We start from the raw sequence: 54,932 nt of genomic DNA, 5'->3' as shown, positions 1-54,932 counted from the left end.
GGCATTGCCACGGGCCTCTACCTCGGAGCACGCTTTGGGCCCGGCCCGCGCGATGGCCTCATGACCGGCATCCACCACCGCTACGGCGGCAAAATTTGGATCGTGCGCAGCAGCATCGAGCTTGTCGTGCTCACGATCGGCGCGATCCTCGGCGGCAACCTCGGTTGGGGCACGCTCGCGTTCGCGCTCTTGATCGGGCCGATTGTGCACTTCACGATTCCGCGCCTCATGGTGCCGGCCGCCGTCTCTGGCGAGAGCGTCGAGACGCCGGAGCCGATCCCCGACGTCACCGTTCCGTAGCGGCGCCGCACCCGCGCAGCGCGAGCACCCCCGCAACCCGCCCGCAACCCACCCGCGTGCGACAGATCAGCGGCGCGGACTAGCTCCAGCGTGCGGCCGCAAATGCAACCATGGCCGCGCGCACGAACTCGGCACCCGCCTGCCCGCCGTAATTGCGAGCGAAGCGGGGATCAGCGACATACAGGTCGGCAAGCCCGAGGTAATACTCCTGGGGCGGCCCCGCTTTTCCTTCGCTCGGAGTGCCGGGGATACCGACAAGCGCGTCGAACTGACGCTGCGCGAGCACCTGAGCGGCGTCGCTCTCGGGGTCATCGCCGCGCTCGGCAGCAGTGGCCCAGTCGGCCGCCAACTGTTTCTGTGCCGCAACGAACGCTGTTTGGTCGGCCGCACTCATCGCCTTCCACCAGGTGTTACTCGCCGCATACGAGTCAGCGCCCCAGCGCTGCTCGACTTCGTCCTTATGGGCGGCGTGGTCGAATCCGTCGAACATTTCTTCCGCCATGAGTGGCTCTCCTTCTGTGAGTTTATGGATGGTGGTGCTCACCGACGCAATGAGCCGATCGATTCGCTGCTTCTCGCCTTCGAGCAGGCGCACATGGTCTCTGAGCGCAGCCGTGTCGTCCAGCTGCCCGGCGAGAACCTCGGCAATGGCCGGAAGGCCGAGCCCCAGTTCGCGCAACAGCAGAATGCGCTGAAGGCGAGCGAGAGCATCCGCGCCGTAATAGCGGTAGCCATTGGTGCCGACCCGGCTTGGTGTGAGCAGCCCGATGTCGTCGTAGTGCCGCAGCGTGCGCGATGTCGTGCCGGTGAGGCGGGCGACGTCGTTGATCGAACGCTCGGCGAGCGGTGGGGTGTCGTGTGCCATACCTCGACGGTAGAGGTTGACGTTACGTCAATGTCAAGCGCGCGGCGCTATTCGGTGAATTTCACCGGAACGTAGACATCCTGCACCCGGTCATTGAGCGCGGTGTGGTCGTTGCGGGTGAAGATGCCGCACTCATTCGTGATGCAGTCAGCATCTTCGCCTTGCGGGTCGCCGAGCTCGAGGTAGGCCGTAAAGGTGCCGGTGGCGGTGTCGTCATAACTCCGAGCGCCGAAGAGCCGCCACGCCCAGTCGGCGTTGATCCAGTTGCTCGGGGCCCACTGCACGGTGCCTTCGGCCACGTTTTCTTGCTGCTGCGACGGCACTCCGCCGATGCAGGGCCCTGGCTTGCCCGCGGGTGTTTCTGGGATGACGCACACGGCAACGTACACACCCTGCGTGCCGTCGTAGCCGGTTCCCGTCACGACCACCCTTTCGTCACGAACGAGTGCTTCGGTGTCGATGGGTTCGCCGTTTTCACCGGCGACGCTGAGCGTGCGGGTTCGCCCGTCATCCCCCTCGGCGGTGACAGAGAGCGGCCATTCGCCGGCGGTGAGTTCTTGGTTCGATTGACCCGCGCTCTCGTGCGTGAGAATCGGCACGACGATGATAGCGATGGGCACGAGCAACACCACAACTACGGCGAGCACGATCCACGGCCAACGGCGGCGGCGCGCAGCAGTTCGGGTCATGGCTTCAGTCTAGGACTGCGCGCGGGGCGCGGGGCAGCGCCCGCTTGCCATAGGGTGACTGTATAGGCAGTACAGACCCGAGAACTGGCATTTGGAAGGCAGCGCATGATCCGTGAAATCGCTGCTGTTGCCGTAGGCGGTGCCATCGGCACCGGAATGCGGTTCGCCCTCGATCTTGCCTTTGCCACCGACGATGGGCTGTTTCCCCTCTCCACCCTGATCGCCAATATCGTCGGCAGTTTCGTGCTGGCACTCGTCGTTGCCGAGCTGTGGACACCAGCCCCGGTCTGGGCCCGTGCCGGCTTAGGCGCCGGTCTTCTCGGTTCCTTCACTACCTTCTCCGCACTTGCCGTCGCCGTCGTGCAACTCATTGGTGCCGACCAGCTCATCCCTGCCCTCATCTACCTCGCCGCCACCATGGTGCTCGGACTCGCCGCGGCCGCACTGGGCCTGCGCCTCGGTTTCGCTCGCGCACGCCGTCCTGACTTGGTGAACGAATGACCGCGGGCGTGGTGTTTGCGATCCTGGGCGCCGGAGCCGCCGGGGCCGTCTTGCGCTACCTCACCGCACGCGCGTTTGTTCCGAACAAGCGGTTCCCGTGGGCCGTGCTCGTCGTCAACATCATCGGCTCTGCCCTCGGCGGCACCTTGGCTGGCATGGCGCACATTGGCACGATCGACGCCAACCTCGAGCTCGTGCTGCTCACCGGACTCTGCGGCGGACTCACCACCTTCAGCACCCTCAGCGTTGAAACAATGCAGATCGCCACCATGAAGCGGCTCCAGACCGCCATCGCTAGCGTTGCCGCCAACCTCGTCCTCGGCATCGGCGTCGCCGCCGCGACCTACTTCGGCCTCATCGCGCTCGCGACTTAGCCTCGTCGCTCGGCTGCGTCGCCAGTGGGGTTTACCCCGCCGTTCAGACGGCGCGAACAGCCGCCACGAAAGCATGAATCAGTGCGGGATCCTTCACGCCTCGGCTCACTTCGACGCCGCTCGACACGTCAACGCCTCCCGGCTGCATGATGCCGACAAGCTCGGCCACATTCTGCGGGGTGAGGCCACCGGCCAGAATCCAGAAGCCGTCAGGCGCAGCATCCGACAGCAGCGTGGGATCAAACGCTGCTCCGCCGCCCGGCGTCACCGCGTCGATCAGCAATCGGTCGTCGGCGCGCAGCACTCCGTCACGGCTGAGCTGGCGATAATCATCGATAGACAGGGCGCGGATGGTGCCGAAGCCCTCTGCCCGCAGCCGGTCAAACTCTGCTTCAGTTTCGTCACCGTGCAACTGCACTGTGGAGATACCGGCCGCCTGCGCGGTGCGGAGCACCGTCTCGATCGGTTGGTTGCGAAAGACGCCCACCGTTTCGAGCGTGGACGGTAAGCCCGCGATGAGAGAACGCGCGTGCTCGGCGCTGACCTCACGGGGGCTGCCGGGAGCGAAAACGAACCCGATCGCATCGGCACCGCTGTCGGCGACCGCCGCTGCCGCATCCGCAGTGCTGATGCCACAGATCTTCACGAAGAGACGTGTCACTTCGACGCTGCTCCGGAGGATGCTCCCGGCGATGCCAGCACGAGCGCCGCGGAAGCGTGACCGCCCACACACGCCTTCTGCAGGTCTCTGCTGGCAAGGTACGAGGTCAGGAATCCTGCAGCGAAGGCATCACCGGCGCCGGTGAGGTCTCGGACCTCGGGAACCGGTGGCACAGCAACCGTCAGCGGCTCCCGACCAGGCGCGTGAACGAGGGTGGGATCCGCTCCCGCCTTCGTCACGATGATGGTGTTGGCGAGTCTCGCAGCGACAGCACCCGGCTGCCCGTCGACGACGACTCCAAGGCATTCCATTTCGCTGGCGTTGCCGATCAAGAAGTCGGGGCTGAGGTCAGCCATGAGATCGAGGAAGCGGTCGATGCCGTACTGGGCGAGCATGCCGGTGGACGAGACGTCGATCGAGACGAGAATCCCGCGCTGCTTGGCACGACGAATCACGTCAATCACGGTCTCGCCCACGGGTGCACCGTTGAAGGAGTAGGCCGAGACGTGCAACAGCTCAAGCCCGTCGAGCCACTCATCAGGCACCTCGTCGAGCATTGTTGCAGCCGCGCGGTTGGGCACCATGCTGCGTTCGCCGTCTTGGTCGATCAGGATGATGACGGTGCCGGTGACGTGTTTGCGCTGCACGCGCACGTCAACACCTTCGGCCTCGAGACCCTCGACGAGCAGGGTGCCGAGGTGGTCGTTGCCGACACAGCCGATGAAGCGCGTGGGGCCGAGTCGCCCAGCAAAACTGGCGACGTTCGCACCGCTACCGCCGCGGGTGTGAAAAATCTCCGCCGCCGTATCGGTGCCGTGCCTCAGCGGTTCAGCCAGCCAGACGACAACGTCTTCAACGAGGTCGCCGATGATTCCGAGCACGAGGGGCTCGCCGCTAGCGGGTGAGCGCCGTGGCGACGAGTCCGCCGAGAGCAACGTTGCCGCGGTAGACCTCAACGTTGACGTCGAGGCTCAGCCCCTTGGTGTCCTTCTGGATGAAGTCGAGAAGGAACGGGGTCGAGGCATTTCCGCTGATGCCCTGCTTGTCGGCTTCGGCCCAAGCGCGAGCGAGGATGTCGTCGAGCTGCTCCGGAGGAAGCTGCTTATCGGCGGCAACGGGGTTAGCCAGCAATACGGACTGCGGCAGACCGAGCTCATCGCGAGCGGTGACGACCGCGGCGACCTCTTCGGGAGTGTCGACCGAGTATCCGATGCTGAAGCCTGAGTCGGTGACGTAGAAGCCCGGGTACTTGGTCGTGCCGTAACCAATGACGGGGATGTTGAGAGTCTCGAAGCGCTCGAGGGTGGCGGGGATGTCGAGAATCGACTTCACTCCGGCGCTGATGACGAGGATGGGGATCTGCGCCAACGTGGTCATGTCGGCCGACTCGTCGAAAGTTTCGGAGGCTCCGTGGTGCACGCCGCCGAGGCCGCCGGTCGAGAAGACCTTGACGCCCGCGTGGTGCGCGAGGAACGCGGTTGCTGCGACGGTAGTGCCGCCGTGGATGCCGAGAGCGCGAACGACAGGAAGGTCGCGCAGGCTGGCCTTGGCGATGTTGTCGGTGTTCGAGAGCTCGGTGATCTGCTCGGTGCTGAGGCCGACCGTCGCTACGCCGTTGAAGACACCGATCGTGGCGGGCGTCACGCCCTGAGCGCGCAGCCCCGCTTCGGCTTCAAGAGCAACGTCGAGGTTGCGCGGGCGAGGAAGGCCGTGAGTGAAGATGGTGGACTCGAGGGCGACCACGGGGCGGTTCTCGCGAACAGCATCCTGAACTTCCTGGGAAACGTGGATGACGGGAGTAGACATAGTCAATCTCTTTCTTCGCTGATGCTCGTCGCTGAGGCTGCGCCGGAGGCGTGCCGTTACTTCAACCGTAGCCAGTCAATTGCAAAGAAACCAGAAAGAGTCGATGCGGGTTAGATAGCCTTAGCCTATGAAAATTACGCTGCGTCAGGTGGAGATCTTCGTTGCCGTGGCCGATGCTGGACACTTCGGACGAGCCGCCGAGGCACTGCAGATCTCGCAACCGACCGTGAGTCAAGAAGTGAGTCGGCTCGAACGCGCTCTCGGGGTCGGCCTGCTCGACCGATCCGGCCGTTCAGCAAAGCTCACGCACGCCGGCGAGACAATGGCGACCGAGGGCCGCCAACTGCTTAGCCACGCCAATCAGGTGGTTCGCGAGGTGCAGCTTTACGAGCCGAGCCGCATCCGCACGGCCCGCATTGTGGCCTCCCCCAGTGTGGTCAACCGACTCCTCCCCGCCGTGATCAGTCGGGCCGAGCACAGTCTGTCTTCTGTGCGCATCGAAGACGTTCTTGTCGACACGGGCGGCGTCTCCACTCGTCTCGTGAGCGAACACGCCGATATCGGCCTCGGTCGCTTTCTGGATGCCGCCGAAGGCTACGAAACCGAAGTGATCGTGCGCGAACAAGTCTTCGTCGCGCTCAGCCGCAACCACCCGCTAGCGAAGGCTGCCCACCTTGAACTCCCCGAACTCGGCGATCTCCCCCTGCTGCTCTGGCCGCGCGAACAAAACCCCGCCTACTTCGACTACCTACTCGAAATCTGCACCTCGCGCGGGCTTACTCCGCTGCTTCTCGTGAGCCCGCCCCGCATCGTCGGATCGCGACTGTACTTGCTGTCAGAAGCTCGAGCCTTCTCGCTCGTTTCCGCCGCACTCATCGGCCACCTACCCGAAGATCTCGTGGCGATTCCGCTCGCACAACCCGCAACACTGGCACTCGAGATGCAGTGGCGGGCGAGCGACAACCGGCCCCAGCTCGGCGAGCTGCGCGACCTCATTCGCGAGGTGGCATCCGCTGGCTAGCGAGCGCCGCCGCACAACTGACTAGCGCTTCGGCCAACTCCACGCGGGTTCATCCAGCATCCCTTGCCCGTCAACCGCGGTTTCACCGTCGACTTTGACGAGATGGATGCGGCTCGCTCCTGATTCGTCGAGTTGCTCAACAAGCTCAGAGGCGTGCGACACCACCACGATCTGAGTCTGCTCGGCTGCCGCCTGGATTAGCTCCGCCAGGGGTGCAAGCAACCGGGGATGCGGACTCGTCTCGGGCTCGTTTAACACGAGCAGCGCGGGCGGGTTGGGCGACAACAATGCCGCAACCAGCAGTAAGAACCGCAGGGTGCCATCCGAGAGCTCGTGGGTATCGAGCGGCCGCAAGAGCCCGGGTTGCGCCATCACGAGCGAGAACAACCCGTCGCTGGATTGCACCTTCACCGAAGCGCCATCGAAGGCTTGCGCAATCGTGCGGTCAAGCAAAGCGGCATTGCCGAACTCGCGAATCGTCTGCAGTGCGGCAGCAAGGTTGGTGCCGCTGTGGCTCAGCACCGGAGCACGAGTGCCCAGCTGCGGCTGCCGCACCGGCGCGTGCGGGTCGGTGCGAAAGTGGTCGTAGAAGCGCCATGAACCGAGGTTTTCGCGCACCGTCAGCAGTTCAGGGGTTGTCGACGGGTCCGCGAACGCGGCCACCATGCTCTCGGTGGGCCGCAGCCGGTAGTCGTGCGGTACCCATTCGCCCGAATCACCCCGCACGCGCACTGCCCCGTTGCGCCGTTCCGTCAGCGCGGTGGCAGGGCGCAACACCGAGCCGTTGAAGACGGCTTCTGCCTTGATCTCCGGGTCACGAGCAAACATGGTCCGCTGATTGGTAGGCAGCCCGAAATCGACGGCATAGCCGAAGTCGCTGCTGGCGTAACCGAGCTTGAGTGCGACGACATCGCGACGCATCGTTCCCTCGACCGGATGCCCGGAACGACGTGCCGCAGAGGCTCCTGCCTCTGGACCCGCCCACAACAGGGACTGCACGCCGCCTTCTCTCGCGAGCGCCGCAATGGCACCGGACTGGGCAACCTCAGCAAGCAGGCGCAAGCTGCGGTAGACGCTCGACTTTCCGACGCCGTTAGCTCCCGAGATCACCGTGAGCCCGGTGAGGGGCAGCACTATGTGCCGCAAAGAGCGGAAACCTTCAATCGCCAGCGTCGTGATCATGCCGCGAGCCTAGACTCAACAGCCGTCATCCGATCAACTGCCAACTACAAACCTGCCGCCTGGTCTGCGCAACAGCAGCGCTCGCTAGCGCCCGTTCTTCATGGCTTGAATCTTGCTGAGGGTAGCGATGGCCTGGCGGGCGATCATCCGCCCCGCACGGTTGGCACCGATAGTGGATGCTTGCGGCCCATACCCGGCGAAGAAGATGCGCGGGTCTTTCCACGCCACGCCCTGCCCGACGGCCACGCCGCCCTCTTTCTCGCGCAATTTCAGCGGAGCAAGGTGGCGCAGTTCTGGGCGGAAACCGGTGGACCAAATGATGGCATCCGCCTGCTGGAAGGCACCGTCTTTCCAGCGCACCCCACCGGGTTCGATGCTGGAGAACATGGGGCGCGGCGTCAAAACGCCCCGCTCGATGCCGGCTTGGATGCGACGGGTGCGCGGAACGCCCGTGCCGCTGACGATGCTGGGGAGGGCTCGGCCTGCCCGTGCCGCCTCATCCTGCACCAGCACAGCTTCTTTGCGCGCTTCAAGGTTGAGGCCGCCGTCTTCGAGGAAGTCGATGGGGCGGCGGCTCACCCAGGTGAGATTGCTGGCGATGTTTTCGAGTTCGAGCAGGAACCCGATCGCTGACGTTCCTCCGCCGACCACGACAACACTCTGGTCGGTGAACTCGCGGGCGCTGCGGTATTCGCTGGTGTGAAGGTGGCGGCCCTCAAACGACTTGAGCCCCGGGTACCACGGGATGAACGGGGCGCCCCAGGTGCCGGTGGCATTGATCACTAGCATCGTGCTCACCGTTTTGGTTTCTTCGCCATCGAGGGTGAAAGTCACATTCAGATGTTCGCCGAGGTTATCGACGGCGATGACATCCGCATTACGCACGACCTGAAGGCCATAGTGCTCTTCGTAGGCGCGGTAGTAGTCGGCGACAACTTTCTTGGCCGGCATATGTTTGTCGGCGGTCTCAAAGCTGAGCCCCAGCTCGTCGAGACCGGGAAGGTCGTTGATGCGGTGCGCGGAACCAATGCGCAGTGCCTCCCAGCGGAATTGCCACGCGCCCCCAGTATTGGGGCCACGGTCGAGGAGCACAAAATCATTGCCGGGGTCGAGGCCAAGTCGCCGCAAATAGTAGGCAACAGAGAGGCCCGCTTGGCCAGCACCAATAACGACAACAGAGGTGTCGGTTTCAGTGGTGGATGTCACGGGCTAACGTTACCCGTGAACAGGCCACCTGTGCATCGCCCACGAAGACCTTTCTGTCCATCGTGCTAAACTTCAGGTTAGTTTTCATCCATCCCTGTTCGCTCGTTCGCTGGCCACCGTCAGTGCACCGGGACAGAAGTATGAGGGGGTCTCGAATGGGACGCGGCCGTCAAAAGGCAAAGCACACCAAGGTGGCGCGGGATTTGAAGTACTTCAGCCCAGACACCAACTATGGTGCACTCGCTCGCGAGTTGAGCGGGTCAGAAAGCGCTGCTCCGGTGTCGGAAGACAGCGAAAAGTGGCCGGAGTACTCCGCTGGTAGTTCATACAGCGACGAATACGACCGTGAAGAAGATGACGAGGACGACGAGGAAACTCGTAGCGCCTAATAACGCACCTTCTACACATAAGGCGAGCACCAGACCCTCCGGGGTCGGATGCTCGCCTCGTGCGTTAACGTGGTGCCGGGCTAGCGCTCGCGCGACCACTCCACGAGAGTCGGCACAGCGTCTTCGGCGAAACGCTCATAGTCATCGGCAGTGTTGTAGGCGTGCGCCGAAAGCCGCAGATAGCCGGTGTCACGGAAGCTAGTGACTTGAGTCTCGAATCCGAGTTCGTCCGTGATGCGTTGGCGAACAGCTTGCGCATCGTCATGGCTTGCGCCGAGGCTGCCGGGGAGCCGCAAGAGGGTCATTCCCGGAGCGGGGGCTGCGACATCCACCCGCGACTCTTCACCAGACGCAGCATCGAGCGCATCGGCAACAACGTCGGTCGAGTAGTCGAGTAGTGACTCGATGTAGCCGCGAATGGAATCCCAGCCAATCCGGGCTTCGAGCCCCGTGATGGCGTCGACGCTCGCGAGATACGGCGTGTAGTCGAACGTGCCCTGGTGGTCGAAGCGAGCGGGGAAGGGGTCATCCATTCCCCACGAATCGATTACCGGGTACAGGTTTTTGGCGAACTTCTTTTCGGCCACGAGCACTGCGCTTCCCCGAAAACCGCAGGCAAACTTGTGTAAATTGCCCACCCAAGCGGATGCCGCAATACCCTCGGCTGGGCGGTGCTGAATTCCCGGGGCGTGGGCTGCATCCACAAGCAGAGGCACCCCGTGCTTCGTGGCCAACTCGGCGAGCGCCGCGACCGGGAACTCGCGCGCGGTGGCCGAGGTTGAGGCGTCGATGATGAGGCCAGCCGGCTTCTTGGCGAGTGCTTTGCCGAGAACGGTGAGGATGTGCTCGGGCGTGGCATCGAGTTCGATGGGCACGGTGCGCACTTTGGCTCCGCGCTGGCGGGCTTCGCGGCGAGCCGAGAACGCGACCGCTCCGTAGGCGTGGTCGGTGATGAGCAGCTCGTCGCCGGCGTTGAGCATGAGGGCGCGGATGGCGGCCGTCATTCCGGCGCTGGCGTTGGGGACGAACCCGAAGCGGTCGGCATCCACGCCAAGGAAATCGGCGAGACCTTCGCGGGCCTGAGCGAGACGCTCGGGTGCGGCCATGAACCAACGCTGCGGTGCGCTCTCGGTTTCTTGCAGGTAGGCGAGGCGACGCAGTTGGGCAAAGACGGGGACCGCCCCGAAGGAACCGTGGTTGATGTGGCGCCAGCGGGAGTTCAGGCTCCACAGCGCGGCGGCCGGGGAACCATCGCGGGTCAGCAGCGGTTCGGGGCGGTTTGTGGCGCCCGCTTGATCCGCGTCGGCGTCGTCAGTGTCGTCGTCGTCCTCGGCGTCCTGCTGCTCATCCACCACGGTGTGCTCGTGTTCAGGTTCTGTGAGTTGCTCGTCGTTGTCGACGTCAATCGAGTTGTCGGGCTGCTTAGTTGCCATAGCGCCATTCAAGCGCACGGCACCGGATTCGCTTCGGTGGCACCCGGGTCACAGCGAAAACACTGCTGCGGCGAAGCGGTTTCCTAGGTGACGGTGCGCCCGTGGCGACGGTGCAGTAACCCGGTGGTGATGGCGACGCCGAGAAGCAGCATCGCTCCACCAATGACTTCGATCACCGTCGGCACCTCGTCGAGCGCTAACCACGCGGTGGCCATGCCGATCGGCGGAACAAGCATCGTGAAGGGCACGACGGCGGATGCTGCGTGCCGGGCGAGCAACGTGTTCCAGATGCCGTACCCGACAAGGCTGGCGAGCCACGCGGTGTAGGCCGTCGAGAGCAGCTGCGGAACGGTGAGGTGGGTGAGGGCGAAGCCGACAGCATCCGCCCCATTTATCGCGAAGGCGAGTGCGAGCATCGGGATCGGTACGACCAGGGCCGACCAGACAGTGAGCGACAGCCCGGCCAGTGGCGAGGACGTGGTGCCGATGCGCCCGACCCGGCGTGCGATGACATTGCCGATGGCCCAGGATGCAGCAGCGGCCAGGGTCACGAAGAAGGCCAGAACGGGAGTTTCTACCCCGCGCCCGCTCCCCACGACAACAAGGCCGGCTGCCCCGAGTGCGACGCCGACGAGTTGACTGCGCGTGGGGGTTTCACGCAGTGCGAGGGCGGCGAACACCACCGTTAGAACCACCTGCGCTTGCAACACGAGTGAGGCGAGGCCGGGCGGCATGCCGATGGCGAGCGCGGTGTACAGCAGGCCGAACTGCCCGAGGCTCATGAACGAGCCGATGAGCACTACGTCGCGAAACCTCGACTTCGGCCGCGGCACGAAGAAGATAGCGGGAACAATCACCACCATGAAGCGCAACGCCAGAAACAGCGTGGGTGGCATGCCTTCGAGGCCTACGTCGATGACGACGAAGTTGAGGCCCCAAATGACGGCAACGAGCACTGCAGCGAGGATGGAACGAAGGGGCATGGCTTCAACGCCTCAGAACAACGTCAGGATCACGAATGGTGGGCGCTGCGGGCACCCACCGAAGGTAGCGCTAGTTCGCGTACGAACCGCTCAGGCGCACAGCGCCACCGTTGACACCCTTGGCTCCCTGTTCGAAGCCAGTGAAATCGCGAGCGGCCATCGAGACACGACCGACTTCCCACGAGGGGATGCCGTCGGCGGTGAGGGCGGCGATGGTGGCGTCGGCTGCATCCGCAGCCACAATCGCGATCATGCCGATCCCGAGGTTCCAGGTTCCTTCGGCACTTTCGAGGCTGGAACCAGCCAGGTCGGAGAGCACGCGGAATACGGTGGGCGGCGACCAGGTCGAGCGCTCAACTTCAACCCACGAGCCGACAGGCAGCACGCGCGCGAGGTTAGCGGCGATGCCACCACCGGTGACGTGGCTGAGCGAGTGCACAGCACCGGGCTGGGCGTCGAGCAGGTTGAGCAGCGGCATTGTGTAGAGGCGGGTCGGCTCGAGGAGCACTTCGCCGACGACTCCACCGAGTTCGTTGAGGTGGTCACCGTAGCCGACCTTGTTGTTCGCCAGAATGTGGCGCACAAGCGAAAAACCGTTCGAGTGGATGCCCGAGGACTCCATCGCGATCACTACATCGCCATCGGCCACGAGGTGCGGGCCAAGCTGCGATCCGGCTTCAACCACGCCGGTTGCCGCACCGGCAACGTCGTAGTCGTCAGGGCCGAGAAGGCCGGGGTGTTCTGCCGTTTCGCCGCCCACCAGCGCGGTGCCGGTAGCCGAGCATCCGCGAGCAATACCCGCAACGATGTCGGCGATGCGGGAGGGAACGACCTTGCCGCACGCAATGTAGTCGGTCATAAAGAGGGGCTTGGCGCCGACCACAATGATGTCGTCAACGACCATGCCGACGAGGTCTTGGCCGATGGTGTCGTGCTTGTCGAGAGCCTGAGCGATCGCAACCTTCGTGCCCACGCCATCCGTCGATGTCGCCATCAGCGGGTGCTTGTAGTCCTTGAAGAACGAGGCGTCATAGAGGCCAGCGAAACCGCCAAAACCTCCGACCACGTTGGGCCCATGAGTGGCACTGACGGCCGCCTTCATGAGTTCGACGGCGCGGTCACCAGCAGCGGTATCGACACCGGCTGCGGCATAGCTGGAAGAAGAGTTCTCGGTCACGGCTCAAGCGTACCGGTCTGCGGGTTTTACGCGCAGCAGCACCCCCGCTCCCCGGCAGCAACCGCACTGCCAGATGTGAGAAGCTAGACCGTACTCACACCGGGTACGCGCTCTACGACCTCAGGGAGCCACGCGAAAGCATGTGCGGCATTGTCGGTATCGTCTCTTCTCAGCCCGTCAACCAGCAGGTTTATGACGCCCTGCTGCTCCTGCAGCACCGCGGTCAAGACTCCACGGGTATCGCCACCGCCGACGGCAGCACTCTGCACTTGCAGAAGGCCAACGGGCAAGTGCGTGAGGCCTACCGCACTCGCGACATGCGCAACCTTGTCGGCACCTCCGGCCTCGGCCACGTGCGCTACGCCACCAAGGGCAACGCCTTCAATGAGAATGAAGCCCAGCCGTTCTATGTGAACGCGCCCTACGGCATCATCCTTGTTCACAACGGCAACTTGACGAACACGCAGCAGCTCACTGATGAACTGTTCCGCATCGACCGCCGCCACCTCAACACCACGAGCGATACTGAACTGCTCGTCAACGTGTTGGCCAACGAACTTCAAGAGCAGGTTTCGGGGCTCGACCTCGACCCCGAGCAGGTCTTCACCGCCATCGAGCGCGTGCACGACCGCGTTGAGGGCTCCTACGCCGCGATCGCACTGATCGCTGGCCATGGTTTGCTCGCCTTCCGCGACCCCTTCGGCATCCGCCCGTTGGTGTTGGGCCGCCGCCAAACTGGTCTCGTCGGCTACGAGTGGATCGTGGCATCCGAATCTCTCGTGCTCGAGAGCGCCGGCTACGAACTGGTGCGGGATGTTGCCCCCGGCGAAGCGATCTTCATTACACCCGACGGCGAAATGTTCTCCAAGCAGTGCGCCAAAGCACCGGTGCTGATCCCGTGCTCGTTCGAATACGTTTACCTGGCCCGACCCGACTCGATCATGAACGGCATCTCCGTTTACGAAGCTCGCCTGCGCTTGGGCGACAAGCTCGCCGACACCATCTCGAAGTACACCCCGATGGGCGACATCGACGTCGTCATGCCCATCCCTGACTCCGCTCGCCCCGCCGCGATGCAGGTCGCGCAGAAGCTCGGCGTTGAATACCGCGAAGGTTTCTACAAGAACCGCTACGTTGGCCGCACCTTCATCATGCCCGGCCAGGCCGAACGCAAGAAGAGCGTGAAGCAGAAGCTGAACGCGATGGGCACCGAGTTCAAGGGTAAGAATATCCTGATCGTGGATGACTCCATCGTGCGTGGCACCACCTCGAAAGAGATCGTGCAGATGGCTCGCGAGGCTGGCGCCAACAAGGTCACCTTCACCTCCGCTGCACCTCCCGTGCGCTACCCACACGTGTACGGCATCAACATGCCGACGCGCGCTGAACTCGTTGCCCACGGGCGCAAGATTCCCGAGATCGCTCTGGAGATGGGCGCTGACGCTCTCATCTACCAAGAGGTCGCCGATATGCAGGCTGCGATCACCGAAGGATCCGACGTGTCAGCTCTCGAAATGAGCTGCTTCACCGGCGAATACGTTTCGGGCAACATCACGCCTGAATACCTCGACTGGCTTGAGCTCACGCAACTGAGCTAGCACGACGCATTTCTCGGGGTGAACTTCCGCGGGGTGAACTCCCTCGCGGTGAACTCCCTCGCGGTGCAGCTCGGTGTTATTCGAGCGTTCCTTCGTAAGCCTCAGGCTCTACGGTCTCGTGCTCGGCGGTTGCTGTCTTCGCGCGACGGCTCGACACGCGATCGAGAATGAGCGCAAGAACGGCGCCGAGGGCGACCCCGGCAGGAATCCCGAACAGACTGAAGTAACCAAAGAGCGCGCCAAAGCCGACCGACCCGTCAACGGGGAACGACATCGTGAGAATGAAGGTCACGATGGCACCAACGCCTCCACCAACCGTCATGAACGCGCCGTATTTCGGAACACGGCGAATGCTCACACTGCCAGCCTCGACCGTGGTCTTCATCGCAGGCTGCTGCGGGGCGGATGCCGCGGGGTCGTGTTCTGGCGTAATACTCACGGCACTATTCTCCCTCACACAACTGGGAGGTATTCGCTGAGGTCGGCACGCGACCCCGAGGCACTGATGTCGCCGGAGTCGAGGGCCTCGGCCCACTCTCGCGTTCCCGTGGCGAGCGCAATCCAGGTGGCGGCATCCATCTCGACCACATTGGGCGGGGTGCCGCGGGTGTGGTTAGGGCCCTCGATGGCTTGAACAGCGCCGAAGGGCGGCACGCGAACCTCGACCGAATTGCCTTCGGCGTTCGTCGCCAACACCTGCAAGAGGTAGCGAACCGCTGTGGCGGTAGCGTCGCGATCTGCACGACCGTCACGCACCATCCGGATGCTCGCTTCGCCCGCGATGGGGGCTATTTTCAGCTTTGCCATGCCTGAACGCTAGCAAGTTGGGCTGAACGCTAACAACTGTGGCGGTGGGCTTCGTTAGGCTGTCGTTGTGCGAATTCTTGTTCTTGGATCCGGTGCCCGCGAGCACGCCATTGTGACGTCACTTCTCAGTGAGGAGGAGACGCACGAAATCACGGCTGCGCCCGGCAATGCCGGCATCGCGTCGGTGGTGGAAACGGTGGCGCTCGATCCCACGCGTGGTGACGTTGTCACCGAGTACGCGCTCGACAACAACATTGAGTTGGTTGTTATCGGGCCCGAGGCCCCCCTCGTTGAGGGCGTCGCTGATGCTCTTCGCCGCCGCGGTATCGCCGTGTTCGGCCCCGGCAAGGCTGCCGCCGCGCTAGAGGGCAGCAAGACTTTTGCCAAGCGCATCATGGATGCCGCCAACGTGCCCACCGGTCGCGCCCATCGCGCCGGCTCGCTCGAAGAAGCCACTGCGGCTCTTGACGAGTTCGGCGCCCCTTACGTCGTAAAGGCCGACGGCCTCGCAGCAGGCAAGGGCGTTCTCGTCACGGGTGACCGCAACGCCGCCGTTGATCACGCCAAGCACTGGCTCACCTACGGCAGCGTGCTCGTCGAGGAATACCTCGCCGGCGAAGAGGTCTCCCTCTTCCTGTTGAGTGATGGCCACAACGTTGTTCCGCTGTCGCCCGCGCAGGATTACAAGCGCGCCTACGACGGTGACGACGGACCCAACACGGGCGGCATGGGCGCCTATTCGCCGCTCACCTGGCTCCCCGACGGATTCGTTGAGGAAGTCATTGACACCATCGCGTTGCCCACGGTCCGACAGCTCGCCGAAGAACAGACACCATTTATTGGACTGCTCTACTGCGGCCTCATTGTCACTCGGGAAGGCATCCGCGTAATCGAATTCAACGCCCGCTTCGGTGACCCCGAGACTCAAGTGGTGCTCCCCCGCCTGGTTACACCGCTGAGCTCGCTGCTCTACGCGGCGGCGACCGGCGGCCTCCCCGACCACGCCACCCCCGAGTTCTCCGACGACGTCGCCGTCACGGTTGTGCTCGCGAGCGAGGGCTACCCCGAGAACCCCAAGATCGGTCGTCCGATTACCGGACTGGATGCCGCCCTCGCCGTTCCCGGAATCACCATCGCCCACGCGGCCACCGCCAAAAAGGGTGACGAGTTCGTCGCCACCGGCGGACGCGTGCTGAGTGTCGTCGCGACCGGCGCGACATTTGCGGTCGCCCGCGAACGTGCGTACGAAGCGCTCGGACACATCCACCTTGAGGGCTCACACTTCCGCAGCGATATCGCTTTGCGCGTCGCCCAGTGAGTGACGCTGTGAACGGTGTTGCGCCGGCGGATGCTGCTGGCTCTGACTCTGCTTCGGCTGATGCTGCGGCGAGCGCCTGGACGCTGACGTATTCCGGCAAGGTCCGTGACCTGTATGTGCGTGCCGACGAGCCACAGCTTGTGCTCATGGTGGCCAGTGATCGGGTGAGTGCGTTTGACCATGTGCTGGAGCCGGGCATCCCGAGCAAGGGCGCCCTGCTGACGCAACTGAGCACGTGGTGGTTCGCACAGCTTCCTGACGTTCCCAATCATTTGGCGGATGCCGCTGGTATCGAAGCGCCCGCTGAGCTCGCTGACCGGTCGATGATCGTGAAGCGCTTGGAGATGTATCCGGTGGAGTGTGTCGTTCGCGGCTACCTGTCGGGCAGCGGCTGGCTGGAATATCAGGAGTCGCAGAGCGTGTGCGGCATTGCACTGCCTGCCGGTTTGAGCGATGGCGACCGCCTGCCCGAACCGATTTACACCCCGGCGTGGAAAGCGCCGATGGGTGAGCACGACGAGAACATCAGCTTCGAGCGCACTGTCGAACTCGTCGGTGCTGAGGTTGCGACTGCGCTTCGGGATGCTTCACTCGACATTTTCGCCCGCGCCTCTGCCATCGCGGAAACCCGTGGCGTGATTCTCGCGGACACCAAGTTCGAATTCGGCGCTGACCCCGAGACCGGTGCTCTCGTGCTGGCCGACGAAGTGCTGACAAGCGACTCGAGCCGTTACTGGGATGCCGAACTTTATGCCGCCGGTGGTCCCGGTCGCCTAGCCAGCTTCGACAAGCAGATCGTACGCAACTGGCTCTCCGCCAACTGGGACAAGCAGGGCGTTCCGCCCGAGCTGCCCGCCGACATCGTGGAGCAGACGGCGGCGCGCTATCGCGAGCTGATTGAGCGGCTTACGGCGTAGTTCAGTGTTACCTTGAATGAATCACGATCAGCCCGCTCGCCTCACGGCTCGGGCTGATTTTCTTTAAGGCTGCGAGTTCGTCGACGCCGTTCGCGGCAGCCGCAGCAGCATCGTGTCGGAGCCACCGGAGCGACCGACCACCTGGAACCCGAACCGTGAGTACAGCGAGCGGGCGTGGTTGCCATCTTCCACGCTCAGGCTGATGCCGGCCACGCCTCTCGCTGTGGCTTCCGCGAGGAGTTGCTCGAGAAGCGCCGAGCCGATGCCTTGCCCGCGAAATCCTTCGAACGTCGTGATGCTCAGCTCGGGGATCGCCGCATCGACGAAACCGTAGCCGGGGTGCTCTGCGGGGAAGAAGACCAGCCAGGCGACTGCGCGGGCGACACCGTCAGCTTCATCCAGCATCCCGAAGTCGTTCTCGCCCGGGAAGTCGGAGTAGTAGTGCGCGAGTTCTGCTGACTGGTCGAGGTCGTCGAAGCTGAAACGCGGCCCGCACCAGTTCATGTTGGCCAGCGTCGCTTCTCTCAGAAGCGGCCGATCAGACGCATTCAGGAGGCGGTTCGGCATGCGCCAATACTAAGTCGGTCTGAGTTATCAAGTATCGTCCCAACCACAGGTTGTGAAGTAATCTTCAGCTATGAGTCGGTCAGGTGCCGCTGAAGGGATCGGAGGATCATGAAGCGGGCTACGTGGGTCGAGGGCTTTGTGCTCATCACGATGGGCATGATCGTTTTGGGCGGCGTGCTGCTGAACCTCGGCTCGAACAATTACGAGGGTAAATGGAGAAACTGCACTGACCACACATCTCGCCCTGACGCGCTGATCGGGGCCGGCGAATACCGGATCATTGCATCACTCTCGCTATTCCCCCTCGGTTTCAAGTGCGAATACTCCCCCTTCGACGCTTCTGAAGAGCCCGCTACGGTCTTTCTCGACCAAGGGACCGTGCCCGCGATCCTCGGCATCGCGCTCACGTGGATTGGTGGCGGAGTGCTCGTAGGCGGCGCGATTCTCAATCGCCGGGAATCCTTGATACCCGGCCGGCTCCCAGCAGACGCGGCGCGCCCACAATAAGAGGGGTTTAGCCGCCGTTGCTCCCGCCCTCGGGCCGAGCGAATGCGAGCGCCCACGACTGCTCGCCCTGGGCGGTCTCGACCCAGCCATCCGCTTCGATCTCGTGGCGAAGCTTCGCCAAGGTTTCGGCCATGCGGGGCGCGTACGCCTCATCCGGGTTCATCGGGTCGAACATGTGATTCGATGAAAAGGAGCCACTCGTATAGCGGGCTTCATCGCCGACGCGACCGATGAACCGCAGCGTTTGGTTCGGAACACCGGTGGAGAGCGTGGTGAGCATGCGTGCCAATCCGGAGATCTCGACTTCTTCGATTTCGATCTGAAGCGACTCACTCTGTGGGCTCATGAGTCCCATAGTGCGCCTGAATTGCGCCGATGTAAACGGGTGGTGGCGGGATCCCCGCCACCGATCTACTGGTAACCGTAGGTGAAGTGCCCGGCGTAGCGGAACCAGTCGCCCAGCAGCGGGGTGGTGAGCCGAACATCCACGTGCTGACGGCCGTCGGCCCAGGACTCGTCGACCGTGACAGTGGCGAGCGCGGGGATGCGGAGGCGCAGGCCAGCCAAGTGCAGCCACTGGCGATCGGAGCGCAACCGCATGCGGCCATCGGTAACGCTCAGCGCCATGCGCACTTCGAAGCCACCTCGTCGCCCCAAGAAGTCGTGCAAGTGGCCGTCGAGGACGCGCATTTCGTCGCGCAAGGTGCGGTCGCGAGCGGCGAAGTGGAACGTGCGCACCGCGCCGAGGCGGCCACCCCCGGTCGGGGTGTTGATGACGTCAAACGGCACGTTGTGGGCATATTCCGGGAAGAGGATGCGCTGCCACGCCATGAACGCCAGCACCGGTTTCAGGATGCGCAGCGGCGACCCAGCAACGTCGAAAACGCCGCTGCCGACGCCGACGCGCTGCCCGCCGTCGAAGTAGGGGCGAAGCTCGGGTGCTAGCTCGTCGAGTTCGGCACCGAGCACGCGACGATAGACCGACTCGCTCACGATCGCGGCCGTGATCCGGCCTGCTGGGCAACGGATGCCGGTTGCTCGCGCAGCGATGTCACGCACCGCGAGAGGAGATCCCCCAGCATCGCTTGCTCGCCCGCGTTCAGGGTGGACTTCATCCGGTCTTCAACTTCTTTGACGGCCGCACTGGCAGTGGCCAACTGGCCACGACCCTTCACCGTGAGTTCGGCCGGCAGAACGCGCCCGGCAACCGGCTGCTCTGCTCGAGTGATGAGTCCGTCGCGCTCAAGGGACTGCAGCAGCACGTTCATGGCTTGGCGTGTAACGAAAGCTCCGCGAGCAAGTTCAGAGTTCGAGAGGCCGGGGCGCTGGGCCAGCAGTTCGAGGCAGGAGTAATGCGTGATGTTCATCCCGTGCGGGCGCAGCACGGCCTCCATCGACGACCGGAGGGCGCTGGAGGCTTCCTTCAGGAGGTAGCCCAGCGAGGTTTCAAGATCGATTCCGGTCGCCTGTTGCGTCATGTCAATATTCTGACATAGAGTGTGCAGTGTCAACTAATTGACATGCATCCAAGGAGGACCATGACTACCGCATCCGGCCCCGACTTCATCTCACTGCAGGTTCGCGACCTCGACGCCGCCGGCGCCTTCTACGAAAAGTACCTCGGTCTGACCCGCCAGCCAGGCCCACCCCACGCGATCGTTTTCGGCACCACCCCGGCCGCATTCGCCGTGCGTTCCGCTGCCCCCGGCGTTGACCTCGATTCGGTCACGCAACTCGGGCTGGGTGTCGGCATCTGGATGCACGCTCCCGACGCTCAGGGCATCCACGACACTCTCGCTGCCGACGGCATCACCATCACCGCGGCACCCGTCGATGGTCCGTTCGGTCGCACCTTCACGTTCGCCGACCTTGACGGTTACAACATCACGCTGCACGACCGCGCCTAGCGGGCAGGGGCGCGGCGGACAGTCGCGGGCCGAGATCAGAGCCGGCTAGCGATGAGCGGTGGCAGTTACGAGACTTGCACCCCAACACGGTGCCAACCCTCGGCACCGTCGGGCACGACGGGCACGGGGTCTCCGGATTGAGTGGTGCCGCCGGCATCCGTCGCGCGTGATTCGATGATGTGGCTGCCGCTCGTGGCTTCCCACGGGTACACCCACTGCACCCACGTGTCGGCGGAGATTGCGGTCGCCAGCTCGGCGGCCTGCCACTCGCCGCCGTCAATGCGGACTTCGACGCCGGTGATTCCCGTGTGCGGAGCCCAGGCGACACCCGCGACAGCGACGCTACCTGCGGTGACCGTGGCGCTTGAGCTCGGCACATCGATGCGGGACTGAGTCTTGACGGGGCCCTTGGCCGACCATCCGCGATCGGTCCAGTAGGCGGTCGCGTCAGCGAAGCGTGTGACCTGCATTTCGACAACCCACTTGGTCGCCGACACGTAACCATAGAGACCGGGGACGACCATTCGCACCGGAAAACCGTGCTGCTGCGGAAGCGGTTCGCCGTTCATCCCGACCGCCAAAATGCTCTCGCGGTTCTCGTCTTGCAGCGCTTCGAGCGGCGTGCTCGCGGTGAACCCATCGATGCTGCGCGAGAGCACCATGTCGGCGCCGGCCAACGGCTTCGCCTTTGCCAGCAGATCCCGGATGGGGTAGCCGAGCCACATAGCGTTACCCACGAGGTTGCCGCCGACCACGTTCGATACGCAGGAGAGCGTCGCGGCGGTCTCGACGAGGGGAAGCTCGAGCAGTTCGGCAAACGAAATTTCGATCTCGTTTTCGACCATTCCGGTGATGCGCAGGCGCCACTCATCCGCGTCGACGTTGGGAACGACGAGAGCGGTGTCGATGCGATAGAAGTTGGAGTTCGGGGTGATGAGCGTCGAGATGCCGGGCACATCGAGACTCGCGCTGGCAGGGATAGCGGGGGCCGCAACCGCGGGGGCAGGCAGTTTGAGAGCGGTGCGCACGGCATCCACGACGGTGGCGCTCGCGTTGACGACGCGCGCGCCGACTCCCACAAGCACCGCACCGACGGAGGCGACGCCGACGATGCGCAGAAAGTCGCGTCGCGAGGCGGCCGGCACACGAGTGGGAGTGGCGGATGACCGTTGAATGCTGGCGGCACGCGCGGCCGCTGCGGTACCGGCGGGCGTCGTGGCCGGCGCGACCGGAATGGAACTGACCCAACGGCGCAAGCGAATCATCGTGATGCGCAACACGAGTACACCGGCAACAACACCGAGAACGGTGGGCATCGGCCAGCTTGCGGACGCTTGGGCGCGGGTCGTGACCGCGATCGTCGCGACGACGCCGATGAAGACGAGCAGGATGACACCCCAGCTGGGCCGCGCATACTCCACGAGGCCAACCGCCACAGCGAGAATGAGCACCAAGAGCCCCACGCAGAGCAGCAGCACGATCTTGTCATTGGTGCCGAAGAGCGCGATCGTGAGGTCTTTCAACCACGGCGGCGCGAGGTCGATCACGAGCGATCCCACGGCAAGCACCGGGCTGCTGGCGGGAGAGATGAAGACGGCGAAGAACTCGGCAACGGCGAGCACGACGGCGGCGCTGAGCACACCCAGCAGTGCCGCCCAGCTGCGAATGCGTTTCACACTGAGAGCGGCGGGCGGGGCAGTCTTCGTCGCGGAGGTCACAGGTGAATCGCTTCTTCCTTAGTAAGACGAGAGACCGTGGGTCTAGACGCCGGGCTGGAGTTCACCCCTCCACTTCCAGAGCCGCGGAAGCGGGAGGCTTAACTCAGACTAGACGCGGCTCCTGTATGCATGGCAGCGAGGCTGGAGATAAGTCAAAACCGTAAGATTTGGCAGATTGGCTGCCGGAAGAACTCGACGCGAAGAAAACAGCGAAACCAAGGCGACCGGACTCAGCCTCGGCACGCTCTGCCCGAGCGCGCACAAAGCTGGCCGCTTTCGCTGAGCGTCCGCTGCTTTTAGCTGCGTAGCCCCTCCTGCCAACAAAGCAGAAGCGCTGTGCCACCTAGACCGATGTATCCATCAACCGCTACATTCAATGTACCTAAGTGCTAGTACATTCACGATCTGAGGAGCGCAATGACCACTCTCACCTTCGTCCTCTGGTTCGGGTTGCGCACCGCAATCATCGGCCTTGCAATCGCGGTGGCCTGGTGGGCTATTGGGGGCCGCAAAGACCGGTTGCCGACGGGGGCCGTCGCCACCGCCACGCTCAGCGCCGCGGGATTGGCGTTGGTGCCAATGATGTACTTACTCGCGGCAAGCGTGGGGTTTTTCGGCCCGCGGCCCCTGCTGGTCGAACAGTTTTGGTACTGGGTGTTCGAGCGACGCATTTCATGGTCACTCGTATTAGGCGCTGTTGCGATCGCAGTTCTCACCGTGCCCATCCACACTCGCGTCGCACGCGGACAAGCAACCCTCACCCACCGCACGCCCTTCAGCTTTGGACACCGGTGGTGGTTCGGTGGCACTGCCAGCATCATCGGCGCAATAGTCACGGTTACTGTTCTCGCCGGGCTCGCTTCCGAACCTGACCCTGAAGGCCTCTGGCGCAGCTTCACCGTTGAGGGCGCAAACGGATCGACCTTCGGAACCACCATTTATGGCTGGTACTACTCATTGCCCGCCTTGGCACTGCTCGCAGCACTCATCGCTGTGACGCTGACCGCCCTGTGGATCATCGCCCGGCCGCCAATCAGCGCCGGCCACTCCAGCGATGTGTGGATGCGGCAACTCAGAACCCGAAACGTTCTCGCCGTCGCTTCCGGCGCCCTCTCGCTCCACCTGGGGATGATCTTCAACTCTCTTGCGTCCACTGCCACACTGCGGGGCGGGGAGACCGTGGGTAGCACCGGCTGGGCTTCGTGGGGAACTCCGTTCGAGGCGATGCAACCGGCGCTCACATTTTTGGGGCTCGTCGCGATGTCGTTGGGGTTCGCCCTCTGGTTCGGCATTCTTCTCTCAGCAATCCCGCGGCGGCGCGGTAGCGCACCATCGGTTCAATCATGATGATCTCGCTGGCGGGATCAGCCCCCGCCGCTGAGCAAATCCGAGATCAGATCCGCGGGCTAATTGCCGCGGGAAACCTCGGGGCTGGCGAACGCATCCCCTCTGTACGACAACTCGCGAAGGATTTGGGCGTCTCCCCCGGCACCGTCGCCAGAGCCTACAAAGCGCTGGAGTCCGAAGGCCACCTGCGCACCCACACCGGCGGCGGAACCAGGGTCAGCACCACAGCATCCGCAACGCCGAAACCCGTCGCGGAAGCTGCTCGCGTTCTCGCCGACACGAGCATCCGTTCCGGAATCGACCTCGAAGAGGCGACCCGCGTGCTGCGCGCAATTTGGGCTTCCCGTCACAGCGACAGCTAAAACAAAGCCCGGCGCGAGTCGAACTAAATCCAGCTTCGCGGCTCGCTCGATACGCCCTCTGAGCCCACCAAGACCTTCGTGCCCGCCTGACGCACAGCGGCACCGAGCCGCTACGCCGAGACGGGCTCGTGCGTTCCGCAACTGAAGCGACTGCGGTAGACGCTTGGGGTGATGCCCAGGGTGCGCGCGAAGTTTTGGCGCAGCACGGCGGCAGACCCGAAGCCGCTTTCGCCCGCTACCTGTTCGAGATCAAGCTCGGTCTCTTCGAGAAGGCGTTGAGCATGGAGCATCCGCTGTCGCCCGAGCCACGCCGCGGGGGTCGTGCCGAGATCAGTTTTGAACCGGCGGGCGAAGGTGCGGGGCGACATCTGGGCACGGCGGGCAAGCTCGTCGACCGGCAGTTCATCGCGAAGGTTCTGCAGCATCCATTCAGTGACGGCTGCGAACGACTCGGACCGAACAACAGGCAGCGGCTTGCTGATGAACTGCGCTTGGCCGCCATCGCGTTGCGGCGCGATGACCATGCGACGCGCGATGCGGTTGGTGATTTCTGCGCCGAGCTCTTGTCGCAGAAGGTGCAAGCAGGCATCGATACCGGCTGCCGTTCCCGCGCTCGTGATGATGCGGCCATCCTGCACATAAAGAACATCGGGGTCGACATCGATTTTCGGATACATCTCGGCGAACGTCTGCGCGTACATCCAGTGCGTGGTTGCACGGCGACCATCGAGCAAACCGGATGCCGCCAAAGTGAACGAGCCGCTACAGATGGCGAGCACCCAGGCCCCGCGCGCGACCGCCCGCTCGAGCACTGCGGAAACACGCGCATCCACGGTTCCCCATACGGCGCGAGGAATCGGGGTGAGCACAATAACGTCAGCCTCATCAGCGAAGGAGAGGTCGTCCTCGACGTTCATCGTGTAGCCGATGCTGCTGCGAATGGCGCCGGGGTCAGCGGTGAGCACCCGGAAGTCGAACGACTGGATGCCGTCATCCGTTCGGTCAAGGCCGAACGCTTCGCAAGCGAGCCCGAACTCAAAGGGGGTGAATCCGTCTTGCACGATGACTGCGACGCGTTCCATGAGAACCTCAACTTTTCGGGGATCGTGCCCTAACCACATTTGGCAGTATTCATGCGACGGACGGCGCAACTGCCACTGTTGGCATGATTTATACGATCGTAGCGTTGGTGCCATGTTCATCGCAATCATTATCGCCACCGTCTCAGCCCTCGCCATTGTGGGCACCATCCGCGAACTCCCGCAGGGAGGTAGCCGCCGAACCCCCACCGACTGGACTCGGCTGCCCTAAGCGCTGCCCCGACATGCTGCGATCATTGGCTCATGACAACCGTGAGCGTCCACGCCATGACCACCAGCGAGTTCGATGCGTGGCAACGCACAACGACGGCAGAGTTCGCCGCCGAGCAAGTCGCGATAGGGCGCTGGCCTCTCGAAGGTTCGGTCGAGCGAGCCATCGCCGACAACGCCTCCCTGCTGCCATACGGCATCGACACTCCCCGCATGCTGTTCCTGCAGGGAACGGACGCCGCCGGCGCGACCGTCGGGCACGCGTGGGTCAGTCTCGACCACCCGCAGGGGTCACCCGACCTCGCCTATCTGTTCGACATCCAAGTGGCGGAAGATCGCCGAGGTAGCGGACTCGGTCGCGCTCTTCTGGCCGCGGTCGAAGCTGCGGTGCTGGATGCCGGCGTGCCAGCCCTCGAGCTGAACGTGTTCGGGCACAACACTCCCGCGGTCTCGCTGTATGGCTCCTCGGGCTACACCGTCACTACGCAGCAGATGCGGAAAACCCTCAGCCCGAACCCCTAGTCGGAGCATCTTCTCAGGGAGGAATAGTGCACGCCGGTTGATGTTGAATTTGATACGACCGACAGAAAGAGATCCGCTGTGAACCTGTTTTCCCCCACGACCCTCGGCGACCTGAACCTGACTAACCGCTTGGTGATGGCACCACTCACTCGCACCCGCTCGGGCAAAGACGGCATCCCTGGCCCGATGGTCGCCGAGCACTACGCGCAGCGCGCCTCGCTCGGTCTGATTGTGTCCGAGGGCACCTACCCGAGCCATGCTGGGCGGGGTTTCCCGGGCCAGCCCGGATTGGTCGAGCCCGAGCAGCTCGAAGGGTGGAAGCACGTGACCGACGCAGTGCACGCGGCGGGCGGCCAGATTGTCGCGCAAGTCATGCACGCCGGGCGAGTGAGCCACGAAGCCACGAACGGCGGACTCACCCCGGTTGCCCCTAGCGCGATCGCGATCGAGGGCGAAACTCGCACCTACGAGGGCAAGCAGCCCTTCCAGGTTCCCCATGCCCTCACCGACGGCGAGCTCGCCGGCGTGATTGACGAGTTCGTCACGGCCTCGCGCAACGCTGTTGCGGCGGGATTCGACGGCGTTGAGCTCCACTCCGCCAACGGCTATCTACTGCACGAGTTTCTCTCCCCCGCGTCCAACCAGCGCGAGGACCGGTATGGCGGCTCCCCCGAAAACCGCGCTCGCTTCGTGATCGAAGTTGCGACCGCCGTCGCCGAGGCGATTGGCGCCGGCCGCGTGGGCCTCCGCATCTCGCCAGCACACAACATCCAAGGTGCGCTAGAGACAGACAGCGCTGACGTACTCGCGACCTACGGCGCTCTCGTCGACGGTCTCGCCCCGCTCGGCCTCGCCTACCTCAGCATTCTGCACGCCGAACCCACCGGCGCCTTCGTGCAAGAGCTGCGTACCCGCTTCGGCGGACCCGTGCTGCTTAACAGTGGCTTCGCGCAGATCACGACTCGGGATGAGGCTCTTAGCCTGGTGAGTGACGGCCACGCCGAAGGTGTCGTCGTCGGCCGCCCGGCCATCGCAAATCCCGACCTGGTGTACCGCTGGCAAGAAAACCTGCCGCTGAACACCCCCGATGCCGCCACCTTCTACGGAGACGGCCCCGAGGGCTACACCGACTACCCCACCTTCGAACCGAGCTAGCGCGCCGCGACGGTGACCGGCTCGCGTCCGCTGGCTTAGCTCGCGAACGGATCCAAGCCGGTCGCCTTCACCGCGACAGCCCACAACTTTTCGGCAGCCTCGGGATCGATCGCCCATGATTTAGCGCCGCCGATCATCATGTCGGTCTGGTCATCCGCCACGACACCCTTGATCGAGCAGTCCTCGCAGTACGCGCCGCCACGCTCGGCCAGCTCAGGAGCAGTTGCCGCCCAGAGGCCGGTCGACGCACCTTCAGCCGGCGTCTTGAACAGCGGATTCGGATTGCCGTCTTCGTCGATCCACTGACGGGCAAGAAGTTCTTCGCGGGGCATGTTGCGCTGCAGGTCGGTCATGATTCCGCCGGGGTGCACCGAGAACGCGTGGATGCCGCGGCCGGCCAGGCGAGCATCCAGAGCAACAGCGAACAGGGCATCCGCTGTCTTCGACTGGCCGTAGGCAACCCAGGGCTCGTAGTCGGTGGTGTCGAAGTTGATGTCGTCGAAGTTCACGGGCGAACGCCAGTGGCCGATCGACGAGTACGACACGATTCGCGCGCCATCCTGCAGCAGGGCTTCGAGGCCGGCAACGAGAGCAAAGTGTCCGAGAAGGTTGGTTCCAAACTGCATTTCCCAGCCCTGGGGCGTGCGCAGTTCGGGGGTTGCCATGACTCCGGCGGCGTTGATCATGATGTCGACGCGGGTGCCGGCTTCGCGCATCCCAGCGGTGAAGGCGGCAACAGAGTCGAGGTCGCCGAGGTCCATCTTCTCGACGCGAACGTTCGCCAGGCCTTCGAGCGCTTCGGTCGCCTTCTCCGGTCGACGGGCGGGAACGATCACGGCAACGCCCGCTTCGGCGAGCGCCTTCACCGTTTCGAAGCCGAGGCCTGAGTAGCCGCCGGTGACGACGGCGGTCTTGCCTGCGAGGTCGAAGCCGGCGATCACTTCGGATGCTGTGCTGCGGTATCCGAAGTTCGATTCGAGGGGTTGCTGGCGGGCTGTCATTTCTTCGAGGGAGATCATGGTCCTGACTCTAAGAGTTGGAGTGCACTCTAGGTCAAGGCCGCCAGCACACTCCCAGATTCAATTCGGGAATAGACCATTCGGTAGGGACTGGCTCTACCACACGAAACACCGCGAGGGTTCAATGTATACATTTCAGATATGCTGACGTTATGGTCAGGCCTTCCTCAGCGCACGCTCCCGCCCCCGTCAGTCCGACACAAGCCAGCGCGATCGCTGACGGGCAGCTTCCCGCTCCCGATCGAGTAGCCGATGGAGTCTGGTCGGTGACAATGGAAATGCCTGGCCCACACTTGCGATACAGCTTTTGCTACGTGATCGTCGGCTCCGATGACAGCCTGCATGTAATCGACCCGGGTTGGGGAACGAAAGAAAATGCGCTCCGGCTCGAGTCTTTCCTCCCGGAGATCGGCTCCGACCTCTCGCAAATCCAGTCGATCGTGGTGACGCATTTGCATCCCGACCACTCCGGGCAGGTGGAGCAACTCCGTGATGCTACTGGCGCATCGCTGATGGTGGGCGCCGATGAGTTCACTGCATCCGTTGCCGCTGCAGCCGGTCGCGATAAACGCTGGGACCTCGGGTCTTGGGGTATCCCCGCCGCACAACTCCGTGAGCTGAGCCAGCTGGAGGGTGCCAAGCCGCCACTCGCCCCGACGCCCGATGTGCTGCTCGCTGACGGGGAAGAACTCGCAATACCGGGACGTCACATTCGCGCGATGCACACCGGCGGTCACACCACCGGACACCTGTGCTTTCACGATCCCGAAGCCTCGCTCGTGTTCACCGGCGACCATGTCCTGCCCCGGATCCATCCGGGGTTGGGGCTCGGTGGGAAAAGCCAGGAGAATCCTATGGCTGCGTACCTCAAGGGACTGCGCCGCACAGCCGAGCTAGACGGGTGCGAAGCGGCCCCTGGCCACGAATATCGCTTCCGCGGCTTAGCGAAACGTTCCGAGTCAATGGCGGCTCACCACCTCAGACGCACGAAGGAAGTTGCGGATGCTCTCGCGACGAACGGTGAGTCAACGGTCTGGGAGGTCGCTTCCCGACTTACGTGGACTGCTGGCTGGGAGAACCTTGCTGGGTTCTATATTGCGTCGGCACTCCTGCAAACTGAGATGCACATGGACTTCGTTCGGTCTGGTGCCGCCGAAGCGTTTCTCGGTGGAGATTCGACCACGGGCTAAGAGCGGCAAGAAACGCCTCGGGCTTTCGCTCAACGCCTACTCTGTTATTGCGGCCCGCAGGGCCTGAATCGCTCTCGTGATGATCAGACCGGGTTGACGCTAATGCATACAATTGGATCAAATTGCGCTCGTTTTAGTTGACGATATTTGCTTCATTGACGATAATTGCATACGAAAGCCCATCTTGAGAGCTTTGGATGTCACGTCTGCCCGCGCATGATGTGCTCGCCTTCTCGAAGAGTCGTGGGTCTCGCCGATGAGCAATCCGACTCGGCCAAAGAATGCGGGGTTCGATGTGACACACGACCGAAGCCTTCTTCTCGAGGTCTCAGGCGACGTAGGAATAGCCACCCTTAATCGCCCTCACCGAATCAACGCGCTGGATCTGAATCTCGTCTCCCAGTTGATGACCGCACTTACGCTGTGGCGTTCGGACCCGGCGGTTAAGCTCGTGGTGCTCCGCGGCGCCGGCGACCGAGGGTTTTGCGCTGGAGGGGACTTACGATCAGACGGTGCGAGCGAGGGCGAGGGCGACCATCACTTCCTGCGAGCGGAGTACGCGCTAGATTTTCTGATCGCCACCTACCCCAAACCCGTGGTGGCTTTGATGGACGGCATCGTGATGGGCGGAGGCTTCGGTCTCGCTGGGCATGCATCGCACCGCATCGTTACGGAACGCTCTCGCCTGGCGATGCCCGAGACCAAAATCGGGCTTACCCCTGATGCGGGAATGAGTTACCACCTCGCGCGTGTACGACACGGATGGGGAATGCACTGGGCTCTCACATCCTCAACCATGGATGCAGCGGATGCCCTATTTTGTGGCCTCGCCGACGATTACGTGCCGCATTCCGCACTCGACAGCCTTGTCTCCGCGCTCTCTGCCCGCGGTGAAAGCACCGTCCAGGACGTCATTAATAGGTTTGCTTCCCCGGCGCCTGCGGCCACCGTGGCAGAGCAAAGCGTGATGGCCGAGTACTGGTACAACGCTGACAGTGTTGAGGATATGCTCAATCGCCTCGATGCGAGCTCGTCAGGTACTGCCATCAGCGCGGCTGAAAAAATACGTGTTGCATCGCCGTTTGCAGTGAAAGCCACCTTCTCCGCGATTCGATCCGCCGCCGATCTAGATCTCTGGGGGTGTTTGCAGCAGGAGTTTCGCTACATGGTTGGTCTCAGTGCGCGCAGCGACCTAGCCGAAGGTGTCACCGCGACGCTCCTCGAAAAACGAGCGGCGCGCTGGGAGCCTAGGAATCTCGCGGATGTCAGCGAGGAAAGTCTCCGCGACATTGCCAACTTCCCCGTCGATTTGGGAGCCGAACCGCGGCACTCCCCCACCCCGAGCCAACAATCATCTCCCTGACTCGTCGTCACGATGATCAGGCCGGCGAACGAGGAGAGTACGAATGATCAGCGCCAGCGAACAGATACACACCGCAAGCGGTGGCTTGGTAGTCACCCGGGTGGAGGGTCACACCCTCGTCGTGACGCTGAACCGCCCCGAAGCACACAACGCGATCACCCAGGGAATGGCGCTGGGAATCGGCATCGCGCTCGACTTCGCTGACGACGATCCTGCCGTGCGAGCTGTCATCATTACCGGAGCGGGCGAGCAGAGTTTCTGTGTGGGGGCTGACCTCAAAGAAGCATCCGCCGATGTAGGACTTCCCCGCGACCCACGGCTTGAGGTCTGGGGTTTCGGGGGCTTCGCCCATCACGAGATTTCTAAGCCGATCATCGCGGCGGTGAACGGCTACGCGCTCGGCGGAGGCACTGAACTCGTTCTAGCGAGCGACCTTGCCGTGGCTGCTGAACACGCCACATTCGGGCTGCCCGAGGTGCGAAGAGGAATCTTGGCGGCCGCGGGAGGTGCCTTTCGCCTCCCTCAGCAGATACCACGCAAGGTGGCCATGGAGGCGATCCTCACCGGTGAATCGATGAAAGCTGACACGGCGTTACGCCTTGGCCTCATCAACACCGTGGTGCCGGCGAAGGACCTGATGCCGAACGCGCTTGCGCTTGCTCAGCGAATTTCTGCGAATTCCCCTCTGTCAGTTCAGGCCAGCAAGAGAATCGCAAAAGCGATCAGCCAAGGCACCGCCATCGAGGAGTCAAGTTACTGGGCACGATCGAACGATGAGATGGCGAGGCTCAGAAAGAGTCACGACTCCGGCGAAGGCTTGAGGGCTTTCGTCGAGAAGCGCGAGCCAGAATGGACCGGACGATGAACGGCTCCCGCAGGGCTCTGAACCCGACGATCGTCGGCCTGGGCATGACCCCTCTCGGCAAGGTCTACGGGTCCACTGCTCGGGATTTTGCGGGCGAGGCGGTGCGCGCGGCCACCGTCGACGCCGGCCTCAACCTCGGAGATATCGACGGGCTCATTGTCTCCGGTGGGCTCGACGACTCAGTCGGCCTCTCACTCCAAACTGACCTGCAACTCAAGGATCTCCGTCTCCTCACGAAGATGCAAGCCTTTGGCTCTACCGCCGGCCAAATGATTCAGCACGCTGCGATGGCCATAATGTCGGGTACGGCGACGACAGTCGCCTGTGTGTGGGCGGACGCTCCGCTCGTCAGCGGAGCAAGCTCGGGGGCGTCCTACAACAAAGTGGCCCCGACCTTAACGGGCTGGCCAGGGTTAACGGCCGCGAGCGGCATCACCTCACCGACGACCATGTACGCCCTAGCAGCACAGCGCCACATGAACGCGTACGGCACCACTAACGACGACTTCGCGGCTATCGCCGTAGCTCAGCGGCGATGGGCAGAACTTAACCCGCACGCCCAATTCAGAACGCCCCTCAGCCTCGAGGAGTATCACGCCTCGCGGTGGATCGCGGAGCCGTTCCACCTCTTCGACTGCTGCCTAGTCTCCAATGGCGGCATCGCCGTAATTGTCACGTCGGCCGAGCGAGCACGATCACTCAAGCAACCTCCGGTGGAAGTCCTCGGCTGGGGCCAAGGCCATCCTGGCTCGACAGGGCGGCGCAACGATAGCTTCGGACTTGTGACCGGGGCCGCACAATCTGGCCGCAGAGCGCTCGAAATGGCACGCACGAACCTTGACGAGATCGACGTAGTTGAACTCTACGATTGCTACACCTACACGGTGCTCGTCAGCCTCGAAGATTATGGCTTCTGCGACAAAGGTGAGGGCGGGGCGTTTGTATCGGAGCCCGGAATGCTCGGCCCTGGCGGTCATCTCGCGCTCAACACGGGCGGCGGACAACTCTCCTCCTACTACATGTGGGGGATGACGCCACTCTCAGAGGGCATCATCCAGGCACGGGGGCAAGCAGGCGAGCGGCAGTCCGTCTCTCACGACCGGGTTCTGGTTTCGGGCAACGGCGGGATCCTCGACCACCACTCGACCCTCATCCTCGGAACTAACTAGGAGGCACAGATGAACCATCCCATCGTAATTCGCGACGCCGCATCATCAGACTTCTTTGAAGCCTTGAGCCGCGATGTGTTCCTACTCACCCGTGATCGAGAAACGGGCCGAGTGCTTGACGTGCAAGAAACCCCACACATGGATCCGGACCGGATCGAACAGTTTGCGGCATCGGGGTACGCCACCGTCGTCAGTTCATCCATCATCCACATTCGCGGGGCGGGCGGCGTACCGAGCCGCGACTTCGTCGGAATCGTCCGATTGGATGAGGGCCCATGGTGGTGGACCCGGTTTGGCGAAGTGGATTCGCTCCTGCCGGAGGGGGCGCGGATGAGGGTCGCGTTCGACAAGTCCAGCGTGGATCGTGGCGGGGAAGTGATCCCGTTCTTCGTTCCGCGCATCCCGTGATGCGCGCAGTCACTGCATAAAACAAAGACCGTACGCGGGTGCGTACGGTCTTTGTTCGTTGTGGGGCTTCTCTACATCTGGTTAGGCAACCAGGTAACAATCTCTGGGAAGAAGATCCAGATGAGAACCACGATGATCGCCATCGGCAGGAACAGCATCACGGCCTTGAACACGTCCGTCAGCTTGAAATGCTGGCCCAGATTGACCGCCGGATCCTGAACGATCTTGTGGATCACAAAACTCAGCATGCCCACTGGCGGTGTGAGAATCGCGAGCTCACCCATGAAGACGGCGAAGACGCCAAACCAGAGTGGGTCAACACCGAGCTGATTTAGTACAGGCATCAGAATGGGAATGGTCGTCAGCAAAATCGCGAGCGGATCCATGAACATGCCCAAGAGGATGTAGATGAACATGACGAGGATCAGGAATTCAACGCGCCCCATCCCGGTGTTCGAGACAAAATCGGAGAACAATCTCCCCAGACCTGAGACGGCAACCAGCGAGCCGAGTATGTGCGCGCCAGCGATCATCAAGAAGATGGAACCCACGCTGCTGACCGTCTCCACGGCCGAGGTTCCGACCTTTGCCAACGGCTTGTTCTTGCGCTGGAACCACACACAAAAGATGAGTGCACCAAACGCGCCCGCGGCTCCTGCCTCGGTGGCGGTAAACACGCCCATGAACATGCCGCCGAGAACGACCAAGATGAGCACAGCTACCGGCCAGATATCGGCTAGCGAACGCCAACGCCCGCTCCAGCTAATGGTCGGCCTCACCGCGGCCGTTGCTCCGCGGCCAGCCCACTTCGGGATGAACACAGAAAAGACGACGATCATCAGAGAGAAGAGGAGTGCCACCGTAATGCCCGGAATGAGCCCCGCCATCAGCTGAGGGCCCACAGGGTTCTCAAGAAGTCCGGCAACGACCACAAGGAAGATACTGGGCGGAATTAGCTGCCCGGGAAGTCCGGCTACGATAACCGAACCGATAGCGATCGGCTTCCCATACCCGGCCTTGAGCATCTCAGGGATTCCAATGCGGGCCAGCGCATACGTCGTGCCCATGGTCGACCCCGATACAGCAGCCAGTCCTGCGCCTGCCATGTTCGTGCCGACGCCCAAGCCGCCGGGCAGCCAGCCCAACCAGTTGCGCGCAGTTTCGTACATCTTGGTCGTGATTCCTGACTGCCACAGCAACAGCCCCATCAGCACGAACATCGGCAGCACGCTCAGTGCCCACTGTGAGGCCGCGATAAGAGGCTCTCCCTTAAGTAGATTTGCCAGCGCGGCAATCCCGTTGAGCGAGTAAACACCGAGGAGCCCAGGTATCGCCAGCGCGAAAGCGATGGGGATTCTCATGAGCATCAAAACGAACATCAGTAAAATCGCGGAGAGTCCGACGAGCTCACGAGTTGGAGCAATGAACACGCCACTCAGGGGGACGGCGAGAGCAAGGGCAATGCCGACCCGATAGGCCCAGAGGCGGCCGGGACTCGGGTTCTCTTTGGTAAATTGTTGCGCCACAGCTGTGCTACCCACGGCGACACCGGGCTCGAACACGCTGGTCTTTTGATCAGTCATAGCTGGGTCCTAACCTATCGCCGCATCTGTAAGGGCTTCTTCGGTGAAGTCCTCTTTGTCGAAACGGCCCCGGATGGCGCGAAAGGCGTCGAGGGCGAACAGAACAACTAGCACCGCAAAAGCGGCAGGCACGAACCAGTAAATTGGGGCGATGAAAACATCGCTTGCCGGGGCACTCTTACCAATTTCGTTTGCGTGAATTGCCTCGATCATGCCGTACCAGCCGAAGCCAAAAGTGACGATCATCGAGAAGATACCAGTGACAAACCGGACTTCACGTCGAATCTGCCTCGGGAACTTTTGGTAGACGATGTCGGCTTCGATCGTCGCGCCACGCACCTGGGCCACGACATAGCCGATGAATACCACTGCCGGGAGCAGGATGAATCCAACCTGTTCGTTTGTGCCCTGGATCGGTTGACCGAATGCGTAGCGGCTAATCACGTTCACCAGCACGATCAGCATCATGACGAAGATGAGTGCCGAGGCAATCACCTCAAGTATGAAGGTGGCCCGGTGCGCGAAGCGTTTCGCTGGCCTGTCCGGGAGTTTTATGATTATGCCGCCTACTGTCGGCGGCGACGCTGCGGATTGGGACATCGTTGTCGTTGCTCCTTTGGGTCGGTGGGTAGTGAGGGGTTGGCACGCGGACGAGCCTCGAGGGTTGCGAGGGCTCGGGGCCAGGTGGCACCGAGCCCTCGCAGGCAGCTCTAGCTGAACCGCTTCTGCGTGATCATTTCGCTCACCATGCTTGCCCACGGCTCCGAGTCGGTACCGATATACCACTCCGGGAATTCCTCGACGGGACCGTCTTCGGTATAACCGAGCTCAGTACCGATTTCCAGCCATTCGACGTTCGCCGCCTCGATGCGCTGTACCAGCGATGCTCCATCGAGCAAGTCCGAGTCAATCGCATCCTGGACGATACCTTCGTTGATCTCGGCAAGTCTCGCGTCGACCTCGGGGTCGAAGGCCAGTAAGGCCCCGCCATTGTCAGCGACGGAATCAGCGAAAGTAGTAGCGATACGACTGAGGCCAGACTCAATGGACGCTCCCCGCATGATGTCGACCGATTCAAGGATGAGCTGCTGCGCCACGACGGGGAGCGTCGTGAACACCGGCCCGGCGTACAAGTTCGACGGAGTCGACACGAAGCTCGCGGCAGTGGTGTGCATGATGAACGGAGCAACCTCGGTGTGACCGGCAATAACAGCAATTGCATGAGCTGACATCGAGCAGTCAAGTATCCCTCGCTGCAGTGCTTCATACACCTCGGTATACGGCATCGAAACCGGCACTGCACCCAGCTCTTCGATTTGACGAGACTGCGCGACTCCGCCGGCGCGAATCTGCTTACCCGCGAGGTCGGCAAGGGTGAGAACAGGCTCAGTACACGCGATGATGGATGGACCGTCGGCGCCCATGACGGTGAGGGGCGTGATCCCCTGCTTTGTGTACTCTTCCATTATCTCGGGAGTCTGAAGGCCTTCCTGCTGCAGCGACGCCATAATCGAGTAGTAGCCGGGCACAATCTGCGGGTCACGGAGCAGGGTCAAGTTCACGAGCAAGTTGTTGGCGGGGTACTCCGAGGCATTGTACTGTGGCCAGGCGTACCCAATGTCGATGCGGCCGTCGGCGAGAGCCTTGTCGACCTCAACCACGTTGGGCACGATTCCATTCGCCCAGGTAACGTCGAGTGTGATCTTGCCGCTCGAGTACTCATCGACACGCTCGATGAACTCCAACGTTGATACCGCGTCGGGGCTGTCGGCAGACGAAACAGTCGATTGAAAGACCAGTGTCGTGTCGGCCATGTCGCTCAGCGCTTCTTGAAAATCGGCCGCTGATGAACCGGCGGGCAGTGCGCTGCCGGTGGCTTCTTCTCTGCCTCCTGCGTCGGCGCGGGAGCAGCCGGTGAGCACAAGCGCAGAAACAACCCCCACTGCTACTGTCGTCGCCATGATCCGCCGGCGTGGTTTTGTTCCCATGTTCAACATGTAAGTCCTTCTCTGATGTCGTCATTAACATTGAGGGAGCCGGAATCAGCCGTGACTGGGCTGATGGACCGTCAAAGCGAGCCCCCCATTGGACCAGCTTGGTGCGTTTCGTATACATACTTCGAGTATTTCGTCGTTAAGTCAAGGTTATTGCGCCCATTTGACGCGATTTGTATACCAATGACGGTTTTTGTGACTCCCGACGTGCGCCAACTGTGGCCGAAACAGCAGCGCGGCCAGCACTTTGCCAAAAATGGCACCGCACACCCTCCCCTTGATTCGACAACGCCCACGTGGCCCATTTGGCGCAATGTATACAAATCGGCGGTGGCGATGTTACGGTGACCACAGGCGACACTAGGCTCAGCATGAGGCTGGCCGACAGCTTGACGCACGACACGGTTCACGAGGAAGTGAGAGACCATGGGGTGGCGTAACGACCGAAGAGGTCTCATCGACGAAAGTGGCGACAGTAGGCGGAGCAATGCCCTCAAGGTCGACACCCATCTGAACAGCCTTGGGCAAACGAAAGAGAGCACGTTGCTGGCTCAGCAACTCGACTTTGACGGCATCTTCGCCGCCGAAGTGACTGGGGATCCATTCGTTGCATGCGCCGTATCGAGCCAATACTCGGGAGATATGGACCTGGGAACGAAGATTGCTGTCGCGTTCGCACGAACCCCCATGACTCTTGCGTATGCCGCCCACGAACTGGGAGAGCTCACCGCCGGACGTTTTCACCTTGGTCTCGGCACTCAGATCCGCGCGCACATCACCCGCCGTTTCTCCATGCCCTGGAGTAAGCCGACCGCTCGCATGCGAGAGTTTGTGCTTGCGACGACGGCAATCTGGGATTCATGGCGCGAGGACACGCCACTGGCGTTCTCTGGAGAGTTCTACGAGCACTCACTCATGACTGAATACTTCGTGCCGCACACTCGGACGCCGGCACCACCGCCAATTTGGCTCGCCGCTGTGGGCCCACGCATGGCGGAGGTCAGCGCCGAGGTGGGGGATGGAATCGTCCTCCACGGGTTCTGGACCCGCGGTTATCTAGATGCCGTCATGATGCCCGCGATCGAACGCGGGCTCGCCGCTGGCGGTCGCAAGCGTGATGACTTCACGATCACGGCCGGTGGTTTCCTCGTTACGGGCGCCACTGAAGAGGAGCTCGTCAAAAATCGGGAGCAGGTCCGATATCAGGTCGCCTTCTACGGTAGCACCCGCAGCTACCGCCCTGTCTGGGAAGCACACGACTTGGGCGACCTCGGCGATCGACTCCACGCGCTGTCGGTGGAGAAGTCGAAAGACCGCTGGAGCCGAATGACCAAGCTCATAGGCGATGACGTGCTGGAGCTTTTCGCAGTGGAAGCTGAGCCGCAGGAGGTGGGGAGCGCCATGTTGGCCCGCCACGGCGACTACGCCGACAGGATTTCCCTCCCCCACCTGGTTGGAGATCCTGACGTATGGGCAAAGACCATTGCGACGATAAAAGCCGGCAACACCACACCAACGGGTGCCGTTTAGACGCACGCCAGAAAGCCCGGGCCGACCGAAGTCGACCCGGGCTGATCCCTGGTGCTAGTTCACGTGAGAGCTATTAGCCCTTGGTGATCTGGTAGTACAGCGGAACTGAATCCCAACCGAACTGAACACTCTCGACAGTGTCAGCCGAGACGCCAGTGGCGTTGGAGTACCACAGCGGAATGCTGGGCAGGTCCGTGAGCAGCACTTCCTGAGCATCCTGATAAAGGGCGGTTGCATCGTCAACGGTCTGCGCTGCGGCACCCTCCTTCAGGAGACCATCGAACTCAGAGCTGCTGTAGCCCTCATAGTTCGAGCCAGCGCCGGTCTGGTAGAGCGGTGCGAGGAAGTTGTACAGCGACGGGTAGTCGGCCTGCCATCCGGCGCGAGTTGCACCGGTGAGGGTTCCGGCAACGCGGTCTTCGAGCGACGACTTGAAGTCGGGGTACGACTTGCCGACGGCCTCAATGTCGAGAGTGTTCTTGATGCTGTTAGCTACAGCATCCACCCAACCTTGGTGTCCACCGTCTGCGTTGTAGGCAATGTCGAACGTGCTGTCGCCGAAGGGCGAGATCGCGTCGGCTTCAGCCCACAGCTTCTGCGCTTCTTCGGGGTTGTAGTCAAGAACGTCAGCACCGGCGAGATCGCTCGAGTAACCGTCGATCACGGGAGACGTGAAGTCGGTTGCCGGCGTGCGGGTTCCCTCGAAGATCACGTCAGTGATCTCGTCACGGTTGATCGACATCGAAATAGCAGCACGACGCAGCTTTCCTTCCTCGCCACTGAAGTGATCGAGGTAGTAAGGAATGTTGAAGGCCTGGAAGATGGCAGCCGGCTGGTTGATGGCGCGGTCGCCGAACTCATCCTCGAAAATGCCGAAAGCACTGTCGGGAACTGCATCGAGAACGTCAAGGTTTCCACCGAGAACGTCTGCGTAGGCAGCATCCTGTGAGGTGTAGAACTTGAAGGTGACGCCACCGTTGGCAGGCGTGCGCACACCGTCGTAGTCAGGGTTCGTGACGAGCGAGATCTGCACATCGTGCTCCCACGCGTCGTCGCCATCCAGCATGTACGGACCGTTACCGACGGGGTTTTCGCCGAAAGCTTCCATGTCCTCGAAAGCGATCGAGGGCAACGGCATGAAGGCCGTGTAGCCCAAACGCAAAGGCCAGTCAGCCTCAGGGGCAACAAGAGTGACATCGAATGTCAGGTCATCGACAACGCTGAGTCCAGTCAGCTCTGAGTCGGCTTCGTAGCTGAAGCCCTCAATGTCATCGAAGAAGTACGACGAAGCCTGGGCGTTGCTGAACGTCGCACCGTAGCTCCACGCGTCAACGAACGAACTGGCGGTTACTGCCTCACCGTTGGTGAAGGTCCAACCGTCGTTGAGAGTGACGGTCCAGTGCTGACCATCTTCCGACTCGATCGACTCAGCGACGTCATTGCGGATGCTTCCGTCTGCCTCGTACGAAACCAGACCCGCGTAGATGGACGTCAGAATTTTTCCGCCACCGGTCTCGGTGGTGCCGACGGTGACGAGCGGGCCCAGCGGCTCGCTTCCATTGGTGGTGATGATCTGGTTGACGTCGCCTGAATCTCCGCCATCGCTGCTAGCGCAGCCGGCGAGAGTGAGCGAGACCGCCGAGGCGAACGCAACAGCGCCCAACCCGAAACGTGATGTCTTCATGCTTCCTCCTGTGCAGTGAGCGCCTACGGTGCCAGCAGTGAGTGGCTCCGGGCGTTGGATTTACTTTAGGGCCATGAAACTGCGACCTAACGTAAAGTGTCATAATGTTATCTCGTTGTTAGGTTGTATTGGATAGTCGCCTTACAAACAATTTACAAAACCGACACATGACCTATCATTACGCATGTGGGGATGCCGTAAGGTTTCGCCATGACGGCATCCAGCCCCACCGAGCAGAGAAAGAAGTAGAGACGATGACGAGCGCACCAGTCCTCATGTTTTCGAGCACGCTGTCCGCAGATATGCGACACGTAATCACCCACGAGGTACACGATCCGTTCCTCTACATCGAGGTTGATGGCAAGCGGTACACCGCCATCAAGTCGCTTGAAGCGGCCCGGATGCGCGACGTCGACAACATGACCGTCTTCCCTCTCGAAGAGCTTGGTTTCGATGACTTCCGCGCCGCGGGACAGGGGCCCGACCTCGCCGAACTCAACTGCTTGGTTGAGGCATGCAAGCGCACCGGCGTCACGAGCGCCAGCGTCCCCTCCACTTTCCCGCTCGGCGTTGCCGATCACTTGCGTGCTGCTGGCATCGAACTGAACGTCGACAACCACCTCTTCGAGATGCGCCGCCGCGTGAAGTCCCCCGCAGAGCTCGCCGGAATGCGCCGCGCTCAGATCGCCGCCGAAGCGGGCGTTGCCCACGTCGCCACCCAGATGGAAGCCGCCACGGTCGATACCGATGGTGGACTACTGCTCGACGGCAAGCCCCTCACGTGTGAAGACTTGAAGACGGGCATCCGCGCCGCGTTCTTGCGCAACGGTTGCGAAGACGCGGGCCTCATCGTGGCTCACGGCGAGCAGACCTGCATCGGCCACCACGCTGGCTCAGGCCAGATCTTCGAGGGCGAGCCCGTCACGGTCGACATTTGCCCCCGCGACACTGAGTCCGGTGGAAACTCTGACATGACCCGCACCTTCGTCAAGGGCGAGATCAACGAAGAGCTCGAAACGTACTGGCGCATCGTCAAGGAGGCGTTCGACAACACGCTCGCGGCCATCCGCCCCGGTCTTCCCGTTGCCGAACTGCACCGCATCTCGTGCGTGCCGATCAGCAACGCCGGCTACCCCACGCAGCTCACCAAGAAGCCGGGTGAGGTTCTCAACGAGGGCTACTTCCACAGCCTCGGCCACGGAATCGGCCTCGAAGTTCATGAAGCTCCCGGCCTCGGCCAGAACGACGCCGTGCTGGTTGCCGGCGACGTGATCGCCATCGAGCCCGGCTGCTACCGCCAAGGCTTCGGCGGAGTTCGTCTCGAAGACATCGTTCTCGTCACCGAGGACGGCGCCGAGCGCATTACGGACTACCCGTACGAGCTCACCCCCGTCGCCATTTCCCGAGGAGTCTAATCGTGCGCGACCCCCGTATTGATGCCGAGCGTGAGCAGAGCATCCGCGAATGGCAGGAATTCTGTCGCTTCCCCTCCGTGGCAAGCGATCGCGTTGCCATCGAAGCTGCCGCTGATTGGTTGGAGCAGAAGCTTCGCCGGCTCAGCGAGCGCGTCGAGCGCATCGAGATTCCTGAATACGGGCCGGTCGTCGTCGCCTACTTCCCCGGAGCGAGCGACAAAACGCTCATGCTCTACAACCACTACGACGTGCAGCCTGTCGGCGACCTCGACCAGTGGATCTCCGGCCCCTTCGAATCAGAAATCCGCGACGGCGCCATGTGGGCCCGCGGTGCCTGTGACGACAAGGCCGATGTCACGAGCCGCCTGCGCGCGCTCGAACTGTTCATCGAGGATCACCCCAGCGGCTTGCCGTACAGCATGATCTACCTCGCCGACCCCTGTGAAGAGATCGGTAGCCCCGGCCTCGAAACGGTGTTGGCCGAGAATTCCGAACGCCTCAGCGCCGACGCCGTGCTGTGGGAGAGCTACCTTCGTGAAGACGACGGTCGCCCCGCAGTCGGCTTCGGATGCCGTGGCGGCATGGAGATCAGCCTGAGCCTGAACATCCTGGCTTCCAATCAGCACCCCTCGTATTCGCAGATTCTGCGTTCCGCACCGCTTGAGTTGATGCGGGCGATCACGTCTCTCACGACCGAGGACGGCCTCATCGCCGTTCCCGGTTTCACGGACTCTGCGTTGCGCCCGGATGCCGCGGCCAAGGCGCGCACGCAAGAGCTCTCGCTTCCCGGCGACGCCATCAGCCTGCCGGGCGTCAATCCTCTGAAGGATCTGCCCGCGGCAGAGCTGAAGGAGCGCTTCATCTTCACCCCGTCGATGAGCCTCTCGGGCTTCGACATTGACCCAAGCGTGAGCCACAGTGTTCCGGCGAAGGGCACAGCGAAGGTTCGCTTCGGGCTCGTTCCCGGCATGGACCCGCACGCCTGCTTCGAGACGGTGAAGGCGTTCCTCCGCGACACCGCGCCTGACATCCAGGTCGAGCTCATCCGCACGATGCAGCCCGCGTTCTCGCCGGTAGATACTCCGTTTGCCGTCTCTGTTCTGGAGGCTGCCGCTCAAGCCTTTGAGGCAGAACCTGTCGTCTACGATGTGATGACGGGTTCCGGACCGGGAGCATTCTTCCTTGAACATCTTGGGGCTCCCCTAATTTCGCCCACCGGAACGTTGCGACCGGAGGGAAACATGCACGGCTACAACGAACACGGCTACCTCGAGGACTACCTCACCCACATCCAGTTCACGCTCGACCTGCTCAACAATCTTGAGGCCAACGGGTTCGCGAACAATGACTGACGCCGCAGCCCAGGCCGCAGCGGAGTCGACAAAAGACGCAATCGCCTCCTCGACGACGATCATGGACCTTTTGCAACCAACCACGCCGCCGGTTGACCTCGACACCGTCGATCTCCAGCTCATCCGCCACTTGCACGAAGACTCCAGCATTTCACTTCGCAGCCTCGGTGCCCTGGTCGGCATGTCGGCGCCCAGTGTCGGAGAGCGCGTCGCGCGCCTCGAACGCACGGGCGTCATCCGCCGCCGCAGCATCGAGATGGACTGGTCGGCCATGGGCCGCCCCATGCTGGTCGTCATCCCGATCAAGATCACCTCAGATGCCCGCATGCCCAGTGTCATCGAAGCGCTTCGGGCGATCCCCTCGCTTACCGAGGTGCTGATTTTGAGCGGAACTTACGACATGATGGCGCGGTTCCGCTTGAAGGATCATGCCGAACTGCAGTCTCTACTTCTCGAAAAACTCGGAGCCGTGCCCGGGTTGCAGCGCGTGGAAGCGATGATCAGCCTTGGCCGCATCGAAGACACGTCGCCGCTCAGTCACATCCTCGACATCGACGAATAACCGCTCCAACAGAAAGAAGCTCCGTGCGCATTGATGATTCGTGGCGAGACCTCGCCGCTCCCGATTTTTCCCTCTATGCAGGGCTCGATCCCGAGACTCGGATCATGATGATGGGCGCGGATCCTTTTGCCCCAGACAAGTGCCTGCCGGATCACGTCATCGATGCCACCAAGCAAGCCCTCGATGACGGCAAAACGCACTACTCGCTCGACAACGGGTACGCCGAGCCTCGCCTGAAGACCGCGCTCGTCAATAAGCTGTGGGACTTCAACGGGATGGAGATCGACCCCGAAACGGAGTTGATGGTTGGCCCCAGCTCGGCCTTCACCCTCTTCCTCTCGATTCGCATCTGCATCCGTCCCGGTCAGGGCGATGAGGTTCTTGTCACAAGCCCCGGCTTCGCAGAGAACATCAACGACATCCACCAGATGGGTGCGGTGTGTGTGCAAGTTCCGACGTACGAAGAAGATGGCTTCGCCCTGCGGATGGATGAGTTCCGCTCGCGCATCACGGAACGCACGCGCGCCATCGTGATCACCAACCCCAACAACCCGACCGGCACCGTCTACACCCGCGAGAACCTGATGGAACTCGCAGCGTTGGCTGAAGAGTTCGACCTCGGCGTGATCATCGACCAGGACTTCGAACGCCAGGTGTACGACGGAGCAGAGTACGTGAACTTCGCGACTCTGCCCGGAATGCGCGAACGCACCCTCACCGTCTTTGGCACCTCGAAAGACCTCGGGCTCACCGGGTTCCGTGTCGGTTACCTCGTTGCCCCGGCCGAGATCATGCCGCTGCTCAAGATCGCGACGTTCAACTACGTCGGCCCCACCAACACCTTCGCTCAATACGGTGTTGCCGCCGCCTACGAGAACCCGGCCTACACCGATGAATGGTTCACCATTTATGACCAGCGCCGCCACGCCATCCATGATGCACTCCAGGGCATTCCGGGTGTTGGCGCGGCGTTACCTGCCGGTGGTTTCTACCACTGGGTCAACATCTCCGAGCTCGGCACCTCTCTTGAGGTCGTTAAACACCTCGTGAGCACCCAGCAGCTCGGCGTCTCGCCCGGCAACTGGTTCGGCGAGGTTGGCGAAGGCTACATTCGCGTCATGTACGGCTCGAACGGCCGCGATGAAATCTTCCAGGAGGGCGTCTCGCGCTTAGCTGCTGGCCTGCGCGAACTCGCGGAGCTCAAAGGCGTGAGCGCGGCCGCTTAGGCTCGCCCGCACCCCCTCCTGCCAGAAAGCTCTTCCGGAATAACGCTGTTGGCGGCAAGGTTGTAGGCATCATGACCGAACTGCTCGCACCCGACACCGCTATGGGCGCAGTGACGCTCAGCGTCGCGAACCTCGATGCGCTCACCGCGTACTACCGGGATGCCGTAGCCCTCACCGTGCTGAGCGAGTCTTCCGATACGGTCGTTCTCGGTCGCGGTACCACGCCCGTGGTCATCCTCAAGCACTCGCCCGCCCTCACGCACGCGAGCCCCCGCGATGCCGGGCTGTTCCACACGGCCATCCTGTTCGACACCGAAGAAGCCCTGGCGGCATCCGTTTATTCGGTAGCCACTCGCTATCCGAAGACCTTCACTGGCAGCGCCGACCACCTCGTGAGCAAGGCCTTCTACTTCACTGACCCGGAAGGCAACGGCGTCGAGTTGTACTGGGATCGCGACCGCACCCAGTGGAGCTGGACCCACGGCGCCGTCGAAATGGCGACACTGTTTCTCGACCCCAACGGCTTCTTGCAAGAGAACCTCACCGAAGCCGCCGTCGATCAGCCTGTCATCGGTGGCGCCCGCATTGGCCACGTGCACCTGCAAGTCGGTGACATCGCCACCGCGCGCGAGTTTTACGTCAATCGACTCGGCTTCGAAGCGACCGCCGAGATCCCCGGAAGCGCCGTGTTTGTCAGCGCCGGCGGCTACCACCACCACATGGCCATGAACACCTGGAATTCGAGCGGCGCTGGTCCGCGGCTGCCCGCACTCGGTCTCGCCCAAGTCGACATTGCGGTGCCGAGCGCCGACGACCTCGGAGCGCTTGGCGAACGGATGACGCACCACGGCATCCAGTTACGCCACGATGGTCAGACCCTCAGTTTCGATGACCCGTGGGCGAACACGATTCACGTGCGCACCACCGCGAACCAGGGCAACGGCCGGCGCGAAAAATAGTGCTTGCCAAGGCGACATTCGAGGCGCACACTGTCTCCCATGGACGCCGATCCTGTAGCAACGAATCCGGAACACTACTCAGTGGTGTTCGAGAATGACCGCGTACGAGTGCTTGAGTACATCGATGCGGCCGGCGACACCACGACACCGCACGAGCATCCCGACAGTGTCATGATCACTCTCAGCGATTTTCGCCGCCGCCTACACGCTGGCGAGAACCATCGCGATGTTGAGTTGGCAACGGGCCTGGCAATGTGGTTGCCCGCCCAACGCCACTCCGGAGAGAACATCGGCGACAGCCCCACCCACGTGATTTTCGTGGAGCTCAAAGGCACCGCATCAGAGACGGCGACGCCCGTTTCGCTGGGCCCAGCTCAGCCCGCGCCCTAGCGTCTTCTGGTGGCCGCAAGAAGACGCGACTCTTCGCCCCGTAAGAGTGTTACCCACCGAGGCGTTCGTCGATTTCGCGGATAACCGGCCACGCACCCTCTTCGGAGTTCGAGAGCACCACAACATCGAGACCTGCCTCGAGGTAGTGGCGAACAATTCCGGAGGCTCCCGGGCTCACACCGTCTGCGAAGTAGCTGCGCACGGTGCCGTCTTCGTTCATGTCGAACTCAAGCCCGAAGCCGTACCAGGTCTCTTCGTCGTACTGCACCTGCGGGGTGAGAAACTCTTCCGTAAATTCGGTGTCGAGAAGCTCACCGTTGCGCACTGCCTGAATGAAGCGAATGAGGTCGGCGGCAGTGACGTGGGCTCCACCATCGGGCAGACCAATGGGCGGGGCGCTGTAGATATTGGAAACCCAACGGCCGTCGATGTAGTCCCAGCCCTCGGCAACGCGCGGGGCGGCATCCCGACGGTCATAGAAGCCAGAGTCGACCATGCCCGCGGGCGTGAAGACCTCATCAAAAATGAATTGGCGGTAGTCGGTCTTGGTGACCTTCTCGAGCGCCAGACCGGCGAGCACGTAGCCCGCGTTTGTGTAGACACACTCGACGCCGGGCTCCGCCAGCGACTCCTTATTCACGAAGGTGGGGAGCTGGTCGGCGGGCTCAAGAATTGTGTAGGTGGGGAACTCCGCCCACAGGTCGGCGTAGCTTTCGCCCTCTTCTTCATCCACGTCATCCGCAATGCCGCTCGTGTGGGTGAGCACGTGCAGCAGCGTGACGGCCGGATCGATTTCCGTGTCAGCCAGGTCAACATAGTGGTGAATGGATGTCTCAAGGTCGAGGTCATTCTTGCCGACCTGCTGAAGGACAGCGACGCTCGTGAAGAGTTTGGTGATGGAACTCGAATCGAAGCGGGTCTCTGCCGTGTTCAGCACATCCCAACGTTGAGTGGCCTTGCCCGTGGTGGCCTCGAAAATGGTGGCGTTTCCGCGCTTGATCAACACAGTGCCGGAGAAGTCATTGTGCTCAAGAAATTCGTTGAGTCCTGTGGTGTCCATAGTGCGAGCCTACCGAGAAGTTCTGACCGAATCGTGGAATAAGAAGACACCGGTCACAGTTGCCCGTAGACATGACTACTTCTCTTGACACCCACACCAACTTCGCTGTCGGAACCTGGCAGCTCGACCCCACGCACTCCACCGTTGCGTTCACGGTCAAGCACCTCATGATCAGCAAGGTTCGCGGAACCTTCGACGGTTTCTCCGGCACCATCGTCACCTCAGAAGTGCCTGCCGAGAACTCGATCTCCGCCACCATCGACATGGCGACGATCAACACCAACCAGCCCGACCGCGACGGTCACCTGCGCACCAACGACTTCTTCAACGTGGAGGAGTTCCCCACCGCCACGTTCACATCGACTTCGATGGACATCGATGGCGACGACCTCACCATTGAGGGCGACCTCACACTTCGTGGCGTCACCAAGCCCGTCACGCTGAAGGGCGAATTTGGCGGCATCGCCACCAACCCCTACGGCCAGACTGTTGCCGCGGCAAGCGCCACCACCGTCATCAACCGCACCGAGTTCGGCATCAACTACAACGCTGCTCTCGAAACCGGTGGTGTTCTTCTTGGCGAGAACATCACTCTGACGTTTGACCTGCAGGCTGTACTTCAGAAGTAGTATCACGCGGCACGGGTGGTGTGACGGGCTTGGCTCGCCACACCACAAGCGCTGCCGCCGTAACAATGAGCACGAGCACGCCAGCGCCCCACGCGAGTCCGGCGTAGCCGACCACGATCAGGATGGGCCCGGCGAACCCGCCGCCCACTGCCCCAGCAAGACTCATGATGGTGTCGCTTCGACCCTGAATACGCAGCCGCATCGCTCCCGTCGAGAGGTCAGCAACGAGTGCCGAACCAGCAACCGTTGAGGCGCTCCAGCCGAGACCCAACAACACCAGTCCGACAGTAACGGCGGTGTTGCTCAGTTGACCGAGCGCAACGACCAACACGGATGCCGCAAAGAGCGCCTGCCCGATAAGAATTGTTGGGATGCGACCGAAACGGTCACTCGCCCAACCGAAGACGGGTGACAGCGAATACATTCCGGCAATGTGCAAGCTAATGGTGAAGCCGATGACGGTGAGGCTCGCTCCGTGATGGAGCAAGTGCACTGGCGTCATCGCCATGATCGACACCATGACTGCGTGACTAATGGCGATGGCAGCAATTGCGAAGACGAGTGGGCCACGACCGCGGACGATTCCGGCATCCGCGGCAGCTGCCGGCTCGACAGGCTTATTGCCAGCCAGAACGAGAGGATCGGGGCGCAGTGCCACGAGGTAGAGCGCGACAGCGCCGAGTTGCGCCGCAATCGCGAAAACGAATGAGCCTGTATTGGTTGGCAGCGACAGCCACTGCGCTATCGCTTCACCAGGACCAACGAGGTTCGGGCCGGCCACAGCGCCAATCGTTGTCGACCAGACCACGAGTGAGAGGTCACGGCCTCGGTGCTGGGGAGCCGCAACATCCGTCGCGGCAAAGCGCGCCTGAAGGCCAACCGCCGTACCGACGCCCAGCATCGCAAACCCCAGAATCAGGAGTGGGAAGAACCCGGCACCGACAGCAATGACAGTGATGAGCGAGCCTGCGGCGGCAACGCCAGCCCCGAGCGCCAACGCGGGGCGACGACCCCAGCGAGCGGCCAACCGCGCCAGAGGAATAGAGACGAGCGCAGCTCCGAGCGTGCTGGATGTCGCCGCCGCACCCGAGAGCGCCTCGCCGCCAAGATCGGCGGCCAGAATCGCACCCACCGCCACGGTCGCTCCGAGGCCCAACCCGGCGAGCACTTGGCCCGCAACGAGCGTGCGAACGATGCGGGATTGCACTGCGCGGTCGATGTCCATGAGGACAGTCTGCCGTACCGCCACCCTCCGCTAGACTTGGTGCAATCCGCCCGCGCGAAATCATGGAGTGATTCGGTGCCAATAATCGTCGTCGAGGTAATGCCCAAGGCTGAAATCCTCGATCCTCAGGGTAAGGCCGTAGCCGGCGCCCTCGTCCGTCTCGACAAGAGCGAGTTCAGCGCGGTGCGCATCGGTAAGCGTTTTGAGCTCACCGTTGAGGGCCCTATCACTGACGAGCTACTGGCTGAGGCCCGCGAGATCGCCAACGATCTCCTCGCCAACACCGTCATCGAAGACGTCATTTACGTTGGCGAGGCTCGCCCCGCCGACGACGCTCAGGGCGCATAGTGCGCGTCGGAGTCATCACCTTTCCGGGTTCGCTCGACGACCGTGACGCTCAGCGTGCGGTCAAACTGGGTGGCGGTGAGCCGGTAGCCCTGTGGCACGGCGACCACGACCTCAAGAACGTGGATGCCATCGTTCTGCCCGGCGGTTTCAGCTACGGCGACTACCTGCGTGCCGGTGCTATCGCAGCGCACTCGCCCATCATGAGCGAGGTCATCACGGCCGCGAACGCCGGAATGCCTGTGCTGGGCATTTGCAACGGTTTCCAGATCTTGGTGGAATCACACCTGCTTCCCGGCGGCCTCGTGCGCAACGATCACGGCGACTTCGTCTGCCGCGACCAGAAGCTGCGCGTCGAGAATGTCGACACCGCCTGGAGCAACGGCTTCAAAGAAGACGAAGAGATCATCATCCCGTTGAAGAACGGTGAGGGCGGCTACATTGCCGACCAAGAAACGCTTGATCGCCTTGAGGGCGAAGGCCAGGTCGTGTTCCGCTACCTCGAGGTCAACCCCAACGGGTCGGCGAACGACATTGCAGGCATCTCGAATGCTCGCGGCAACGTTGTGGGTCTTATGCCTCATCCCGAGCACGCGACCGAGCCTGGCTTTGGTCCAGACACTCGCGCGGCAATGCGTTCCGGCACCGACGGCCTCACGTTCTTCACGAGCGCGATCAGCTCGTTGATGGCCAACGCCTAATACTGAAAGTTCAGCCTCATGTTTGCGACCCCCAAGTCACTGTTCCGCGTTCTCGCGTTCGCTGAGGCAGTCACGTGGACTCTGCTCATCACCGGTCTCATCTTGCGCGCTACGGCGGGGCTGGATGTCGCGGTGTCGATCGGTGGGGCCATCCATGGTTTTGTCTTCCTCGCCTACGGTGCCACTGCCGTGTTGTTGACGGTGAACCAGCGGTGGAGCGTCGGCACCGCCGTTCTCACTATCGGTAGCGCGGTCATTCCGTACGCCACGATTCCGGTGGAGCTGTGGCTCGCACGCTCGGGTCGACTGAAGGGCGACTGGCGCAAAGAAGCCTCCGGTCATCCGCGGGATGCTGGTTGGATCGACCGCACAATGCGCTGGTTCTTGAACCACCCCTATATCTTGGTGGCGCTGATCGCCGGCGCGGTCATTCTGCTCTACGTCGTGCTGCTCATCGCAGGCCCTCCCGGCGGCAAAGAGTAACCTCGCCGGAGCGACGGCCCCGCCGATCGACAGCACGCCGCACCGCCTCCTACAGCAGGAAGAACCCGATCACTCCGGGGTTTCTGGCATGCACGATGACGAGGAACACGACCGCGTCAAACAGTAGGTGCACGCTCAGCACGTAGACGAGCGACTTCGTGGTCGAGTAGATCCAGCCCTGCAGCAGTGCGAAGGGGATAGTGAGCAGCGGACCCCACGACTGGTAGCCGAGTTCCCACAGGAACGCCACGAAGATCACCATCTGCAGCAGGTTGGCCTGCCACACCGGGAAGTGTCGACGGAAGAGCACGAAGACGGTGAGGATGAAGAACAGCTCATCCCACGTGCCGACCGCGTTCACGCCGACGAAAAGCCGACCGATCTCATCGGGCGTCGTGACGATCGGCCAGTTGAGATACACACCGCTCGTGATGAAGTAGAACGGCAAAATGAGCCAACCGAGAAAGAGCACGAGAAACAGGTAGCCCCACTGAACGCGGTTCCACGGCCAGCCGCCCCGCCACGGAAACCGGATGAGGCGATCCTTGAACACGAAGCGAGACAGCGCGTAGGGCACAGCAACCGCTGCAGCCAGCACAAACCCGAGCAAGAAGAAGTTGCCCCAGCTGATGTCGGCTTCGACCGACACCGTGGAGACGATGATCATGCCGACCGCGATGAGGAGCAGGTCTTTCGCGAGACCCTCGGTGTGCTTGTTGCGGTCGGTGAGCCAGGCGGCGGCGAGAGCCAATGCCACCACGACATAGCCGAGCAGTGGCAGTCGCAGTGAGAACAGGAGCACCGCCGATCCGCTCAACAGCGCTGCGGGCACCAGCCCCCAACTGCGTGAACTGAGTGGCGGGGAGCTGACAACGTTGTCGAGGCCGGGCATCCTGAATGACTCCTAGTCGTTGATGACGCGCTTGGCGGTGGACGACTGAGCCTCATCGGCATCGGTCTCTTCTGGGCCAATCAGGTTCTCGGGCACGTTGTCTTGAACCGGAATCGCTCCCGTGAATTCTTGACGGCGAGCATCCGCTTCGGCGCTACCGCTGAAGAGGCCGCGGTTTTGCGAAGCTGGCGATGACTTGGTGCGCACCGCTGCCTCATTCTCGACCATGAGCACTCGCGTGCGAGGAAGCGCAGCCGGATTCTTGGCCTGCAACCACGTGACCATTTCTTCGCGAACGTGCGTGCGCAGATCCCAGAGCGCGCCGGAGTCGGCGGCGCTAATCAGCACGCGCACTCGAACGAAACCACCCTTGGCATCCACGACTTGGATGTTGGCCGTGCGGCCGTCCCACAGCTCGGTTCGCTCGACAACTTTGCTGAGGCGCTCGCGCATCTGGTCGATGTTGACGCGCCAGTCGAGGTCGAAGTTGACCTCGCCGAGAAGTTCGGTGGCGTTGCGGGTCCAGTTTTGGAACGGCGTGGTCGTGAAGTAGGTCGAAGGCAGCACGAGGCGGCGCTGATCCCAGATGCTGACAACAATGTAGGTGAGGGTGATTTCTTCGATGCGGCCCCACTCACCGTCGGCGATCACAACGTCGTCCACGCGGATGGCGTCGCTGAAGGCAAGCTGCATTCCCGCGAACACGTTGCCAAGAGCGGACTGCGCAGCAATACCGGCGACGACGCTGACGAGGCCGGCTGAAGCGAGAACACTTGCGCCGAGAGTTTCTGCCCCCGGAAGAGTGAGAAGAATGGCACCAATAGTGACGATGACGATCACGGCCGCGAGCACGCGACGGATCAGTTGCACTTGAGTGCGCACGCGACGCGCAGCTCGGTTGTCGGGAACGTCGGTGGGGTACCGGGCGATGGTCCGGTTGAGCAGCACGTTGATGATGGCGATGAGCAACCAGCCGCTGGCCGCGATTACCGCGATCAAGAAAACTTGGTTAACGATGTCACTCAGATCTTCGACCGGGAGCGTGATAGAGATTGCTGCCCACACGGCGAGCAACGCCATGAGCACTCTCAAGCGCTGACGCGACTGAGCGAGAGTCTTATAGACCCCGGGCCGCAGACGTGAGATTCCTCTCACGATGAGAGAGATCACTCCGATGCCAATGACGACGGCGACAAGCGCAACCACTACGGCCACAGCGAGCCCCAGCCACGATACCCATTCAAACAATCGAGTGATTTCCTTTCATTCGCGTTGTTCCACCCTAGGGGCACGCGCCACACGAAGCCTGACGTGATTAACTAGGGCGACTGGAGAGGGATGTGATGAGCGAACTGGCAACACAGAGTGCACGCCGCAATTCCCTGCGCCGCTGGATTGCCACCGTGCGCGAAGGGATCGCCGCTGAGCTGTGGCCATTGCCCACGATTTCCATTCTTCTCGCCGTGATCTTGGGCATTGTGTTGCCCCTGATCGACCGCGCCGTTGACTCGTCGTTACCGGTGGGCCTCGAACGCATCCTGTTTGCTGGTGGCCCCGAAAGCGCGCGCGCCGTGCTCTCCGCCATCTCGGGTTCGCTGATCACGGCGACCTCCCTTACTTTCTCGCTCACCGTCGTCGCGCTCCAACTAGCCAGCAGCCAGGCTTCCCCGCGCGTGCTGCGCACCTTCCTCAAAGACCAGACGGTGCACTGGACTCTCTCGGTGTTCGTCGGCACCTTCGCCTACGCACTCACGGTGTTGCGCACGGTTCAGGATGGCGACGACAGCATCGACCCGATCGTGCCGCGCCTTGCGGTGACGTTGGCGTCGCTCCTGACCCTGGCGAGCGTTGTCATGCTCACGCTGTTCCTGGCGCACCTCGCGCGGCAACTGCGCATCGAGACGACGATGCGGCAGGTCTACCTCGAAACTAGTAAGACCATCGAGCTCGTGGCATCCACCATGGCAACCGGCGAAACGGAACTGCCCGAGTGGCCGCCCGCTGAACGTATCGAGCTAAGTCTCGCGAAGCGGTCCGGGTTTATTCGCTCTAGCGACCGCTCTCGGCTACTCACAATCGCCATCAAATACGACATCGTGGCGCGGGAAGAACACACCGTTGGTCATCACGTGGTCAGCGGCACCCCCGTGCTGCGCTGGTGGCCGCGTGACCCGATGCGCCACCTGGATGACGACGACCGCGACACCATCAACAGCGCGTTGGTCGGTGCCGTCAGCCTCGCCTACGAGCGCACGGCCAGCCAAGATATCGGTTTTGGCATCCGCCAGCTCGTCGATATCACGGCACGCGCCCTCTCCCCCGGAGTCAACGACCCGACGACGGCCGTGCATACCCTCGGCCACATTTCGGCGACGCTGTGCTCGATCGCCGACCTTGAGATTCAGTCTCGCGGTCTCACCGATGATGACAACCTCGTGCGCGTGATCATCAAGCCGCACAACTTCATCAACCTGCTCGACATCGCCCTGACTCAGCCCCGCCGCTATGGCGCGAGCGACCCCGGGGTGGTGGAGCGTTTGTACCAACTGCTGCAAGAGGTGGGCTACCGCGCGCAACGCACCGAGCAGTCCGAAGCGGTGGCGGCGCAGATCGACCGGCTCGAAGCATCCGTGGCCGCCGAAACGTACGACGCGGTGGAGCGAGAACGGTTCGCCCGCTTCGCCGAGGCTGCACGCGTAGCGACCTCAGAGCATCGCTGGCTCTAAGAAGTTTGCCGGGAACGGAACTGCACAAACTCCGGGCGCAGCCGCACCGGGCTCGACTATCATTTCCCCCATGCCAGAGACCCTCCCCGCTCATTCCCCCACTGCTGGAGGAGAGCGGGTGCTGATCTTGTCTGCTGGTGTCGGCTCGGGGCATAACAGCGCCGCCGCGGCAGTGCGCCAAGCGTGTGATGCGCGCAAGGATGTCGTCGAAGTAAAAGTGCTCGACGTGCTTCAGGTGAGCAGCACTCTGTACCGCGACGTGTTGGGCAAGGGCTACTTCGTGCTCGCCAAAGGTTTGCCGTGGGTGCTTGAGTGGGCGTACGACGTGAGCGACGCCCCTTTTTGGCGCAGGGGACCGATCGACCCTTGGACGCAGGCCAACTCTCTTCCCGTGATTCGGGAGATCAAACGCTTCCAACCCACCGCGATCGTCAGCACCCACTTTCTTCCCGCCCAGCTCATGGCCACGCTCCTCATGCGCGGAGTCATCGATGCCAAAACAGCGGTTGTCACCACCGACTACGATCCTCAAGGCCTCTGGCTGACCAGCGCGTTCCACTCGTTTAACGTGGCGCGCGAAGAAGGCAGGGTGGAACTGATGGCGCTCGGCCTGCCCGCCGATCGTGTAGCCGCCACCGGCATCCCGATCAGTTCGTATCCGGATGCCGAAACCGACCGCGTCGCCCATGACGTTCCCCACATTTTGATTTCTGCAGGCGCAGCGGGCGGGGACTACGCCGTCGCTGCGGTGCGGCAGACACTGCATATGCGCTCAGCCTTCACAGCCACCGTCGTGTGTGGACACAACGAGGAGACTCGTGACGACATTGAGAAACTCGTTGGCACTGACGATCGCTTCCACATTCTGGGATTCGCAACCGAGATGCCCGCACTGCTGAGAAGCGCCGACCTCTTTGTGGGTAAACCGGGTGGCCTCTCGGCCTCCGAATGTATGGCGGCGGGCTTGCCCATGGTGCTGGTGAACCCCATCCCGGGGCAAGAAGTGCGTAACGGTGACTACCTGATGGAACAGGGTGCTGCTGTTCGGTGCAACGACGTTATTACGCTCGGCTGGAAGATCGACCAGATTTTGCGCGAGCCCGGCCGCCTCGAACGGATGCAAGCAGCCGCGAAGAAAACTGGCCGGCCAGATGCCGCAGCGGACGTTCTTACCGGCCTGCTCGATGGCCCGCGCCGCCCGATCGTCGTGACCCGAGACGCTCAAAAAGCTATTCTTGCCGCCAGCGAAAAACGACTGGTGGCGAGCGATCTGCGCGGAGATTCCGCTCTGGTTCGACTGACCGACCCCACGGACAACAGCACGGTGGCACTACTGAAAGCAGACGAGCTGAAAGACCTGCAGAAGCGCTACGCGTCGACCGAGGGCGAGTTAGTGCTCCGCCCCGATCAGACACTTGCGTCGCTTCGCTGGGAGGGCCGCCGCTTGATCCGGGCCGTTCTGCGCCACGACGACTCCCTGCGTGTTCGCGTTGACCCGCTCCCGCACGCGGCTACCGGCGCTAGCCGGCGATAGGGCGCA

60 protein-coding genes (2 of these 60 running past the window's edge) are annotated in these 54,932 nt (G+C 62.5%); 32 read left to right on the top strand and 28 right to left on the bottom strand.

The window, feature by feature from the left end:
* Window positions 1-300, top strand: the final stretch of a protein-coding gene (locus I6E74_RS02690; RefSeq protein WP_197122770.1) for a YitT family protein. 351 nt of this gene lie to the left of the window's left edge; only the last 300 of its 651 coding nucleotides appear in the window; its start codon lies beyond the left edge, outside the window; its stop codon occupies window positions 298-300.
* Between the two features lie 79 nt (window positions 301-379).
* Here I6E74_RS02690 and I6E74_RS02685 read toward each other — a convergent pair whose 3' ends face one another.
* Both I6E74_RS02685 and I6E74_RS02680 read right to left on the bottom strand, forming a co-directional pair.
* On the bottom strand, window positions 380-1,165 hold the full coding sequence (locus tag I6E74_RS02685) for a MerR family transcriptional regulator (RefSeq protein ID WP_197122768.1): 786 nt from the start codon (window positions 1,163-1,165) through the stop codon (window positions 380-382).
* A gap of 47 nt (window positions 1,166-1,212) precedes the next feature.
* Complete coding sequence (locus tag I6E74_RS02680) at window positions 1,213-1,854, bottom strand: hypothetical protein (protein ID WP_197122766.1); 642 nt, start codon at window positions 1,852-1,854, stop codon at window positions 1,213-1,215.
* Window positions 1,855-1,959: 105 nt separating this feature from the next.
* On the opposite strand from I6E74_RS02680, the gene I6E74_RS02675 reads away from it, so the two are divergent.
* Window positions 1,960-2,355: a CrcB family protein gene (locus I6E74_RS02675; protein ID WP_197122764.1), complete on the top strand. Its 396-nt coding sequence runs from the start codon at window positions 1,960-1,962 to the stop codon at window positions 2,353-2,355.
* Window positions 2,352-2,729: a CrcB family protein gene (locus tag I6E74_RS02670; RefSeq protein ID WP_197122762.1), complete on the top strand. Its 378-nt coding sequence runs from the start codon at window positions 2,352-2,354 to the stop codon at window positions 2,727-2,729. The genes I6E74_RS02675 and I6E74_RS02670 overlap by 4 nt, the downstream gene beginning before the upstream one ends.
* A gap of 43 nt (window positions 2,730-2,772) precedes the next feature.
* Here the strand turns inward: I6E74_RS02670 and I6E74_RS02665 are convergent, their stop codons facing one another.
* The 3 genes from I6E74_RS02665 to I6E74_RS02655 are packed head-to-tail and all read right to left on the bottom strand — an operon-like array spanning window position 2,773 to window position 5,196.
* Window positions 2,773-3,390, bottom strand: coding sequence for a phosphoribosylanthranilate isomerase (locus I6E74_RS02665; RefSeq protein WP_197122760.1), 618 nt, complete (start codon window positions 3,388-3,390; stop codon window positions 2,773-2,775).
* Window positions 3,387-4,271, bottom strand: a complete 885-nt coding sequence (locus I6E74_RS02660) for a carbohydrate kinase family protein (protein ID WP_197122758.1) — start codon at window positions 4,269-4,271, stop codon at window positions 3,387-3,389. Before I6E74_RS02660 ends, I6E74_RS02665 begins: the two co-directional genes overlap by 4 nt.
* Before the next feature lie 13 nt (window positions 4,272-4,284).
* On the bottom strand, window positions 4,285-5,196 hold the full coding sequence (locus I6E74_RS02655; RefSeq protein ID WP_197122756.1) for a pseudouridine-5'-phosphate glycosidase: 912 nt from the start codon (window positions 5,194-5,196) through the stop codon (window positions 4,285-4,287).
* Between the two features lie 127 nt (window positions 5,197-5,323).
* On the opposite strand from I6E74_RS02655, the gene I6E74_RS02650 reads away from it, so the two are divergent.
* Window positions 5,324-6,217: a LysR family transcriptional regulator gene (locus tag I6E74_RS02650; protein ID WP_197122754.1), complete on the top strand. Its 894-nt coding sequence runs from the start codon at window positions 5,324-5,326 to the stop codon at window positions 6,215-6,217.
* A gap of 21 nt (window positions 6,218-6,238) precedes the next feature.
* Here I6E74_RS02650 and I6E74_RS02645 read toward each other — a convergent pair whose 3' ends face one another.
* Together I6E74_RS02645 and I6E74_RS02640 are read right to left on the bottom strand one after the other, a co-directional pair.
* On the bottom strand, window positions 6,239-7,399 hold the full coding sequence (locus tag I6E74_RS02645; RefSeq protein ID WP_197122752.1) for an AAA family ATPase: 1,161 nt from the start codon (window positions 7,397-7,399) through the stop codon (window positions 6,239-6,241).
* Between the two features lie 84 nt (window positions 7,400-7,483).
* A complete protein-coding gene (locus tag I6E74_RS02640; protein ID WP_197122750.1) occupies window positions 7,484-8,605 on the bottom strand; it encodes an NAD(P)-binding domain-containing protein in 1,122 nt (373 codons plus the stop codon).
* A gap of 155 nt (window positions 8,606-8,760) precedes the next feature.
* Here I6E74_RS02640 and I6E74_RS02635 point away from each other — a divergent pair, with 155 nt between their 5' ends.
* Entirely contained in the window at window positions 8,761-8,994 is a 234-nt protein-coding gene (locus I6E74_RS02635) for a DUF3073 domain-containing protein (RefSeq protein WP_197122748.1), read from the top strand.
* A gap of 80 nt (window positions 8,995-9,074) precedes the next feature.
* On the opposite strand, the gene I6E74_RS02630 is transcribed toward I6E74_RS02635, so the two are convergent.
* From I6E74_RS02630 to purM, 3 genes are all read right to left on the bottom strand, one after another.
* Window positions 9,075-10,427 (bottom strand): aminotransferase class V-fold PLP-dependent enzyme, encoded by a 1,353-nt coding sequence (locus I6E74_RS02630; protein WP_197122746.1) that lies wholly within the window; start codon window positions 10,425-10,427, stop codon window positions 9,075-9,077.
* An 83-nt stretch (window positions 10,428-10,510) separates the two neighbouring features.
* The gene (locus I6E74_RS02625; protein ID WP_197122744.1) at window positions 10,511-11,410 is read right to left on the bottom strand and encodes an EamA family transporter; all 900 of its coding nucleotides are present in this window, start codon (window positions 11,408-11,410) and stop codon (window positions 10,511-10,513) included.
* 70 nt (window positions 11,411-11,480) lie between these two features.
* A complete protein-coding gene (gene purM / locus I6E74_RS02620; protein ID WP_197122743.1) occupies window positions 11,481-12,587 on the bottom strand; it encodes a phosphoribosylformylglycinamidine cyclo-ligase in 1,107 nt (368 codons plus the stop codon).
* A gap of 140 nt (window positions 12,588-12,727) precedes the next feature.
* Here purM and purF point away from each other — a divergent pair, with 140 nt between their 5' ends.
* The gene (gene purF / locus I6E74_RS02615) at window positions 12,728-14,185 is read left to right on the top strand and encodes an amidophosphoribosyltransferase (RefSeq protein ID WP_197122742.1); all 1,458 of its coding nucleotides are present in this window, start codon (window positions 12,728-12,730) and stop codon (window positions 14,183-14,185) included.
* A gap of 76 nt (window positions 14,186-14,261) precedes the next feature.
* Here the strand turns inward: purF and I6E74_RS02610 are convergent, their stop codons facing one another.
* Complete coding sequence (locus tag I6E74_RS02610; RefSeq protein WP_197122741.1) at window positions 14,262-14,624, bottom strand: hypothetical protein; 363 nt, start codon at window positions 14,622-14,624, stop codon at window positions 14,262-14,264.
* A gap of 14 nt (window positions 14,625-14,638) precedes the next feature.
* A complete protein-coding gene (locus I6E74_RS02605; protein ID WP_197122740.1) occupies window positions 14,639-14,992 on the bottom strand; it encodes a sterol carrier family protein in 354 nt (117 codons plus the stop codon).
* 67 nt (window positions 14,993-15,059) lie between these two features.
* Here I6E74_RS02605 and purD point away from each other — a divergent pair, with 67 nt between their 5' ends.
* Window positions 15,060-16,310, top strand: a complete 1,251-nt coding sequence (purD, locus tag I6E74_RS02600) for a phosphoribosylamine--glycine ligase (RefSeq protein ID WP_197122739.1) — start codon at window positions 15,060-15,062, stop codon at window positions 16,308-16,310.
* Window positions 16,307-17,227: a phosphoribosylaminoimidazolesuccinocarboxamide synthase gene (locus tag I6E74_RS02595; protein ID WP_197122738.1), complete on the top strand. Its 921-nt coding sequence runs from the start codon at window positions 16,307-16,309 to the stop codon at window positions 17,225-17,227. Before purD ends, I6E74_RS02595 begins: the two co-directional genes overlap by 4 nt.
* A gap of 63 nt (window positions 17,228-17,290) precedes the next feature.
* Here the strand turns inward: I6E74_RS02595 and I6E74_RS02590 are convergent, their stop codons facing one another.
* The gene (locus tag I6E74_RS02590) at window positions 17,291-17,794 is read right to left on the bottom strand and encodes a GNAT family N-acetyltransferase (protein WP_197122737.1); all 504 of its coding nucleotides are present in this window, start codon (window positions 17,792-17,794) and stop codon (window positions 17,291-17,293) included.
* Between the two features lie 108 nt (window positions 17,795-17,902).
* Between I6E74_RS02590 and I6E74_RS02585 the strand changes: the two genes are divergently transcribed.
* The gene (locus tag I6E74_RS02585) at window positions 17,903-18,301 is read left to right on the top strand and encodes a hypothetical protein (RefSeq protein WP_197122736.1); all 399 of its coding nucleotides are present in this window, start codon (window positions 17,903-17,905) and stop codon (window positions 18,299-18,301) included.
* A gap of 7 nt (window positions 18,302-18,308) precedes the next feature.
* Here I6E74_RS02585 and I6E74_RS02580 read toward each other — a convergent pair whose 3' ends face one another.
* From I6E74_RS02580 to I6E74_RS02570, 3 genes are all read right to left on the bottom strand, one after another.
* Complete coding sequence (locus I6E74_RS02580) at window positions 18,309-18,647, bottom strand: hypothetical protein (protein WP_197122735.1); 339 nt, start codon at window positions 18,645-18,647, stop codon at window positions 18,309-18,311.
* Window positions 18,648-18,712: 65 nt separating this feature from the next.
* Window positions 18,713-19,360, bottom strand: a complete 648-nt coding sequence (locus tag I6E74_RS02575; RefSeq protein WP_307784360.1) for a DUF4166 domain-containing protein — start codon at window positions 19,358-19,360, stop codon at window positions 18,713-18,715.
* Window positions 19,291-19,779, bottom strand: a complete 489-nt coding sequence (locus I6E74_RS02570; protein WP_197122733.1) for a MarR family winged helix-turn-helix transcriptional regulator — start codon at window positions 19,777-19,779, stop codon at window positions 19,291-19,293. Before I6E74_RS02570 ends, I6E74_RS02575 begins: the two co-directional genes overlap by 70 nt.
* Before the next feature lie 60 nt (window positions 19,780-19,839).
* Here I6E74_RS02570 and I6E74_RS02565 point away from each other — a divergent pair, with 60 nt between their 5' ends.
* A complete protein-coding gene (locus tag I6E74_RS02565; protein ID WP_197122731.1) occupies window positions 19,840-20,208 on the top strand; it encodes a VOC family protein in 369 nt (122 codons plus the stop codon).
* A 65-nt stretch (window positions 20,209-20,273) separates the two neighbouring features.
* On the opposite strand, the gene I6E74_RS02560 is transcribed toward I6E74_RS02565, so the two are convergent.
* Window positions 20,274-21,926 carry a molybdopterin-dependent oxidoreductase gene (locus I6E74_RS02560; protein WP_197122729.1) on the bottom strand — a complete coding sequence of 551 codons (1,653 nt, stop codon included), beginning with the start codon at window positions 21,924-21,926 and terminating at the stop codon, window positions 20,274-20,276.
* 417 nt (window positions 21,927-22,343) lie between these two features.
* Here I6E74_RS02560 and I6E74_RS02555 point away from each other — a divergent pair, with 417 nt between their 5' ends.
* Together I6E74_RS02555 and I6E74_RS02550 are read left to right on the top strand one after the other, a co-directional pair.
* Complete coding sequence (locus I6E74_RS02555; protein WP_197122727.1) at window positions 22,344-23,273, top strand: hypothetical protein; 930 nt, start codon at window positions 22,344-22,346, stop codon at window positions 23,271-23,273.
* Window positions 23,270-23,635, top strand: coding sequence for a GntR family transcriptional regulator (locus I6E74_RS02550; protein ID WP_307784359.1), 366 nt, complete (start codon window positions 23,270-23,272; stop codon window positions 23,633-23,635). The genes I6E74_RS02555 and I6E74_RS02550 overlap by 4 nt, the downstream gene beginning before the upstream one ends.
* A gap of 110 nt (window positions 23,636-23,745) precedes the next feature.
* Here the strand turns inward: I6E74_RS02550 and I6E74_RS02545 are convergent, their stop codons facing one another.
* Complete coding sequence (locus tag I6E74_RS02545) at window positions 23,746-24,717, bottom strand: GlxA family transcriptional regulator (protein WP_197122725.1); 972 nt, start codon at window positions 24,715-24,717, stop codon at window positions 23,746-23,748.
* 261 nt (window positions 24,718-24,978) lie between these two features.
* On the opposite strand from I6E74_RS02545, the gene I6E74_RS02540 reads away from it, so the two are divergent.
* Together I6E74_RS02540 and I6E74_RS02535 are read left to right on the top strand one after the other, a co-directional pair.
* A complete protein-coding gene (locus tag I6E74_RS02540) occupies window positions 24,979-25,467 on the top strand; it encodes an N-acetyltransferase (RefSeq protein ID WP_197122723.1) in 489 nt (162 codons plus the stop codon).
* 78 nt (window positions 25,468-25,545) lie between these two features.
* Window positions 25,546-26,622, top strand: a complete 1,077-nt coding sequence (locus I6E74_RS02535) for an alkene reductase (protein WP_197122721.1) — start codon at window positions 25,546-25,548, stop codon at window positions 26,620-26,622.
* A gap of 35 nt (window positions 26,623-26,657) precedes the next feature.
* On the opposite strand, the gene I6E74_RS02530 is transcribed toward I6E74_RS02535, so the two are convergent.
* Window positions 26,658-27,641, bottom strand: coding sequence for an oxidoreductase (locus I6E74_RS02530; RefSeq protein ID WP_197122719.1), 984 nt, complete (start codon window positions 27,639-27,641; stop codon window positions 26,658-26,660).
* 152 nt (window positions 27,642-27,793) lie between these two features.
* Between I6E74_RS02530 and I6E74_RS02525 the strand changes: the two genes are divergently transcribed.
* The 5 genes from I6E74_RS02525 (at window position 27,794) to I6E74_RS02505 (ending at window position 32,636) form a co-directional block, all read left to right on the top strand.
* The gene (locus I6E74_RS02525; protein WP_197122717.1) at window positions 27,794-28,831 is read left to right on the top strand and encodes an MBL fold metallo-hydrolase; all 1,038 of its coding nucleotides are present in this window, start codon (window positions 27,794-27,796) and stop codon (window positions 28,829-28,831) included.
* A 256-nt stretch (window positions 28,832-29,087) separates the two neighbouring features.
* The gene (locus tag I6E74_RS02520) at window positions 29,088-30,194 is read left to right on the top strand and encodes an enoyl-CoA hydratase/isomerase family protein (RefSeq protein WP_231601104.1); all 1,107 of its coding nucleotides are present in this window, start codon (window positions 29,088-29,090) and stop codon (window positions 30,192-30,194) included.
* 43 nt (window positions 30,195-30,237) lie between these two features.
* Window positions 30,238-31,059: an enoyl-CoA hydratase-related protein gene (locus tag I6E74_RS02515; protein ID WP_197122713.1), complete on the top strand. Its 822-nt coding sequence runs from the start codon at window positions 30,238-30,240 to the stop codon at window positions 31,057-31,059.
* Window positions 31,056-32,228 (top strand): thiolase family protein, encoded by a 1,173-nt coding sequence (locus I6E74_RS02510; protein WP_197122711.1) that lies wholly within the window; start codon window positions 31,056-31,058, stop codon window positions 32,226-32,228. Before I6E74_RS02515 ends, I6E74_RS02510 begins: the two co-directional genes overlap by 4 nt.
* A 9-nt stretch (window positions 32,229-32,237) precedes the next feature.
* Window positions 32,238-32,636, top strand: coding sequence for a Zn-ribbon domain-containing OB-fold protein (locus I6E74_RS02505; protein WP_197122709.1), 399 nt, complete (start codon window positions 32,238-32,240; stop codon window positions 32,634-32,636).
* A gap of 71 nt (window positions 32,637-32,707) precedes the next feature.
* Here the strand turns inward: I6E74_RS02505 and I6E74_RS02500 are convergent, their stop codons facing one another.
* The 3 genes from I6E74_RS02500 to dctP all read right to left on the bottom strand — a co-directional run bounded on the left by I6E74_RS02500 (window position 32,708) and on the right by dctP (window position 36,180).
* On the bottom strand, window positions 32,708-34,219 hold the full coding sequence (locus I6E74_RS02500; RefSeq protein WP_197122707.1) for a TRAP transporter large permease: 1,512 nt from the start codon (window positions 34,217-34,219) through the stop codon (window positions 32,708-32,710).
* Between the two features lie 9 nt (window positions 34,220-34,228).
* A complete protein-coding gene (locus I6E74_RS02495) occupies window positions 34,229-34,819 on the bottom strand; it encodes a TRAP transporter small permease (RefSeq protein WP_197122705.1) in 591 nt (196 codons plus the stop codon).
* Between the two features lie 110 nt (window positions 34,820-34,929).
* Window positions 34,930-36,180 (bottom strand): TRAP transporter substrate-binding protein DctP, encoded by a 1,251-nt coding sequence (dctP, locus tag I6E74_RS02490; RefSeq protein ID WP_197122703.1) that lies wholly within the window; start codon window positions 36,178-36,180, stop codon window positions 34,930-34,932.
* 459 nt (window positions 36,181-36,639) lie between these two features.
* On the opposite strand from dctP, the gene I6E74_RS02485 reads away from it, so the two are divergent.
* Window positions 36,640-37,743, top strand: a complete 1,104-nt coding sequence (locus tag I6E74_RS02485) for a TIGR03617 family F420-dependent LLM class oxidoreductase (RefSeq protein ID WP_197122701.1) — start codon at window positions 36,640-36,642, stop codon at window positions 37,741-37,743.
* 73 nt (window positions 37,744-37,816) lie between these two features.
* Here the strand turns inward: I6E74_RS02485 and I6E74_RS02480 are convergent, their stop codons facing one another.
* Window positions 37,817-39,427, bottom strand: coding sequence for an ABC transporter substrate-binding protein (locus I6E74_RS02480; protein ID WP_197122699.1), 1,611 nt, complete (start codon window positions 39,425-39,427; stop codon window positions 37,817-37,819).
* A 254-nt stretch (window positions 39,428-39,681) separates the two neighbouring features.
* Between I6E74_RS02480 and I6E74_RS02475 the strand changes: the two genes are divergently transcribed.
* The 6 genes from I6E74_RS02475 (at window position 39,682) to I6E74_RS02450 (ending at window position 45,331) form a co-directional block, all read left to right on the top strand.
* Window positions 39,682-40,842: a Xaa-Pro peptidase family protein gene (locus I6E74_RS02475; RefSeq protein WP_197122697.1), complete on the top strand. Its 1,161-nt coding sequence runs from the start codon at window positions 39,682-39,684 to the stop codon at window positions 40,840-40,842.
* A gap of 2 nt (window positions 40,843-40,844) precedes the next feature.
* Window positions 40,845-42,194, top strand: coding sequence for a M20/M25/M40 family metallo-hydrolase (locus tag I6E74_RS02470; RefSeq protein WP_197122695.1), 1,350 nt, complete (start codon window positions 40,845-40,847; stop codon window positions 42,192-42,194).
* Window positions 42,187-42,756: an Lrp/AsnC family transcriptional regulator gene (locus tag I6E74_RS02465; RefSeq protein WP_197122693.1), complete on the top strand. Its 570-nt coding sequence runs from the start codon at window positions 42,187-42,189 to the stop codon at window positions 42,754-42,756. Before I6E74_RS02470 ends, I6E74_RS02465 begins: the two co-directional genes overlap by 8 nt.
* Window positions 42,757-42,779: 23 nt before the next feature.
* On the top strand, window positions 42,780-43,982 hold the full coding sequence (locus tag I6E74_RS02460) for a pyridoxal phosphate-dependent aminotransferase (protein WP_197122691.1): 1,203 nt from the start codon (window positions 42,780-42,782) through the stop codon (window positions 43,980-43,982).
* A gap of 71 nt (window positions 43,983-44,053) precedes the next feature.
* On the top strand, window positions 44,054-44,941 hold the full coding sequence (locus I6E74_RS02455) for a VOC family protein (RefSeq protein WP_197122689.1): 888 nt from the start codon (window positions 44,054-44,056) through the stop codon (window positions 44,939-44,941).
* A gap of 39 nt (window positions 44,942-44,980) precedes the next feature.
* Window positions 44,981-45,331 (top strand): cytoplasmic protein, encoded by a 351-nt coding sequence (locus I6E74_RS02450; protein ID WP_197122687.1) that lies wholly within the window; start codon window positions 44,981-44,983, stop codon window positions 45,329-45,331.
* 49 nt (window positions 45,332-45,380) lie between these two features.
* On the opposite strand, the gene I6E74_RS02445 is transcribed toward I6E74_RS02450, so the two are convergent.
* The gene (locus I6E74_RS02445; protein ID WP_197122686.1) at window positions 45,381-46,391 is read right to left on the bottom strand and encodes a serine hydrolase; all 1,011 of its coding nucleotides are present in this window, start codon (window positions 46,389-46,391) and stop codon (window positions 45,381-45,383) included.
* A gap of 71 nt (window positions 46,392-46,462) precedes the next feature.
* On the opposite strand from I6E74_RS02445, the gene I6E74_RS02440 reads away from it, so the two are divergent.
* Window positions 46,463-47,020, top strand: a complete 558-nt coding sequence (locus tag I6E74_RS02440; RefSeq protein ID WP_197122685.1) for a YceI family protein — start codon at window positions 46,463-46,465, stop codon at window positions 47,018-47,020.
* Here the strand turns inward: I6E74_RS02440 and I6E74_RS02435 are convergent.
* On the bottom strand, window positions 46,980-48,245 hold the full coding sequence (locus I6E74_RS02435) for an MFS transporter (RefSeq protein WP_231601103.1): 1,266 nt from the start codon (window positions 48,243-48,245) through the stop codon (window positions 46,980-46,982). The genes I6E74_RS02440 and I6E74_RS02435 overlap by 41 nt on opposite strands.
* A 75-nt stretch (window positions 48,246-48,320) precedes the next feature.
* Here I6E74_RS02435 and purS point away from each other — a divergent pair, with 75 nt between their 5' ends.
* From purS to I6E74_RS02420, 3 genes are read left to right on the top strand one after another with little or no spacing between them, the layout of a single operon-like run.
* Window positions 48,321-48,593, top strand: coding sequence for a phosphoribosylformylglycinamidine synthase subunit PurS (gene purS / locus I6E74_RS02430; protein ID WP_010204162.1), 273 nt, complete (start codon window positions 48,321-48,323; stop codon window positions 48,591-48,593).
* Entirely contained in the window at window positions 48,593-49,291 is a 699-nt protein-coding gene (gene purQ, locus I6E74_RS02425; protein ID WP_197122684.1) for a phosphoribosylformylglycinamidine synthase subunit PurQ, read from the top strand. The genes purS and purQ overlap by 1 nt, the downstream gene beginning before the upstream one ends.
* 18 nt (window positions 49,292-49,309) lie before the next feature.
* Window positions 49,310-49,774, top strand: a complete 465-nt coding sequence (locus tag I6E74_RS02420) for a DUF3817 domain-containing protein (RefSeq protein ID WP_197122683.1) — start codon at window positions 49,310-49,312, stop codon at window positions 49,772-49,774.
* 49 nt (window positions 49,775-49,823) lie between these two features.
* Here I6E74_RS02420 and I6E74_RS02415 read toward each other — a convergent pair whose 3' ends face one another.
* Window positions 49,824-50,666: a type II CAAX prenyl endopeptidase Rce1 family protein gene (locus I6E74_RS02415; protein WP_197122682.1), complete on the bottom strand. Its 843-nt coding sequence runs from the start codon at window positions 50,664-50,666 to the stop codon at window positions 49,824-49,826.
* 12 nt (window positions 50,667-50,678) lie between these two features.
* Entirely contained in the window at window positions 50,679-51,914 is a 1,236-nt protein-coding gene (locus I6E74_RS02410; protein ID WP_197122681.1) for a mechanosensitive ion channel family protein, read from the bottom strand.
* 95 nt (window positions 51,915-52,009) lie between these two features.
* Between I6E74_RS02410 and I6E74_RS02405 the strand changes: the two genes are divergently transcribed.
* Both I6E74_RS02405 and I6E74_RS02400 read left to right on the top strand, forming a co-directional pair.
* Window positions 52,010-53,392: a DUF2254 domain-containing protein gene (locus I6E74_RS02405; protein ID WP_197122680.1), complete on the top strand. Its 1,383-nt coding sequence runs from the start codon at window positions 52,010-52,012 to the stop codon at window positions 53,390-53,392.
* A gap of 70 nt (window positions 53,393-53,462) precedes the next feature.
* Window positions 53,463-54,926 carry a glycosyltransferase gene (locus I6E74_RS02400; RefSeq protein WP_197122678.1) on the top strand — a complete coding sequence of 488 codons (1,464 nt, stop codon included), beginning with the start codon at window positions 53,463-53,465 and terminating at the stop codon, window positions 54,924-54,926.
* On the opposite strand, the gene I6E74_RS02395 is transcribed toward I6E74_RS02400, so the two are convergent.
* Window positions 54,913-54,932 carry the 3' end of a beta-glucosidase gene (locus tag I6E74_RS02395; RefSeq protein WP_197122676.1) on the bottom strand. The gene runs 2,209 nt beyond the window's last position, so 20 of the gene's 2,229 nt are visible here — the last part of the coding sequence; its start codon lies beyond the right edge, outside the window; the stop codon is at window positions 54,913-54,915. The two genes, I6E74_RS02400 and I6E74_RS02395, sit on opposite strands and share 14 nt — an antisense overlap.

This window comes from Salinibacterium sp. SWN139 (assembly GCF_015864625.1).
Lineage (GTDB): Bacteria > Actinomycetota > Actinomycetes > Actinomycetales > Microbacteriaceae > Rhodoglobus.
This window is presented reverse-complemented; position numbering and strand designations above follow the sequence as displayed.

Bases quoted from the DNA above. Each gene is read 5' to 3' on its own strand.
- I6E74_RS02585 (WP_197122736.1), top strand. From the start codon at position 17,903: ATGAAGCGGGCTACGTGGGTCGAGGGCTTTGTGCTCATCACGATGGGC.
- I6E74_RS02550 (WP_307784359.1), top strand. From the start codon at position 23,270: ATGATGATCTCGCTGGCGGGATCAGCCCCCGCCGCTGAGCAAATCCGA.
- I6E74_RS02505 (WP_197122709.1), top strand. From the start codon at position 32,238: ATGAACCATCCCATCGTAATTCGCGACGCCGCATCATCAGACTTCTTT.
- I6E74_RS02540 (WP_197122723.1), top strand. From the start codon at position 24,979: ATGACAACCGTGAGCGTCCACGCCATGACCACCAGCGAGTTCGATGCG.
- I6E74_RS02450 (WP_197122687.1), top strand. From the start codon at position 44,981: ATGGACGCCGATCCTGTAGCAACGAATCCGGAACACTACTCAGTGGTG.
- I6E74_RS02515 (WP_197122713.1), top strand. From the start codon at position 30,238: ATGATCAGCGCCAGCGAACAGATACACACCGCAAGCGGTGGCTTGGTA.
- I6E74_RS02455 (WP_197122689.1), top strand. From the start codon at position 44,054: ATGACCGAACTGCTCGCACCCGACACCGCTATGGGCGCAGTGACGCTC.
- I6E74_RS02400 (WP_197122678.1), top strand. From the start codon at position 53,463: ATGCCAGAGACCCTCCCCGCTCATTCCCCCACTGCTGGAGGAGAGCGG.
- I6E74_RS02580 (WP_197122735.1), bottom strand. From the start codon at position 18,647: ATGAGCCCACAGAGTGAGTCGCTTCAGATCGAAATCGAAGAAGTCGAG.
- I6E74_RS02435 (WP_231601103.1), bottom strand. From the start codon at position 48,245: ATGGACATCGACCGCGCAGTGCAATCCCGCATCGTTCGCACGCTCGTT.
- I6E74_RS02420 (WP_197122683.1), top strand. From the start codon at position 49,310: ATGTTTGCGACCCCCAAGTCACTGTTCCGCGTTCTCGCGTTCGCTGAG.
- I6E74_RS02685 (WP_197122768.1), bottom strand. From the start codon at position 1,165: ATGGCACACGACACCCCACCGCTCGCCGAGCGTTCGATCAACGACGTC.
- I6E74_RS02630 (WP_197122746.1), bottom strand. From the start codon at position 10,427: ATGGCAACTAAGCAGCCCGACAACTCGATTGACGTCGACAACGACGAG.
- I6E74_RS02465 (WP_197122693.1), top strand. From the start codon at position 42,187: ATGACTGACGCCGCAGCCCAGGCCGCAGCGGAGTCGACAAAAGACGCA.
- I6E74_RS02590 (WP_197122737.1), bottom strand. From the start codon at position 17,794: ATGCCGAACCGCCTCCTGAATGCGTCTGATCGGCCGCTTCTGAGAGAA.
- I6E74_RS02510 (WP_197122711.1), top strand. From the start codon at position 31,056: ATGAACGGCTCCCGCAGGGCTCTGAACCCGACGATCGTCGGCCTGGGC.
- I6E74_RS02480 (WP_197122699.1), bottom strand. From the start codon at position 39,427: ATGAAGACATCACGTTTCGGGTTGGGCGCTGTTGCGTTCGCCTCGGCG.
- I6E74_RS02650 (WP_197122754.1), top strand. From the start codon at position 5,324: ATGAAAATTACGCTGCGTCAGGTGGAGATCTTCGTTGCCGTGGCCGAT.
- I6E74_RS02485 (WP_197122701.1), top strand. From the start codon at position 36,640: ATGGGGTGGCGTAACGACCGAAGAGGTCTCATCGACGAAAGTGGCGAC.
- I6E74_RS02495 (WP_197122705.1), bottom strand. From the start codon at position 34,819: ATGTCCCAATCCGCAGCGTCGCCGCCGACAGTAGGCGGCATAATCATA.
- I6E74_RS02645 (WP_197122752.1), bottom strand. From the start codon at position 7,399: ATGATCACGACGCTGGCGATTGAAGGTTTCCGCTCTTTGCGGCACATA.
- I6E74_RS02500 (WP_197122707.1), bottom strand. From the start codon at position 34,219: ATGACTGATCAAAAGACCAGCGTGTTCGAGCCCGGTGTCGCCGTGGGT.
- I6E74_RS02475 (WP_197122697.1), top strand. From the start codon at position 39,682: ATGACGAGCGCACCAGTCCTCATGTTTTCGAGCACGCTGTCCGCAGAT.
- I6E74_RS02415 (WP_197122682.1), bottom strand. From the start codon at position 50,666: ATGCCCGGCCTCGACAACGTTGTCAGCTCCCCGCCACTCAGTTCACGC.
- I6E74_RS02680 (WP_197122766.1), bottom strand. From the start codon at position 1,854: ATGACCCGAACTGCTGCGCGCCGCCGCCGTTGGCCGTGGATCGTGCTC.
- purF (WP_197122742.1), top strand. From the start codon at position 12,728: ATGTGCGGCATTGTCGGTATCGTCTCTTCTCAGCCCGTCAACCAGCAG.
- I6E74_RS02445 (WP_197122686.1), bottom strand. From the start codon at position 46,391: ATGGACACCACAGGACTCAACGAATTTCTTGAGCACAATGACTTCTCC.
- I6E74_RS02520 (WP_231601104.1), top strand. From the start codon at position 29,088: ATGAGCAATCCGACTCGGCCAAAGAATGCGGGGTTCGATGTGACACAC.
- I6E74_RS02555 (WP_197122727.1), top strand. From the start codon at position 22,344: ATGACCACTCTCACCTTCGTCCTCTGGTTCGGGTTGCGCACCGCAATC.
- I6E74_RS02675 (WP_197122764.1), top strand. From the start codon at position 1,960: ATGATCCGTGAAATCGCTGCTGTTGCCGTAGGCGGTGCCATCGGCACC.
- I6E74_RS02545 (WP_197122725.1), bottom strand. From the start codon at position 24,717: ATGGAACGCGTCGCAGTCATCGTGCAAGACGGATTCACCCCCTTTGAG.
- I6E74_RS02605 (WP_197122740.1), bottom strand. From the start codon at position 14,992: ATGGCAAAGCTGAAAATAGCCCCCATCGCGGGCGAAGCGAGCATCCGG.
- I6E74_RS02655 (WP_197122756.1), bottom strand. From the start codon at position 5,196: ATGTCTACTCCCGTCATCCACGTTTCCCAGGAAGTTCAGGATGCTGTT.
- I6E74_RS02405 (WP_197122680.1), top strand. From the start codon at position 52,010: ATGAGCGAACTGGCAACACAGAGTGCACGCCGCAATTCCCTGCGCCGC.
- I6E74_RS02625 (WP_197122744.1), bottom strand. From the start codon at position 11,410: ATGCCCCTTCGTTCCATCCTCGCTGCAGTGCTCGTTGCCGTCATTTGG.
- I6E74_RS02565 (WP_197122731.1), top strand. From the start codon at position 19,840: ATGACTACCGCATCCGGCCCCGACTTCATCTCACTGCAGGTTCGCGAC.
- I6E74_RS02570 (WP_197122733.1), bottom strand. From the start codon at position 19,779: ATGACGCAACAGGCGACCGGAATCGATCTTGAAACCTCGCTGGGCTAC.
- I6E74_RS02635 (WP_197122748.1), top strand. From the start codon at position 8,761: ATGGGACGCGGCCGTCAAAAGGCAAAGCACACCAAGGTGGCGCGGGAT.
- dctP (WP_197122703.1), bottom strand. From the start codon at position 36,180: ATGGCGACGACAGTAGCAGTGGGGGTTGTTTCTGCGCTTGTGCTCACC.
- I6E74_RS02525 (WP_197122717.1), top strand. From the start codon at position 27,794: ATGGTCAGGCCTTCCTCAGCGCACGCTCCCGCCCCCGTCAGTCCGACA.
- I6E74_RS02530 (WP_197122719.1), bottom strand. From the start codon at position 27,641: ATGATCTCCCTCGAAGAAATGACAGCCCGCCAGCAACCCCTCGAATCG.
- I6E74_RS02670 (WP_197122762.1), top strand. From the start codon at position 2,352: ATGACCGCGGGCGTGGTGTTTGCGATCCTGGGCGCCGGAGCCGCCGGG.
- I6E74_RS02440 (WP_197122685.1), top strand. From the start codon at position 46,463: ATGACTACTTCTCTTGACACCCACACCAACTTCGCTGTCGGAACCTGG.